The following is a 55,758-nucleotide window of genomic DNA, read 5'->3' as shown; positions in this document are numbered from 1 at the left end:
GCCGGTCGCCGCGGATCAGCATGGTCACCTCTGCCCCGAGCCCCTGCCAGACGGTGGCCATCTCCACGCCGACCACTCCCCCGCCGACGACGACGAGCCGGCCGGGCACCTCCTTGGCGCTGGTCGCCTCGCGGCTCGTCCACGGACGGACATCCGCGATGCCCTGCAGGGCGGGGACGACTGCCCGGCTCCCGGTGCAGACGGCGACGGCGTGCCGGGCGCTGAGGTGCCGCTCCGAGCCGTCGGCTGCCGTGACGGACACCTGCCTGACTCCCGTCAGCCGGCCCATGCCGCGATAGACGTCGGCGCCGATACTGTCCAGCCAGGCGACCTGGCCGTCGTCCTTCCAACCAGAGGTCTCGTAGTCACGGTGGGCAAGGACCGCGTCCACGTCGAGCGGCCCCTGCACCGCAGCGCTGAGCCCGGGGACACGACGGGCGTCCGCACGTGCGACGACCGGACGCAGCAACGCCTTACTGGGCATGCACGCCCAGTAGGAACACTCACCGCCGATGAGTTCGGACTCGATGACAGCGGTGCTCAGCCCCGCGGCCCGGGCACGGTCCGCCACGTTCTCTCCCACGGGGCCGGCCCCGATGACCACCACGTCGTACTCACTGCTTCGCGCACCATCAGCATCAGTCATGGGAACAGTGTCCTCGGGGGTGTGCGCAGCGGCCACACGGGCAGGCGGAATACCGCAAGTGACGCCACCGTTGTGCCGGACAGGTCCGAACGGTCCCAGGAAGAGGTAAGAAAGCATGAGCACCGTAGAGCTCACCAAGGAAAACTTCGATCAGGTCGTGAGCGACAACGAATTCCTTCTGATCGACTTCTGGGCTTCCTGGTGCGGTCCGTGCCGGCAGTTCGCCCCGGTCTACGACTCGGCCTCCGAGCGCCACCCCGACCTCGTCTTCGCCAAGGTCGACACCGAGGCGCAGCAGGAACTGGCGGCGGCCTTCGAGATCCGGTCCATCCCCACACTGATGATCGTCCGGGACAACGTCGCGGTCTTCTCGCAGCCCGGGGCGCTCCCCGAGGCGGCGCTGGAGGACGTCATCGGCCAGGCGCGCAACCTCGACATGGACGAGGTGCGCAAGTCCGTCGAGGAGCAGCAGGCACAGCAAGCGCAGCCGGAGCAGCAGTAGTCCCTTCGGATGTTCGCCAGACGTGATGAGGGCCCGGCCGTCCAGGCCGGGCCTTCGTCATGGGGCCACCACCCGGATCAGCCGTTTCCGGGCCGGTCCCGGGCGGAAGCGGAGGGGGAACTCCGGGATTCGTCGTCGCGTCCGGCGGCTGGTTGCGGCGCTTCACCGCCGTTGCCTCCCTCCGCCGGTTCCGTCGCCGCTTCCCCTGCCGCCTCCTCCGTGCCGCCGATGCGCTCGGCGATCCTGACCGTGAGGCCGTAGTCCAGTTCCGCGCCGTCCACCAGTAGGGCCTCCACGGTGTGCGAGGCCGGGTCCACGTCCGCCTCCATGCCGTCCCCCGCGTAGCGCGGGTAGCCCGATGTCCCGGTGTCCCCGGTGGCTGCCACGACCGCGGAGCGGATGGCGGTGCCGGGTGCGGGTGCCCCGGTGCCGGACTCCTCCGGTTCCGGGAACAGCAGGATCTCGTAGCTCTGCGGATGACTCATGGTCTCGACGCTAGACATCTGCCGCCTGCGGCGCATGTCGCGACACCCGGTCGGCCGGGTCAGCTGGATTCCCGTGCGACCGCCGCGGCCCGCAGCAGATAGTGACGTTCCGGCGCGCCGCCGGGGGTCTGCACCAGCCGGTCGATCATCTCCGCCGGTGACTGGGCCGATGCCAGTTCCATGGTGACGCTGCTGAGCCGGGGGCGCAGAAGCCTTCCGAGCATCAGGTCGTCGGCGCCGATCATCGCGGTCTCGGCGGGCACGTCGACACCGGCGTCCTGGAGCGCTCTCATCAACAGCATCGCGTACTCGTCGTTGTACGTGAACACCGCGTCGAGGCCGAGCGTCCGCCAGCGGCCAGCGAGTTCTGCGGCCGATTCCTCGTCGTACCGCAGGGGCAGCGGCTGGATCCCGGCCTTCGCCCCGAAGTCCTCCGCGGCACGCACCGCTCCGGCCAGGCGTGGTTCTGCGAAGTGGGAGAGGCCCGGTTCCTGGGGCATGACCACCCCGATCCGGCGTCGCCCGCGGGAGAGCAGGTGGCGGACCGCGCAGCCGCCGACCTCGCGCTGGTCCATGACGAGAGCGTGCGCGCCGGCCACCGGTTGCGGGCCCAATGTGATCACGGCCTTGGCACCGGAGCGGGTGAGCACTCCAATGCCGTACGGCGTGAGGGCCATGCCGCCGGGCGACACGACGGCGACGGGGCGGAGCTCCGCCCAGCCCCTGGCCGCCTCGTCGGGGTCGAGACCCAGGCTGCCGTACTGCACGACGGTGTAGTCGAGTCGGCGCAGATCGGATTCGATCCGGGTCAGCAACCGTTGGTACAGCGGCACGGCGGGCGCCTGCGCGGCGGGCAGCAGCACCGTTCTCGTGTGCCCGGCGCGAAGACTCCGGGCCGCTGCGTGCGGGACGTAGCCGAGGCCGGCGGCTGCTTCCCTGACCCGGCGACGGGTCGGTTCACTGATCCGTACGGTCGCGTTGTTGTTCAGTACGTAGGACACGGTGGCCCGGGACACTCCTGCGAGCCGCGCCACGTCGGCGCTGGTCGGGAGGGACATGCCGGCGGGCTGCTCGGGTAACTGGCTCATGGCGTCCGGAAGTCTCGCAGACCCCTTGCCCCGGCCCGTGGGCCGGGGCACCGTAACGGGGCGGGCGTCACCGGCCGGCGAGCACCGGCCAGATCTCGGGGTCCTCGAAGTCGAGCGCCCACAGCGCCGTGCCGCTCACGCCGTGCTTGCGCAGCACCGGAAGGTGGGCGGCGACCCCACGCGCGTCCTGGTACCAGACCTCGCGCGACTCGGTGCCGTCGTCGTAGGTGAAGTGAGGGGTGCCGGAGACCTCGTCGAACCGGTAGGGGGCTCCTTGCGCGGCGCGCAGCGCCTCCGCCTCCTTCCAGGTGACGTGCTTGGTGGCGGATGTACTCGTGCTGTCCGCCGGCCAGTCCCAGCCGTACGCGGGAAGGCCCATCTCCAGTTTGGCGGCCGGTACCAGTGCGGTGGCTCGGGTCAGGATGTCGTCGTACCAGCGGGTGTCCGCGAGCGGTCCCGGGTCCCCGCCCGACCAGTGCAGGTTGTAGCCCATGATCCGGATCCGGTCGGCGACACGCCCGAGGGCGGCGTAGTCCCAGATACGTCCTGTCGTGGCCGTCTTCGGGAAGACGGTGATCACACACTGCTTGCCGAGGGTGTGCAGGCGTCGGCAGAGGTCGGTGGCCAGTGCGGTGAATCCGTCGCGTACGGAGGCGTAGGTGGCGTCGCCGGTGGCCGCGATGGATTCGTAGTCGAGGTCGAGGCCGTCGTAGTCGCGTGTGGCGACCGTGCGCATCAGCGCGTCGGCGTGCTCGGTGCGGCGGGCGGGGCTGGTGAGGATCGCAGCCAGGGCACCGGACTTCATCGTTTCCATGACGGTGGGGACGACCTTGGTCCCGGCCCGGTGCAGTCCGTCGATGATGCGGCGCTCGCCCGCGCCGGGGTGTGCGTCGATCCGGCCGGCCGAGACGGCCTCGTACCAGAACGGGCTGACGGTGTGCAGCTGGCCGGCGTGGAGCAGGGCGTCCTGGTAGCCGCCCTCCTGGTCCCAGTAGGGCAGCCACGCCGACACCGACCGAGGGGTCGGCGCGACGGGACGGCCCGAGGGACCCGGAGCCGGGTGGGAGTCGGGTGCCGCGCCGGCGGCGGTGGGCAGCAGGGCCGCGGCGAGGAGCGCGGCGACGAGGGCCGCGCGGGACCGGCGTCCGACGCCGGAGAAGGTGATCATGAGGTCGAGCCTGCGGCCCGTTTCCCCGACCCGCTCCACGAACTGGGCCGTACAGGTTCTACGGTGTTGCGATGACGTTCCAGCACACCAATCACAGCAGCGACAGCACGACCGACTTCCCCGGCCGGAGCGGCCCTGCCGCCACCACGGAGGCCGAACCCCGCGAGGTGGGTCCGGTCCGCACGTCGTACGCGCCCGACCGGGACGGCGATCCGGACCCCGGTGAGATCGTGTGGACCTGGGTGCCGTTCGAGGAGAACGACGGGCGTGGCAAGGACCGGCCGGTTCTCGTCGTGGCCCGGGAGGAGAGAGGCACTCTGCTGGCCGTGCAGCTGTCCAGCAAGCAGCACGAGGGGGACCACGAGTGGGTAGCGCTGGGGGCCGGCCCGTGGGACAGCTCGGGGCGGCCGTCCTGGGTGGATCTCGACCGGGTGCTGCGGGTGCACGAGGACGGGATGCGGCGCGAGGCCTGTGCGCTGGACCGGGTGAGGTACGACCTGGTCGTGGGACGGCTGCGGGAGCGCTACGGCTGGAGCTGACCGCGGAACGCCCGGGTGAAGGCCGCCCTGACGGCCGAGTCGGGGTCGCGGTCCGGGATACCGAAGACGATCTGCTCGAAGTGGCCCGCGAACCGCGCGCCGCCGGTGAGCAGGGCGTGGAACGCGCCGGCCACTTCCGCCGGATCGTTCATGAACACGCCGCAGCCCCAGGCACCCAGCACCAGCCGTCGGTACCCGCGCACGGCCGCCACCTCGAGTACCCGCTCGGCACGGCTCGCCAGCGCGGCGGGTATGCGGGGTACCAGTTGCGGGTGCAGGCGGCGGATGACTCCGGCGTTGGGCGCGGGTGAGGTGAGGAATCCGGCGGCACAGGGAGATTCCAGCAGCCTCCCCCGGTCGTCGCGGAAGACCGGCACACCGGGTGAGTGGATGACCCGGTCGGTGTAGAGGGCGCTGCGCCCGGCGCGGTGGTGCGCGTAGAACTCCGGGGCGCGCAGCAGCGTGGCATGGAGTGCGGAGCCACGGCACAGGGACTCCTCCTGGGCCTGCGCTCCGTTCAGATAGCCGCCGCCGGGATTGCGGGCGGAGGCGTAGTTCAGGACGGCGACCTTGGCCGCCGACTCGCCCGTCATCCGGCGTGCCGCCCGCAGGCTCGTCTCGTCCGTCACCTCGACGACCGGGCTGCGGCCGGTGTCCAGGGCGGCGACGGGCACAGGCTCGGGGCCGTACAGACGGGTTCCCGAGAGCGCGGTGACCAAGGCCCGCTCGATGGACACCTCGCGCCCCTCGGGCGTGCGGTAGCGCCCGGCCAGGACGATGGACTCGGTCTCTCTCGCGATGCCGCGCAGTCGTGCGCTCATCGACGCTCCCCCGTGTGGTGCATACGGGGCATGCTGGACGTCCCGGCGGCATGGACGCAACCGGTTTTCGTCGTGCAGGGGCACCCTTGTGCGAACTCCCTGTAAGGGTTTGGGTGGGAGGCAAGCACCCGAATAAGGAGGCCCAGCATGCCCCCGGACACTCTCGGCCGGCACGGCCCGCCCATGGACGCGGCGCCCCTCGGCGAGGAGGAGGCGGAGGATCTGCTCCGCGGCATATGTTTCAAGACGGGACCGCCCCGGACGGTCGGTGTGGAGCTGGAATGGCTCATTCACGACCGTGAACATCCCGAGGTCGCTGTCTCCCACGACCGCCTGCGCGCCGCGGCCGACGCCGTGCGCGCGACCCCTCCGGACGCCGCCCTGACCTTCGAGCCCGGCGGCCAGCTGGAGCTCAGCTCCCGGCCCGCGAGCTCCCTCATGGCGTGCGTCGACACCATGTCCGCCGATCTCGCTTCCGTACGCGACATTCTCGGTCGGGCCGGCCTGGTTCTGGCCGGCCTCGGTGTGGACCCGTGGCATCCGCCCCGCCGCCTCCTCAGGGAGCCGCGGTACGACGCCATGGAGGCCGCGCTGGACCGGTCGGGTCCCGCCGGCCGCGCCATGATGTGTTCCACCGCCTCCGTGCAGGTCTGCCTGGACGCCGGTGAGGAGGAGCCGGGCCCGCTGGGCTACGGACGGCGCTGGCAGCTCGGCGGTCTGCTGGGCGCTGTGCTGGTGGCCGCGTTCGCCAACTCCCCGTTCAGGCAGGGGCGGCGCACCGGCTGGCGGTCGACCCGGCAGGCGCTCTGGACCCATCTCGACCCGGCCAGGTCACTCGCGCCGCAGGGCCGTCTCGCGCCGCGGGACGCCTGGGCCACCCATGTGCTCGCGACGTCCGTGATGTGCGTACGGAACGACGACGGTCCCTGGGCCGTTCCGGACGGTATGCCGTTCCGGGACTGGATCCGCGGCGGCGGACCGAGGCCACCGGTGCGGGCCGATCTGGACTATCACCTCACCACGCTGTTCCCCCCGGTGCGCCCACGAGGGCATCTGGAGCTGCGCATGATCGACGCCCAGTCCGGCACCGATGGCTGGCTGGTGCCCCTGGCCGTCACCACCGCCCTGTTCGACGATCCGGAGGCGGCAGAGACCGTGTACCGCACCGTGAAACCTCTGGCCGAGACGGCGGGACCGTCGCGTGCGCCCCGAAATCCGCTCTGGACGGCAGCCGCCCGTGACGGGCTGAGCGATCCCGAGCTGGCGGCGGCGGCAGCGGTCTGCTTCACGGCCGCGCTGGAGGCGCTGCCCAGGATCGGGGCGAGTGATCACGTCATCGGGACGGTCGCCGCCTTCCACGAGCGCTATGTGGCCCGGGGCCGGTGTCCGGCCGACGACCGGCCCGACCCGGCACAGGCACCGTACGGAAAGGGCTTGGTCCGATGACTGGCACTCCCGCACCGCACACCGGCCAGGAACTGGACGCGGAGGCGCTGCGCGAACGCGCCCTGGCCGCACTCCTCACCGCGCGCGAGCGCACCGCCCTGCTCACCGACTGCGTCGACGACCACGAGCTCACCGCGCAGCACTCCCCGTTGATGTCGCCCCTGGTCTGGGACCTGGCGCACATCGGCAACCAGGAGGAGCTGTGGCTGCTTAGGGCCGTGGGGGGACGCGAGGCTATCCGTCCCGAGATCGACGGACTGTACGACGCCTTCGAGCACTCCCGGGCCAGCCGGCCCTCCCTCCCCCTGCTGCCCCCCGCGGAGGCCCGGACGTACGCCGCCGACGTGCGCGGCCGGGCACTGGAGGTTCTCGGTGGCGCTCCGCTGGATGGCGGGGGACGCCGCCTGGAACGGGCGGGATTCGCCTTCGGTATGGTCGCCCAGCACGAACAGCAGCATGACGAAACGATGCTGATCACCCACCAGCTCCGTTCGGGTCCGGCGGTGCTCAGTGCTCCGGAGCCGCCGGAACCCGTCGGCTCGGTCACGCTCCCCACCGAGGTCCTGGTTCCCGGGGGCCCCTTCACCATGGGGACCTCCACCGAGCCCTGGGCGCTGGACAACGAACGCCCCGCGCACCGGCGGGAGGTGGCTGCCTTCCACATCGACACCGCCCCGGTCACGTGCGGTGCGTACCTGCGCTTCATCGAGGACGGCGGCTATGCCGAGGAACGCTGGTGGGCGCCCGAGGGCTGGGCGATGGTCCGCGAACACCGTTTGACCGCGCCTCTGTCCTGGCACCGCGATGCCGGGCAGTGGCTGCGCCGGCGCTTCGGGGTCACCGAGCCCGTGCGGGCGGACGAACCGGTGCTGCACGTCAGCTGGTACGAGGCGGAGGCCTATGCCCGCTGGGCCGGCCGGCGCCTGCCGACCGAGCCGGAGTGGGAGAAGGCCGCCCGCCACGACCCCACGTCGGGGCGGTCGATGCGCTACCCCTGGGGCGACGAGGATCCGACGCCCGAGCGGGCCAATCTGGGCCAGCGCCATCTTCGGCCCGCCCCGGCCGGTGCGTACGCGGCAGGACGGTCCCCGGCGGGCGCGGGCCAGCTGATCGGCGATGTGTGGGAATGGACGTCGAGCGATTTTTTGCCCTACCCCGGCTTCGCCGCGTTCCCTTACCGCGAGTACTCCGAAGTGTTCTTCGGCCCCGGGCACAAGGTGCTGCGCGGCGGTTCGTTCGCCGTGGATCAGATCGCCTGCCGCGGCACGTTCCGCAACTGGGACCTCCCGGTCCGGCGCCAGATCTTCTCCGGTTTCCGTACGGCGAGGGATGCGTGATGTGCCGTCATATCGCCTACCTCGGTCCCTCCGTGACGCTGGGGGAGGTGCTCACTTCCCCCGCTCACGGGCTGGTGCGCCAGTCCTGGGAACCCCGGCGCCAGCGGTCCGGCACGGTCAACGCCGACGGCTTCGGCGTCGGTTGGTACGCGGAGGGGGACCCCGTGCCCGGACGCTACCGCCGTGCCGGGCCCGTCTGGGGCGACGGGACCTTCGCCGATCTGACCCGCGTGGTGCGCAGCACGGCGCTGCTCGCCGCCGTCCGTGACGCGACGTTCGCGGGGGCGGACGGGGAGGCCGCCGCCGCCCCCTTCGCCGAGGGGTGTCTGCTGTTCAGCCACAACGGCGCGGTGCGCGGCTGGCCCGGCTCCCTGGCGCCTCTGGCCGGGGACCTCCCGCCCGAGCGGCTGCTCGCCCTGGCCGCGCGGAGCGATTCGGCTCTCGTCTGGGCGCTGGTGCTCCACCGGACGGAGCAGGGCGACGAGATAGCGCAGGCGGTCGCCGACACGGTTCTCGCCGTCGGCGCCGCCGCACCGGGTTCACGTCTCAATCTGCTGGTCACCGACGGTTCCACCATCGTGGCGACCACGTGGGGCGACTCCCTCTGGTATCTCCACGAACCGGGCCACCGCACGGTGGTGGCCTCGGAGCCCTACGACGACGATCCGTTCTGGTGTGAGGTCCCGGACCGCACCCTGCTGACCGCGACGCGCACCGATGTCCTGCTGACCCCGCTCAAGGAGCCCACCGCGTGAGTCCCTTTCTGCTGACCCGCACCCTGCCCGCGGACGCGACGGACGCGGCGCTGCGCGCCGATGTGCGGAGCGGCCTGACGCGGCAGCCGAAGACGCTGCCTCCCAAATGGTTCTACGACGCGCGCGGCAGCGACCTCTTCGAGGAGATCACCCGGCTGGCCGAGTACTACCCGACGCGTGCCGAGCGGGAGATCCTGATCGCCCGTGCCGGTGACATCGCCGCGGCGTCCGGGGCCCGGACCCTGATCGAGCTGGGGTCGGGTTCCTCGGAGAAGACGCGGCATCTGCTGGACGCGCTGCCCGCCCTGCACACGTACGTGCCCGTCGATGTCAGTGAGAGTGCCCTCGCGGGCGCCGCCGAGGCACTTCTCGCGGAGCGTCCCGGGCTCTCCGTGCACGCGCTCGTCGCCGACTTCACCCATGTCCTGGAGCTGCCCGGGAGTCCCGGGCCGCGGCTGGTGGTGTTCCTCGGCGGGACGCTGGGCAACCTGCTGCCCCAGGAGCGCGCCGAGTTCCTTCGGTCCGTACGGGCGCGGCTCGAGCCCGGGGACGGGCTGCTCCTCGGCACGGACCTGGTCAAGGACGAGGCGACACTGGTGGCGGCGTACGACGACGCGGCCGGGGTGACGGCCGCGTTCAACAAGAACGTGCTGGCGGTGGTGAACCGTGAGCTGGGGGCGGACTTCATGCTCGACGACTTCGTCCATGTGGCCCTGTGGGACGCGGACCACGAGTGGGTGGAGATGCGATTGCGCGCCCGCCGGGCACTGACGGTCAAGATCCGGGAGCTGGACCTCGTGGTGCAGTTCGAGGAGGGCGAGGAACTGCGTACCGAGATCTCTGCGAAGTTCCGTGAGGAGCGGGTGCGCGACGAGCTGGCCGCGGCCGGGATGCGGCTGGATCAATGGTGGACGGATACCGAGGGAAGGTTCGCCCTCTCGCTGGCGACGGCGGACTGAGCCGCACGCGCCGGTGTCCGCCGGTCGGGCTCACCGTCCGGCGGGCACCGACGGCAGGATCCGGATCTCGGCGGTGAGTCCGGCGGCGGTCACCACGCGCCACGGCGAGGCGGCGAACGGGTCGTCCCCGAACGAACGCGGTGGCCCCCGCCGCGTCCGTCTCCGTGGTCCGGTAGCTGATGCGGACCGGGCGGACGGCGGAGCCGGCGTCGATCGCCGCCTGGAATCCGACTGGCCCGTCGTATTCAGGGGTAGGACGGTGGCGCGAAGAGAGATCTTCCTGGTACACGCAGGCCTCGCACGCAAGCGCATGGCGAGATTGTCATGCATCGAACATTTACGCGCCCTTGTGGGTGCACCAACCAGAAGGGCGCCGACGTCATGAACAGATCCGCCTCCCGCGGCCTCGTCCGTGTGAGCCTCGCGCTGGGTGCCGCAGCGGCTTCGACCGTGCTGGTCGCGACCGTCGGCGTGGCTGCGCCGGCGGTCCCTGCCGGGAGTACGGGGACGCCCGCCGCCACACAGGACAGCACGCAACGCGGTTGTGCCGTCGTGTACTTCGACCTGGGCGAGACCCTGGTGCACACGGCCGAAGACGAGAGCGTGAACTACCGGTCCGGCGCCTCCGCGTATCTGCGCGATCTGCGGGAACGCCACATCAAGGTCGGGCTGATCACCAACGTGCCGTCCTCATGGGGCGAGAGCGACGCCGAGCGCGCGGACGCCCTGAAGAAGGAGGTCGACAGCGGTTGGAAGGGCCCCACGCCCTTCGCCTGGGACGACTTCGGCGACCGGATCCTCACCCCGCGCACCGAGGCGGAGCGCAAACCGGCGCCCGCCCTCTGGGAACGAGCCGAAGCCGGCTCAGGCGGCTGTCGCCTCGTCTATGAGGCGGAGACCGCCGAGGAGATCGATGCCGCCACCTCACTCGGCTACCTGGCCTACCAGGTCGGACAGCCCTCCAGGCCCGACTTCCTTCCGGCCCGGCTGATCGAGCTTCTCGCACATCTGCCCCGCTGACGCCCGCGCCGAGCGGCACGGGAGGGACGCGGCGGACGAGGAGCACGCGCGCAGGTCCGGCGAAGACGCCCGCAGGGGTCCGCATCCGTAGCAGGTGTGCGGGCCCGTGCGTCCGCCCTCTGCCGTCCTTCTCAGGTCGGCCGGTCCGCGTGACCCGAACCGGCGTCCACTCGGGCGCCCGGGGCCGCGGTCTCACCGTGGAAAGGCCCACCAGGCGCTCCCTTGCCCGTCCGGCCGGGGCTTCGCTTCACCACCTGGCTGCGCAGCACCAGTTGTAGGGCTCCGAGCAGAACCGCGGTCGCCAGGGCGCTGTGCCAAAGCAGGTCGTCAAGGCGTCCGGCGGAGAGGTAGGCGCCTGCGGCGACCGCGGCAATCGCGCACACCCCGCGGTCGACGATACTTTCGACCGACAGCAGCGTGGCCCGTGGGGCCTGGGCGGGCACGGCGTCGTTGACCAGCTTCCGTTGGACCGGGTAGGCGAAGCCGGTGGCGGCGGCGAAGAGGCAGAGCAGGGCGACGACCGCCCATGGACCGCCGAGGGTGATGCCGGCCAAAGTACCTGCCAGCGCGAGGCTGAGGACTGACACCCAGGCCACCGGCGTCAGGCGCTTACCCAGCCACTGGGGGCGGGCCGAGGCAACGGCTTCCGCCACCGTCATGGCGGCCAGCACCCCGCCGTGCGAGGACTCCCCGATGCCGTGGTCGAGCAGGATGGGCTGGAAGAGATTGACCTGGCAGATCCGGGAGAGTGTGAACAGGGCCACCCCCTGCACCATCACCAGGGCGAGCCACGGCGAGGAGGCGACGCAGCGCAGCGCGGAGCCCGCGTCCCGCAGCAGCACGCCGCCCCTGCGGCCTCCGCCCGCGTTCCCCGCCGCCTTGCCCGCACCGTCCGCACTCGCGGGGGCGGCGAGCCGGGGCAGGGCAACCGCGCATGCCAGGGAGCCCGCCGCACTTGCGGCGCTCAGCAGGTACGGCGCCGTATGTGCCAGGGTCATCAGGGGCCCGACCAGTGGCCAGCACATGACCTTGGCAGCCAGCCCCAGGGCCCGTGCGGTGCCCTCGGTCCTCAGGTAGTGCTCGCCGCACTTCTCGGCCCGCAGTCCGTCGTACAGGTAGGCGCTCGCCGCTCCCGAGGTGAGCGAGCGGCCCGCGGCGATCGCGAGGAAGTGGACGAGGAATCCGGCGTACGAGGGGTTGAACACGGGGACGAGGTTCGCCACGGTCATGACGACCGCCCCGGCCCGAAGGCAGTTGCGGGCGCCGATTCGGTCGGCGATCAGGCCGGTCGGTATCTCGAAGAGGCAGAAGGCCACGTAGTAGATGCTCTGGATGCCGAAGATCTGCCCGTCCGAGAGCCCGGCCGCCTTCTGGAAAGCGTAGAACACCGGCATCCACCACAGCAGGTTGAACAGCAGCTGGAAGCCGTAGGTGAGCCGGATGACGCGGCGGGCGGTTTCGGTCGGAGCGGGGCCCGCGGCGCCGGGCGGCCACGGGAGACGGGGCCTCACAGCGCGTAGGGGCGGATCTGGACCAGGCGGAGCTCGTCCTGATCGGTCATCAGCCACTCGATGTCCAGGGGCTTGTCCGCATCCGACGCGCCGAAGTGCGACTGCAGGAGCCGGCCCGTCAGGGACAGGTCGGCGAGACGGGCACGGGTGGCGGCGGGCAGTCCCTCGCTCCAGGAGCCGAGGGCGACGGTGCGGCCCCCGCCCTCGACGGTGTTGTACAGGTATTGCTGCGGCAGGACCGTGCCCTCGACGACCTTCTCGGGTGAGCCCGGCGAACAGTTGAGGTAGACGTTGCGGAAGTCCTCGCGCCTGGTCGGGTTGCAGGTCACGAGAACGCCGCCGAGCGAGGCCGGGACGTACTCCTGAATGATCACTCCCATGTACGTGTCGTCCAGGGAGATGCCGACCTGGTGGCGCAGTCGCACACTGCGTGGCGACAGCAGAGAGGCCCACACCTGGCGTACGGCGTCAAGGAGTTCGCTGGGGCCGTGCACGGTGGTGACGGAGTCGTAGACGCCTGCCGCGGAGAAGCCGGGCAGGTCCTCTGCGTTGGAGGAGGAGCGCACCACGAGGCGGCCGCCCGCGGTGGGCGGCGTGGAGAAGGCCTGCTGGATCTGTCGGGTGACGGAGTCGGGCATGGGCGTGTGCCGGATCAGGTGCTGGATCTGCAGGCAGAGCGAGTCCAGCATGTCGAAGGCGTCGAGTTCGAGCGCCATCTTCAGTTTGCCGATGCCTTGTTGGAGCGCTGGAGACGAGGTGAGGAATCGGTGCTGCAGTGCGAAGGGCAGGGCGACGCCGTCCGGGGCCTCGACCATGCCGGCCACGAAGGCGGCCGCTGCCGAACGGAGTTCTTCGAGGGAGGGAGCGTGCAGGCCGAGCCTGACAGCGAGGTGTCCGTAGAGGTCCTCGCGCGGCGGTCGGGGGCGTCCGTAGAAGGCGGTGAGATCGGCCGTGCGGCTGTCGAGTACGTGGTGGAGTTCGCCGAGGTTGGCCGCCTTGGTGCCGTACCGGTCGCGGTCGGCGCTGCGCAGCCGGTGCAGGGACAGTACGGGCACGTCCTCCAGGAGCGGCGGTTCGAGGCGGATGCGCTGCTGGTGCCAGGCCGGAGCCTGGAGTGCCGGTTCCTGGTCCAGCCGCTCCAGTGTGATCTCGTCCTCGCACACCCGGTAACGGACCCAGGCGCCGTCCAGGCCGTCCTTCTCGACCAGTTGTTCCAGGTCGCGGACGATCGCGTTGGGGATGCCCCAGCCGGAGGCGAGGACATTGGTGTGCGAGAGCGGGGTGATCGGTGCGGTGTTGAGGAATCCGGCCACCCGGGGCACGTCGTCCGGCAGGCAGGGCATGGCGACGATGTCCGCCCAGCCGAGCCCGGCCTCGGCGTCCGCGTACTCCTCGCTCGTCCGGAAGAAACGCAGCCGCCCGATGGCGTCACCGGGGTTGAGGGGCGTCCGGGTCCTGGTGCCGAAGAGTTCGTGGCTGCTGATGCGAGGCACCCGCAGTTCGCTGATCGCTGCCAGCTCCTCCTCCTGACCGTGGTTCGCGGGCTTGAGCAGGAGCGGCAGCCTGCCGTCGACGCGCTCCCGTACGAAGGCGTGGAAGGCCTCGAGCAGCGTGCCGTGCATGGTGTCGGCCTCGGTCGTCTCCAGGACGAGGAAGGTGCGCTCGCGGCCCTCCGCGTCGTGGCCGGTGTGCAGGGAAAGCACACCGAGCAGGAAGCGACGGTCGGGGTCCGTGTACACGGAGGCGTTGAACTCGTCGAGACCGGAGTCCAGTGCGGCGAGTTCCATGCCCAGGACGCGGGTGGCTATGTAGTTGACGTGGAAGTGGTGTGCAGCCGTGTCGAGCAGGTGCCAGGTGTCCTCGGCGCGGTCGACGACGACCTTGAGGTACGGGTGACCGGCCAGGACTCCGGAGAGTGTCCGGAACAGCGGCAGCGAGAGGTTCCCGCCGACGACCGTCCGGTCCGTGGCCGGCTCCGGGTTATCGGCGGGAAGCGGGGCCGTCATGGTCACAGGGAGACATCCTTGGGCGGAGCTGTGGGCAGGACCTGGGGCAGGGTCTCCACCAGGACCTCGAAATCGCGGAGCACCGTCCGAGGGTCGGTGGCGGCGAGGAGGCAGAGCGCCGCCATGGTGTTGGCGCCCGCCGCGGGGTCGTAGACCGGTATGACGCTGCCGTCGGCGATTGAGCTCTCCGCGACCACGGACAACGCGCTGCCGCGGCTCAGCGGAACGTCCGCCGAGACCACAGGGAAGTCCCAGACTCTCCGGTCCGGCCACGCCTCGCCGCGTCCGTCGACCGCCAGGACGACGAGGGAACCGGCCGCGCCGCAAGCCTGCGCAGGGGTGCGCGCCTGCGCGGGCCAGTCGACCGGGCGGCCCAGGAGGTGGTCGACGAGCATGCCGACGAGGTCGAGCCGGAAGACCTCCTCGATCTGCGGGACGGTCATCGCGCCGCCGAACCTGGCGGCCGTCTCGATCAGCCACATGCGGCCGCCGGTGCCGAGCTTGATCTCGGTGTGCGTCCCGCAGTTCTCGAGGCCGAGGGCATCGACGGCCTCCCGCGCGAGGGCCACGATGCGGTCCTGCGCATCCCTCGGCAGCAGGGCGGGGGTGATCCCCGCACGCTCGGTGAACGGCTCGACCGTGGGCATCCGGCCACTGAGGCAGACCGGGTGGAAGACGCCGTCGGCCACGACCCCCTCGACGCTGACGTAGTCGCCCCAGCCGGGATCCTCGAACCAGTCCGAGGCGGTGCCGGTCACGATCTGCTCGACGACGAAGTCCGCCTCCGCCTCTGCCACATGAAGCTCGGAGTAGCCCAGCTGAGCTGATTCGGCCATGACCTCGCGCGAACGGCGCCAGGCGGCGGATGCCTCCTGTGGGGTGCGGATGATCTGGTGCGCGGTGGAGCCGGCACTCCAGGCCGCCTTGAGCAGCAGCGGGAAGGGCAGGGTCTCGGTGGCCTCGCGGAGATCCTCCTCGGTGGCGACCGGGCGGAACTCCGGCTGTGGCAGGCCGTGTTCCTGCCACGCTCGCCGCATCAGCCGCTTGTCACGGGCGAGGGAGGAGGCGCTTCCGGCCCCCGGGAGACCGAGCTCCTCGCATGCCTCGGCGACGGCCACGACCGCGTACTCGGAGAAGGTGAGCACCGCGTCCGCTCCCGTGGCCCGCGCGCGCGAGACGATCAGGGAGACCAGGTCGGAGCGCTCCGCGTCGGAGGGCGTCACGACCGAGGCGCACAGGGTCTCTGCGGAGGCGGCCACAGCCGACCGAAGAGCACTGAGCGCCAGCAGGTGCACGCGCGACTTCGCGGCCGCCCGGGACAGGACGTAGCCGAGCGGCGGACCACCCTTGGCATGCACCAACAGCACGTTGCTCACTGAAGTTCGTCTCCGTTCGTTCGTATGTGGCCGCGTGTCGTCGGACAGTCCGCCCGGAACCCGGCTGAGGGACTCGCCCCGGCACATACTCGCCAGGGGACATCGGGCACAGGCCCCCGCCCGTGACACGGTGTGTTCTCCCGTACACACACAAGGGAATCAGGCGCGGGAAGTCCTGAGCGCCAGCGGGGACATGTACAGATCAGGCAAATGCCAGAGTTGCGGGCCGCGTCGAACCTCCTGAGAGTTCCGCAGGCACGGATGGGCACCCCGTAGGAGCGCGCGGAGACTTCCCAGGTCGGCCGAGAACCGAGCATGCGCGGGTCCCGGACGGGATACGGATGGCGATGGCACCCCGCGTCAGTCGGACCACCAAGGACGGAAGGCCCCGTGGACGAATCCGGTCTCAAAGCACTGCTCGATCATCTACGCGTGTCCTGGTGGGAGGTTGACGCGCGATGGCGCGTACTGGAAGGGGGAGGCGGCGCCTTCGCCGACTCGCACACGACGCGGCGTTTCCTCGACCGGATGCGTCAGGAACTACCGGCCCCGGGGCACTCCCCCGCGACCGGCCTGGGGCAGGCCCAGTTCGAGGGCCGAACGTTCGACGTGGGCTGGCACCTGGACGAGAGCCCCGGCAGGGGTCGCGTGCGCGGGCTCGCGGTGGAGGTCGGCGTACAGCCCGAGGGCGCGCGCCGGTACGCCGCGTTCGCGAACTTCGCCGACTTCGCCCCGGCCGCAGCCTTCATCCGGGACCGCGACGGGCTCTATCTGTGGGCCAACCACGCCTACGCACACCTCTACGCGACCACGCCGGAAGAGGTGGTCGGCAAGTACATCGAGGACTTCGACTCCCAAGCCGATGCCGTCCAGTTCCGCGCTCTGGACCAGGAGATCCTCACCCGCGGCAAGCCGGTGCGCCACACCCTCAGCTATCGGCGTTCCGACGGCAGCACCGGGCAGGCCGCGGGACATCGCTTCCCCGTACAGGAGAACGCGGAGACCTGCATCGCCGGGATCTACGTGGACATCACGGAACACACCCGCGCGATGGTCCAGCGCCGGGAGGCAGAGGAGAACCTGCAGGCGCTGCGCGATCACAGCGGTCTGCCCTGCGCGCTGCTGTCGGCGAACGGACGCGTCGTCCAGGCGAGCGCGGCTGCTGCCGAACTGTTCCAGACCTGCCGGTCAGACCTCGTGGGCCGGCGCGCGCACACCCTGCTTGCCCCTGCGCCCGACCTCGGCGACCTGCACGGAAGATGGAACGGTCTGATAGCCCGCCGTATCAGACGGGTGGAGACGTCCGCCGTGCTCGTGGATGTCCAGGGGCTCCAACGCCGCGCACAGCTCCATCTGACGACGGTCGGCCGCTCCAACGCCCGGGCCCGGAACGTCTGGGCCGTCGTCACCCACCAGAGCCTTGCCCACGCGGCCCAGCCGCCGCTCACCGCCGCGCAGATCCGGATCTTGTCCTTACTTGCGGAGGGCAGCAGCAACGGCGAGATAGCGGCCGCACTGAAGTTGTCCCGACAGACGCTCGACTACCACCTCAGTCGGCTCCGCGAACTCCTCGGCGCGGCAACCAGACCCGCTCTCGTCGCACGCGCCTACGTCCTCGGCATCCTGGCACCCCGCGCCTGGCCTCCGCGTTCCGCAACTGCCACCCATCCGCTCAGCTCCACCTGAGAGGCCGCCGGGCTCGTCCCGGTGCCTGGGACGCGGGAAGCCCGTCCAGCGCTTCGAGGCCCGAGGGTCCTTGTCGCACACCGGAAATGACGTCGCGGCACGCGGGGATCGACAAACCGGTGTTCCTGGGCTCCGACGGCAGAACGAACCGCGCCGCCTGTCCGGACGAGGAGACCGCACCGCCGACGGCGTCCTCTGTCGCATCGCCTCGTCCGCTTGCCCAGGGGCACCTGTCAGTTCCGGCAGCTTCCACAGGCGTGCAGAACTGGCGAGGGCCAGGTCCAGTCCGACAGCCCCGGGGTACCCGGTCGGGCAGGCTGGTCGGGGAGGCCGTCTGCGGGTGCCCGGCGTTCACCCGCCCGGCGTACGGTCCGATCGTTCCATCAGCCGTGGCGACCGTCGACCTGCGCCCCGTTCCCCAGTCTCGCTTCGTGATGATCGAGGCATGGGGCGAGGGGATCTCTCACGAGCAGTGGTCGGTGCTGAAGTCGTTGTTGCCGGTGGTGATGTTGGGACGGCCGCCGTTGAGCCGGCGGAGGCTGATCGACGGGATCCGGTGGCGGGTGCCGACCGGTGTTCCGTGGCGGGATCGGCCGTCGGAGTACGGTCCGTGGCAGATGATCTACGGTCTGGGCCGCGCACTCAAGTCGCACCGCGAGATCCACACGCGGAGCAGTCCGCCCCTCAGGCCCCGCGCCGGAGGCAGCAGGGCAACGCCCACGACATGAATGTCTGCGACTCCGCAAGTCGAGCGGCTCCCTCAGCGGTAACTGCGCATCTGTGTGACGCTGTATGACGGGCCTGCGGGATGCGTACGGAATGTGCATGCGCTCGCCGCACCTACGGTATCGGTTGTGCTGTTGCCTTCGCCGGCCGATACGGGACCACTCCAGAAACAGCCCTCCCCGGAGGAGACGCTCATGAACACCACTCGAATCGGCCGCTCCGTCCTCGCTGCGTCAGCGGCGGTGGTCTTCCCCCTGGCACTGGGAATCGCCGCGCCGAACGCGTCCGCCGACAGCGGCTCGCAGCCGTTCGGCCCGGGCTGTTCGTCGGTACCGACGGAAGGCGAAGGCAGCCTCGCCGACATGGCCGACGACCCGGTGGCCACCGCTGCGTCCAGCAATGCGGAACTGTCGACGCTCGCCGCCGCAGTGAAAGCTGCCGATCTGGGCGACACCCTGAACAACTCCGAGAACATCACGGTGTTCGCGCCGACCAACGCCGCGTTCGAGAAGATCCCGAAGGCGGATCTCGACGCCCTGCTGGCCGACAAGGACCAGGTGACCAAGGTCCTCACCTATCACGTGGTCGGCGAGAAGATCACTCAGAACGACCTCGCGAAGGGGGACTTCAAGACCCTGGAAGGCAGTGATCTCACCACCTCGGGGTCGGGTGACTCCTTCACCGTGAACGACTCCGCGAAGATCGTCTGCGGCGGCATTCCGACCGCGAACGCGACGGTGGAGCTCATCGACACCGTCCTGATGCCCAAGTAGCGCGCACAGCAGAGCAGGAGGAACCACTGCCCGCGCACCACCAAGGGCAAGGACCCGGTTCGGTTGCCTTCGGGACCTGTGCAGCGGCGCGCGTGACACACGTCGCGCCGCTGTGACGCGGGAGGGAGACCCGCACGAAAGGTCCGTTCCTCACCGGACGGGGCGTCGGTAAGGGGACGGCGATCGGGGCCCGGCAGTGCAAATCGTGCGGGTCCGAGATCATCGCCCCGGCTGCCCAGGCCCAGGGGTTCCAGTGCGTTTCGGCAAGCCGGTGACCGCTGCAGTTCTCGAACCGCAGGCCGAGCAGGCCGAGGTTGGAGTTGCGGTGCTGGAACTGCGTCCCCGGGCGTGAAGGTGTTCCGGTGCCTGAAGCCGTACGCGAACGTTTCCCGGGGCGTGAAGGTGCGCTCCGGGGGGAACGGGATCGCCGGGGGCGGCGGCCTGGCCGTCGTCGCGGGAGTGCGGCGACCCCGCCCCCCTACTTCTTCCGTGACCGGTTGGCTTCGATGTGACCGCTGTGGAGCGGGGGGATGTGCGACGGCTGAATCCCCGGCCGGGGGCGGCCGGCTCCTTCCGTTTCTCGTCAGCCGGTGAGCAGTCCGGACGTGATGCGGTCGGAGGCCTTCTTCGCCTCCTCCGCCGGATCGCCGCCCTCCAGCACCGCCGTCATGTACGGCTTGATGGGGTTGTCCGCCTCGACGGCGGGCCAGTGGGGAGAGTTCGGGGTGGCGCGGCCCTCGGTGGCGCCTTCCGCCATGGCGGCGGTTCCCTCCTGGCCTTCGACGACCCCCGCGAGTGCGGGCTTGTTGGGCACGTAGCTCATGGCGCGGGCGAGCTCCGTCTGCCACTTCTCCCCCGCGAGGGCCTTGACGACCTCGATGCCTTCGCCCCGCTGGTCGGCGCCTTCGGGCACGATCAGGTCGGATCCTCCGGTGAAGACGGCACCCGGCTTCTTCGCGCTCTTTCCGGGAATCGGGAAGTAACCCAGCTTCCCCTTGAGTTCGGGGTTCTGCTGCTCGATGAGCGCGGCGCTGCCGGGTACGGTGACGATCTGGGCGACCGTGCCCCCGGCGAACACGTCGGTCTCCGGGGGCGACTGCTCGTCGGCGTCCCGGGGCCCGTTGCCGAATGCCTGGAGTGTCTTGTAGAAGTCCATGCCCCGCAGGGCGGCGGGCGAGTCCAGGGACCCCTCCCATTCGCCGCCGCCGTCCTCGGCCAGTTCACCGCCCTCGTCCCAGATGAACCCCGCGAGGACGTACCAGTTCTGACCGGCGAGGTAGATGCCCTGCCGGCCGTCCGCGTCGAGCCGCTCGGTGACGGCCACCCACTCCTCACGCGTCCTGGGAAGGGTGGTGATGCCCGCCCGCGCAAACAGGTCCTTGTTGTAGATCACGACGCGGTTGGCCGCGTACCACGGGATTCCGTACTGGCCGCCGTCGACCTTGCCCGGCTCCGCGAGCCCCGGCAGCCAGTCCTCCCCGCCCAGGTCGCGAAGCGATTCGAGGGTGAGATCGCGCAGCCCACCGCTTTCGGCGTACTGGGCGACCTGGGTGTTGCCGACCTCGATGACATCGGGTGCCTCGTCGCCCTCGAGCACCTTCAGCACCTTGGGGCCGATTCCACCCCACTCCTGGAGGACGAAGTCGAGTTCGACCGAGGGGTGCTCGGACTCGTACGACTCCTTGAACCGGTCGAGGAAGTCCTGGGAGGCGCTGCCCTTCATCAGCCACACCGTCACCGTCCTGGTGTCGGCGCCCGCGCCGGGAAGGTGACCGCAGCCGCTCAGCGCCACGGAGCAAACGAGCGCGACGGCTCCGGCCAATGTGCGCATCTTCACGGGGGTCACCTTCTGCGGAACGGCACGACAACACGACAGGACCCGGGTGGGGGGACTGCGGGCGGCGCTCGCACGGGTGTGTGCACCGGATTTTGGTATGGACCAATAGGCAGGTCAAGCCCCTCCTCGCCCCGGTGCCTCCCCGCGACGCCTCGCGCTCCAGCCCGGAGTGAGGCACCGTGGAACCACCGAAAGGGGACACGAGATGTCTAATCACACCTACCGGGTCACCGAGATCGTAGGAACCTCCGAGGAGGGCCTCGACGCGGCGATCCGGAACGGCGTCGCAAGAGCCTCCGAAACGTTGCACAATCTCGACTGGTTCGAGATGACGCAGGTGCGCGGCCATATCGAGAACGGCCGCATCGCGCACTACCAGGTGGGACTCAAGGTCGGTTTCCGGCTCGACGAGAACGGCTGACGTCGGCGCCGGGCCGGACCCAGGGCATCTCGTCGGGACCAGCCCGTGCTCGCGTGCCGCTGATCTCCGGCTCACCGCGGCGCACGGACGCGATGGAAGGACGGGTACATGACGGACCAGGACCTCGGCGGACGCCATGTGCTGACGATCGTGACGAACTACGGCGTCGAGCAGGACGAACTCGTCGTGCCGGTGCGGCATCTGCGGGACGCCGGCGCGACCGTGGACATCGCGGCGATGTCGAACGATCCCATCCGCACGCTCGTCGGCGACAAGGACCCCGGGGAGACCGTCCGGCCGTCCCTCACCCTGCCCGAGGTGGACCCCGCCGGCTACGACCTGCTGCTCGTGCCCGGCGGGACCCTCAATGCCGACACGCTTCGGCTGCAGGACGCCACCCCGGTCATCGTCCGCTCGTTCACGACCGCCGGCCGTCCTGTCGCGGCCATCTGCCACGGCCCCTGGGCGCTCGTCGAGTCGGATGTCGTCAGGGACAGGACCCTCACCTCGTACGCCTCACTGCGGACGGACATCCGCAACGCGGGCGGAACGTGGGTCGACGAGCCGGTGGTCAGGGACGCCACCGGGGGCTGGACCCTGATCACCTCACGCACACCGGACGATCTCGACGCGTTCCTCGGCGAGATCGACAGGGAACTCTCGCCTGCGGACGTCTGATCCAGGGCCCGAGCGCCTGGCGCAGGTGCTCCTCGGCAGGGCGGAAGGCCCGGACGGGGCGGGCGGCGGAGCGTAGCGGCTCAAGATGCAGGCGGGACCCGGCGCTGTTTCGCTGAAGGTGTCCGCTCCCCCACAGATCCAGGAGTGATCATGAGTGTTGCAGGTGAGTCCGGCGGCCGTGTGAGGCAGCTGCGCGCCAAGGCGCAGGAACTGAACGAGGCCGCGGAACGCGCCACCGATCCGGAGCAGCGGCAGCGGCTCCAGGACAAGGCCCGCCGCCTGCGGGAGCAGAGCGAGCAGGAGAGCTCCATGACCGACCGCGGCATGGACCCGATGGTGTAGGTCCGGCGCCCACCCTGCCGGTGGTCCTCACCTGTGAGGGAGGATCACCGGCAGGAGCATGCCCACACCACCGATCCCCGACGGAGCCGTACCCCCGATGTCCACCCCCCATGATCCGTGCGTCCGGGTGCGCGGCGCGCGCGAACACAATCTCCGGGATGTCGATGTCGACATCCCGCGGGACGCCCTCGTGGTCTTCACCGGCGTCTCGGGCTCGGGCAAGTCCTCCCTGGCCTTCGGGACGATCTATGCGGAGGCCCAGCGCCGCTACTTCGAGTCGGTCGCGCCGTACGCCCGCCGTCTGATCCATCAGGTCGGGGCACCCGATGTCGGTGAGATCACCGGTCTGCCGCCCGCGGTGTCCCTGGAGCAGCGCCGCTCGGCGCCCGGATCGCGCTCCTCGGTGGGGACGGTCACCACTCTGTCCAACTCCCTGCGCATGCTCTTCTCGCGCGCAGGCGACTATCCGTCCGGTGCCGAGCGGCTCGACTCCGACTCCTTCTCGCCGAACACGGCGGCCGGGGCGTGTCCCGAGTGCCACGGTCTGGGGCTGATCCACCGCACCACCGAGGAACTGCTCGTGCCGGACCCGTCGTTGTCGGTCCGGGAGGGGGCGATCGCGGCCTGGCCGGGGGCGTGGCAGGGCAAGAACCTGCGCGATGTGTTGGACGCCCTCGGGTACGACGTCGGGCGGCCGTGGCGGGAGCTGGAGCGGGCGGACCGGGAGTGGATCCTGTTCACCGACGAGCAGCCGGTGGTGACGGTCCATCCGGTACGCGACGCGGGCCGCATCCAACGCCCCTACCAGGGCACGTACATGAGCGCGCGTCGCTATGTGATGCACACGTTCGCCGATTCCAGGAGCCGGTCGCTGCGGGCGAAGGCGGAGCGCTTCCTGACGAGCGCACCGTGTCCGGTGTGCGGGGGCAGCCGGCTGCGCCCGGAGGCCCTGGCGGTCACCTTCGCAGGCCGTACGATCGCCGACCTCGTCGCGCTCCCGCTCTCCGCCCTCACGGCCGTCCTGCTGGACGAGGGCGGGGCGAGTGACACGGCGCGGTTGCTCACCGCCGACCTGCTCGCCAGGATCGAGCCGGTCACGGAGCTGGGGCTCGGCTATCTCAGCCTCGACCGTACGGCCCCGACCCTGTCCTCGGGAGAGCTGCAGCGGCTCAGGCTCGCCACCCAGCTCCGGTCGGGGCTGTTCGGCGTCGTCTATGTGCTGGACGAGCCGTCGGCGGGCCTCCACCCCGCGGACACGGAGTCCCTGCTCGGGGTGCTCGGCAGGCTCAAGCGGGCGGGGAACTCGGTGTTCGTGGTGGAACACCAGATGGACGTGGTGCGGCAGGCCGACTGGCTGGTGGATGTCGGACCGCTGGCAGGTGAGCACGGGGGCCGGGTCCTGCACAGCGGACCTCCGGCGGACCTCGCCGGGATCACCGGATCCGCGACCCGGCGGTTCCTCTTCGGCGAGGATCCGCCGCCCGTGCGTGAGCCGCGCGAGCCTTCCGGGTGGCTGCGGCTGCGTGGGGTCGACCGGCACAATGTGCGCGGGGTCGACGCCGACTTCCCTCTCGGGGTGCTGACGGCCGTCACCGGGGTGTCGGGATCGGGCAAGTCGACCCTCGTCGGCCAGGTACTGGCAGGTGTGCTGGCAGACCGGCAGCCGACGGACGTTCCCGGGGAACGGGCACGTGGGGAGGGCTGCGCCTCGGCGGAGGGCCTGGAGGCAGTGGACCGGCTGGTGCAGGTCGACCAGAAACCCATCGGCCGTACGCCCCGCTCCAACCTGGCCACGTACACGGGTCTGTTCGACGTCGTGCGGAAACTGTTCGCGGACACGGAGGCGGCACGGGCGCGGAAGTACCGGGCGGGCCGGTTCTCGTTCAATGTGGCGGGTGGACGGTGCGAGACCTGCCAGGGCGAGGGGTTCGTCTCGGTCGAGTTGCTGTTCCTGCCCAGTACGTACACCCCCTGCCCGGACTGTCACGGGGCGCGCTACAACCCGCGGACCCTCGACGTGACCCTGCGCGGTCTCACGATCGCCGAGGTGCTGGAGCTGACGGTGGAGGCGGCGGCCGGGTTCCTGGCAGGGACCCCGGCCGCGGAGCGCAGCCTGCGGGCCCTGCTCGACGTGGGGCTCGGCTATCTGCGCCTGGGCCAGCCGGCGACCGAGCTGTCCGGGGGTGAGGCGCAGCGGATCAAGCTCGCGACGGAGCTTCAGCGCACCCGGCGGGGGCACACGCTCTATCTGCTGGACGAGCCGACGACGGGGCTGCATCCGGCCGATGTGGAGGTGCTGATGCGGCAGTTGCACGGGCTCGTGGACGCGGGCAACAGTGTGGTGGTCGTCGAACACGACATGGTGGTGGTGGCCGGTGCGGACCGGGTGATCGACCTGGGGCCCGGCGGCGGGGACCGGGGTGGCCGGATCGTCGCCACCGGCACGCCGCGGGAGGTCGCCCGCGCGGCGGGGAGCCGTACGGCCGCGTACCTGGCGAAGGCGCTGCGGACGGGCTGACTCCCCGCGGCTGGGCGGGTCAGCGGCGCACCTTGCGGTTGGCGTGCAGCCACTCCTTGTTCATCGCGGTGATCGACGGCAGCGGGATGCCCTTGGGGCAGGCCGTGGCGCATTCACCGGTGAGGGTGCAGCCGCCGAAGCCCTCGTCGTCCATGGTGGCGACCATGTCGAGCACCCGGGTCTCCCGCTCGGGTGCTCCCTGCGGGAGCACGCCCAGGTGGTTGACCTTGGCGGAGGTGAAGAGCATCGCGGAGCCGTTCGGGCAGGCCGCGACGCAGGCGCCGCAGCCGATGCACTCGGCGTGCTCGAACGCCGAGTCCGCGTCCGGCTTGGGCACCGGGGTGGCGTGCGCGTCGGGCGCGGTACCGGTGGGCGCCGAGATGTAGCCACCGGCCTGGATGATCCGGTCGAAGGAGGAGCGGTCGACGACGAGGTCCTTGACGACCGGGAAGGCCGACGCGCGCCACGGTTCGATGTCGATCGTGTCGCCGTCGTCGAAGGACCGCATGTGGAGCTGGCAGGTGGTGGTCCGCTCCGGGCCGTGGGCGTCGCCGTTGATGACGAGGCTGCACGCGCCGCAGATGCCTTCGCGGCAGTCGTGGTCGAAGGCGACGGGCTCGTCCCCGCCGAGGATGAGTTCCTCGTTGAGGGTGTCGAGCATCTCCAGGAACGACATGTCCTGTGAGATGCCGTCGACTTCGTAGGTGGCCATGGCGCCGGGCGCCTCGGCGTTCTGCTGGCGCCAGACGCGCAGGGTGAGCTTCATGCGTAGCTCCGCTGAGTGGGGTGGACGTACTCGAAGACGAGGTCTTCCTTGTGCAGGACGGGCGCGTCGCCGGTGCCGCCGAACTCCCAGGCAGCGGCGTAGGAGAACGCCTCGTCCCGGCGGGCGGCCTCGCCGTCCGGGGTCTGCGACTCCTCACGGAAGTGGCCGCCGCAGGATTCGGCGCGGTGCAGGGCGTCGAGGCACATGAGCTCGGCGAGCTCCAGGTAGTCGACGACGCGGTTGGCCTTCTCCAGCGACTGGTTGAACTGCTCGCCGGTGCCCGGCACCTTGATGCGGCGCCAGAACTCCTCGCGGATCTGCGGGATCCGGTCGAGGGCCTTGCGGAGTCCTTCCTCGGTGCGGGCCATCCCGCAGAACTCCCACATGAGTTCGCCGATCTCACGGTGGAAGGAGTCCGGAGTGCGGTCGCCGTCGACCGCGAGGAGGAGGTTGAGCCTGTCCTCGGTCTCGGCGACGGCCTCGGTGACCTCCGGGTGGCCGGCGTCGATCTCCTCGATGTGCGGGTTGCGGGCCAGGTAGTCGTTGATGGTCGACGGCAGGACGAAGTAGCCGTCGGCGAGGCCCTGCATCAGCGCGGAGGCGCCCAGGCGGTTGGCGCCGTGGTCGGAGAAGTTGGCCTCGCCGATGGCGAAGAGGCCGGGGACGGTGGTCTGGAGGTCGTAGTCGACCCACAGGCCGCCCATCGTGTAGTGGACGGCGGGGTAGATCCGCATGGGTGTCTCGTACGGGTTCTCCGCGGTGATGCGGGCGTACATGTCGAAGAGGTTGCCGTACTTCTCCTCGACCTTCTTACGGCCCATGCGCTCGATGGCCTCCGCGAAGTCGAGGTAGACGCCCTGGCCGCCGGGCCCGACGCCCCGCCCCTCGTCGCAGACGTTCTTCGCCGCGCGGGAGGCGATGTCGCGGGGCACGAGGTTGCCGAAGGCCGGGTAGATGCGCTCGAGGTAGTAGTCCCGCTCGTCCTCGGGGATCCGGTTCGCGGGCCGGTCGTCGCCCTTGGCCTTCGGGACCCAGATGCGTCCGTCGTTGCGCAGCGACTCGCTCATCAGGGTCAGCTTCGACTGGTGGTCGCCGGTGCGCGGGATGCAGGTGGGGTGGATCTGGGTGAAGCAGGGGTTCGCGAACCAGGCACCGCGGCGGTGGGCGCGCCAGATCGCGGTGGCGTTGGAGTTCATGGCGTTCGTCGACAGGTAGAAGACGTTGCCGTAGCCGCCGCTGGCCAGCACGACCGCGTCTGCGAAGTAGGTGTCGATCTTCCCGGTGACGAGGTCGCGGGCCACGATGCCCCGGGCCTTGCCGTCGACGACGACCAGGTCGAGCATCTCGGTGCGGGAGTGCAGCTCGACGTTGCCCGCCGCGATCTGGCGGGACAGCGCCTGGTAGGCGCCGAGGAGGAGCTGCTGCCCCGTCTGGCCACGGGCGTAGAAGGTGCGGGAGACCTGGACGCCGCCGAAGGAGCGGTTGTCGAGGAGACCGCCGTACTCGCGGGCGAAGGGGACGCCCTGGGCGACGCACTGGTCGATGATCTCCACGGAGATCTCGGCGAGGCGGTGGACGTTGGACTCGCGGGCGCGGAAGTCCCCGCCCTTGACGGTGTCGTAGAAGAGGCGGTGCACCGAGTCGCCGTCGTTGCGGTAGTTCTTGGCGGCGTTGATGCCGCCCTGCGCGGCGACGGAGTGGGCACGGCGCGGCGAGTCCTGGAAGCAGAACTGGACGACGTGATAGCCCTGTTCGGCGAGGGTCGCACCGGCCGAGCCGCCCGCCAGACCGGTGCCGACCACGATGACGGTGTGCTTGCGGCGGTTGGCCGGGTTGACGAGCTTCGCCTCGAAGCGCCGGGTGTCCCAGCGCTCGGCGACGGGGCCCGAGGGCGCCTTCGCGTCGGCGAGGGGCTCGCCGGTGCGGTAGTTCGTGTAGTCGCGCATGTCAGCTCACCACTCCGGTCATCACTGCGACGGGCACGGATACGAAACCCGCCGTCAGCACCAATGCGAGGACGTTGGCGAGGGTCTTCAGGACACGGTCCCGCGTCGCGCTGCCCACGCCGAGGGTCTGCGCCGCGCTCCAGAACCCGTGCTGCACGTGCAGGCCCACGGCGAGCACGGCGACGATGTAGATGACGTTGCCGTACCAGGTGGAGAAGGTGTCCAGCACGTTCTGGTAGGGGCGCCCTGACTGGAACCCTCCGGTGTGCACGGTGCCGGTCGTCAGGTCCAGGATGTGCCAGACGATGAACAGCGCGAGGATGATGCCGCCGTAGCGCATGGTCCGGGTGGCGTAGCTCGAACGCGCCTTCCTGTGGACGTACGCCGTCGGGCGCGCCCTCACGTTACGACGGCTCAGCTGGTACGCGCAGACGGCGTGCAGCACGACGGCCGCGACGAGCACCACACGGATGATCCACAGCGCCCACTCGTAGTGCAGGAAGGGCTCGCCGAGGGTCCGGAGCCAGTGCGCGTAGTGGTTGAACTCGTCGGGCCCGAAGAAGATCTTCAGGTTGCCCAGCATGTGGACCACCAGATAACCGAGCATGATCAGGCCGCTCACAGCCATGATCGTCTTCTTGCCGACGGACGAGTCCCAGAGCGTACGCGTCATGGACGGCCGTCGGTCCGTCCGCGTTGCCAATGCCATGGACACGACGCTAGAGGCGGAGGGTGTCATCAGTCCAAGTCATGGATCTACTCATCTCCATAGGCTCTCTCTATGAAGTGCGCTATCGTCGGCCCCATGCACTTCCAGCAGCTCGCCTACTTCGTGGCCGTGGCCGAGGCCCGGCACTTCACCCGGGCCGCGGAATTGGTGCACGTGTCCCAGCCCTCCCTCTCCCAGCAGATCAAGGCCCTGGAGAACGAACTGGGCGCCGAGCTCTTCAGCCGGGCACGCGGCAACATCGCACTGACGGACGCGGGGGAGGCACTGCTGCCGCTCGCCCGCAGGATCCTGGCGGACGCGGACACCGCACGGCACGAGGTGCAGGAACTCGTGCAGCTGCGCAGGGGGCGGATCAGGCTCGGCGCCACCCCGAGCGTCTGCACCGGCCTGCTGCCCGATGTGCTGCGCGCCTTCCACGGAGCGCACCCCGGGATCCAGCTCCTGATCGAGGAGGGCGGCTCCCACGACCTCGTAAGACAGCTGGCCCGGGGCGGGCTCGACCTCGCACTGCTCGTGCTGCCGCTGCCCGCCGCCTCGCCGGCGCTGACCACTGTGGAACTGCTGCACGAGGATTTGGTGGTGGTGTCGTCCGCTTCCCGGCCCGCGCCCGGACGAAAGGGCTCCGTGCGCGTCGCCGATCTCGCACACGAACCGCTGGTGATGTTCCGGCACGGCTACGACCTGCGGGAGCTGACCGTCGCAGCGTGCCGGGCGGAGGGCTTCGAGCCGTCGTTCACGGTGGAGGGCGGCGAGATGGACGCCGTTCTCGGTTTCGTCCGTGCAGGCCTCGGTATCGCCGTCGTACCCCGCATGGTGGCTGTGCGGGCCGGTCAGGACCTCCGGACGACACCGCTGGCCTCGCCGGGTCTGCGGCGGACGATCGCGCTGGCGCACCGCAGCGACGTCGAACCGCCGCGTGCGGCGCGCGAGCTGCAGCGCATGCTGCTGGGGTCGGGGCCGCCGGTCGTGCCCCTGCCTGCCGACGGGCGGGGCCCGGCCGGCGACTGACAGGGCGCGGTCCTCAGACCGCGTCCGCCAGCAGCAGCGCGTGGATCCGGTCAGGGGCACCCGGCTTGGCGTAGTACCACCCCTGTGCGGTGTCACAGCCGAGCTGTCGCAGCTGCTCCGCCTGGGCGCCCGTCTCGACACCCTCCACCGTGACGGCGAGGTCGAGGCTGTGGGCGAGCGAGACGATGCCTTCGACGATCTTCAGATCGACGGGGTCGGCCGGGTGCTGCTGCATGCCCTGGGTGAAGGAACGATCCAGCTTCAGCACGCTCACCGGCAGCCGGCGCAGGTTCGCCAGATTCGAGTAGCCGGTGCCGAAGTCGTCCAGCGCGATGTCGACACCCATTTCCGCCAGCTGGCGCAGCGGTTTGAGCAGATCGTCGTCCGCGCCGATCAGTGCGGACTCGGTGACCTCGAGGCAGAGCGCGCCGGGTTCCAGACCGGAGCGTTCCAGCACGTCGACGGTCTCGGCGACCAGGTTCGGATGGTGCAGCTGGGTCGGTGAGAGGTTGACGTTGATCCGCAGCGGCCCGCCGTCGGTGTGCCGTTCCTGCCAGAAGTTCGCCTGCCGCACGGACTCCTCCAGGACCCAGCGGCCGAGCGGCACGATCAGCCCGGTGTGCTCGGCGAGCGGGATGAACCGGTCGGGGCCGAGCACACCGTGCTGCGGATGGCACCAGCGCACGAGGGCCTCGGCGCCGTGCACGCTGCCGTCCCCGAGGTGCACCAGCGGCTGGTACTCGATGAAGAACTCGCCGCGGTCGAGCGCCGCGGGCAGCGCCGTGGTCAGTCCGTGGCGGGTGATGGCGCGGGCGTCGGCCTCGGCGTCGGCCAGCGCGAAGCGGTTGCCTCCCGCCGCCTTGGCCCGGTACATCGTGATGTCGGCGCTCCGCAGCACCTCGGCGGCGGTGCGTTCACCCGAAGGGCCTTCGACGACACCGACCGATCCGCGTACGGTCAGCTCCCGGCCGTCCAGACGGATGGGCGTGGCGAGCGCCAGAAGAATGCGCCCGGCCAGCTCGTGTACGTCGTCCTGGGTGTGCGGGCCGGTGGTGAGGGCCACGAACTCGTCGCCGCCGAGCCGCGCGACCATCTCGCCGGGGGCCGTGGCACAGCTCTGCAGCCGGTCGGCGACCTCGACCAGGAGCCGGTCCCCCGCCGCGTGGCCGAGGCTGTCGTTGATCGCCTTGAAGCCGTCCAGGTCGAGGTAGCAGAGCCCGAAGCGCATGCCTTCCCGAAGGGCGAGGGCCTTCTCCAGGCGTTCGAAGAACAGTGTCCGGTTGGGCAGTCCGGTGAGCGCGTCGTGGGTGGCCTCGTAGCGCAGCCGCAGATTGAGCAGCCGGCGCTCGGTGGTGTCCTCCAGGAGGGCCAGCTGGTACTCCGGCCGCCCTTCCGGGTCCCGCAGCAGCGACACGGTGAGGTTGGTCCACAGCACGGTGCCGTCGTTGCGGTAGTAGGGCTTCTCGACGCTGTAGTGCTCGCGCTCGCCGCGCACCAGTTCGTCGTAGTACTTCCACACGTAGGGCGAGTCCTCGGGGTGGACCCACTCGTTCACCTTGTGGCTGCGGACGTGGTGCTCCAGCCCGCCGAACATCCGGGTGAGGGTGTCGTTGATCTCCAGGATGTTTCCCTCGAGGTCGGCGATGCCGATCCCGACGGCGGCGTCCTTGAACACGGCGCGGAAGCGTGCCTCGGTGGCGTGGAGCGCCTGCTCGGCGTGCGAGCGGGCGGTGAGCGCCGAGCGGGCGATCGCCTCCTGCTCGGCGAGCGTCCGCTCACGCAGGGCCTGGGTGAAGCCCCCTGCGAGCGCGTGCTGGATCCGTGCGCACCGGGCCCGGCTGTCCTCGGTGGACAGCTCCACCGGCCCGTTTCCGCCGCAGTAGAGGACCAGGTAGGAGTCGACGACGCCGAGCGTGGAGCTCAGAGCGTCGGGATCCGTGCAGTGCGCGGCGACCAGGGCGCCCCCCACACGGTGTGCGGGGGTCGCGTCGAAGATCCGCGTGTGGAGGATGTCGTTGAGCTCCCGGGCGAGCGGCAGCAGATGCTCCTCGAACTCCGGGCGGGTCATGGAGGTGGCCGTGGAGGGGAAGATCGCCCGGCTCCAGATGGTGGCGAATCTCCGGAGCCGGCCCTCGGGGCCGTCGGGTTCCGCGTCCGGGGCGCCGGACGACTGGGCGGGAATGCTCACGCCTTGCGTCCGACCCCGGCGAAGCCCGAATAAGTGAACGGGTCCTCCTGCGCGAGTGCCTCGCGGGACTCCGGGCGCCACTCGGGCATGGGGACCAGCCCGGGATCGACCATCTCATACCCCTCGAAGAAGCGGCTGATCTCCGTCCGGGAACGCATGATCAGCGGATTGCGGATGGTCCGGTAGACGTCGACCGTCCCGCCCGCCACCTCCTGGGTGAGCGGAATCCCCTCGTACGAGGCATGGGTCAGGACCAACAGGCTGCCGGGGGCCAGCGCGTCGCGCAGTTCGGCGACGGCCTCGTACGGATCGTCCGCGTCCTCGACGAAGTGGAGCACCGCCACCAGGAGCAGCGCCACCGGCTTGTCGAGGTCGAGGAGGGCGGTGATCTCCGGGTTCTCCAGGATCTCCTGGGGCTTCCGCAGATCCGCGGCGGCGATGATGGCCCGCTCGTTGCCCTCGAGTACCGCCTGACTGTGTGCGACCGCGACCGAGTCGTGGTCGACGTAGGCGATGCGTGCCTCGGGGTCGGCCGCCTGGGCGACTTCATGAACATTACCGAAGGTCGGTATACCCGACCCGATGTCCAGGAACTGATTGACGCCCGATGTGGTGGCATAGTGCACGGCCCGCCGCATAAAGGCGCGATTCGCCTGCATGACCTTCGGCAGGCCCGGCATGAACTCCATGGCCTTACGGGCCGCTTCCCTGTCCACCTCGAAATTGTGCGAACCGCCCAGGTAGAAGTCGTACATGCGAGACACGCTCGGCACCGAGATGTCAATGCCCTGCGGTGCCCAGGCGGGACGCTCCATCGATGTCTCCAACAAGTCGCTACGGCGATCCGGCCATGTTCATGGTCAGTGTTGACCAGAGGCTACTGATCGACCGCCAAGAGAGCGAGTGGAAACGGAAATTAGAGATCCGTTATTGGTCACACACCGGAGGCATGTGCGGGCGGCCCGTCGCTGCGTGTACGCATTCGGCGACGGACCGGAATCACATAGGGGTCCGAACGCTACTCGGGGGCTCCGGCCGGCTTCGCCTCGGGCGAAACCGCGTACCATGTGCCGCCGACACCTTGGCCGTTGGTGTCTCCCGGCTTCGCGTCCCCGGGGGATGTGTAGAGCGGCCAGCAGTCGAGGGACTGCTGCTGTATGCCGTCCGGACGGTCGAAGGTCACGAATCCGTTCGTGGTGACTCCTTCTACGTCATTCTTCGACACAGGGGCGACGACCGGCCACATTTTCAGACAGTCGCCCGTGCAGGCCGACTTCATCGGCCAGGCCGAGTCCTTCTTGAAGCGGTAAACCGTCATGCCGCGCCTGTCCACGACGATGTCTCCGAGTTCCGCGTCCTTGCGGACGGATAGGCCGGCGAGTGCGGCCTGCCGGCCGCCGGTGGGCCCTTCGGCGTTCACCGCCGCTTTCTTTCCGTCCGGAGCGGCGGCGAACCACGTCCCGCCGACACCCTGCCCGTTGGCGTCACCGGGCCCGGTGACCTCGGCGTAGCGGTACATCGGCCGACCCCCGACGGTCAGCTGTTTCGTACCGTCGGACCGTGTGACCTCGCCGACCAGCGAAGCATCGGTGCCGGCGGGCACTTCCGCACCCTGAGCGGGTACCGCGGGCCACTCCTTCGCACAGTCACCGTCGCAATTCGACGTGGGTGGTTCGGAGGTGTCCTCGGCGAACCGGTAGAGCGTGAACCCCTCGCTGTCGGTCAGCACCTTGCCCAGTTTCCTGCTTTCCCACACGGCGAGTTACCCGGCCTCCTTCCGCGCCCCACCCTCGGCGGCGTCGGATCCGTAGCCGCCGTCCGAGCCGTACGCGCCATCGGCCGGCCGCTGTGCGGGAGCCGCGTTTCCCACGGCCTGGCCGCTGGGGGACGCGGTACCCCTCTCCTGACCACACGCCGTCGTCAGCGCCAACAGGGCCACCGTCGTCACCGCGAGCGAGGCGTTCCGCCAGGTATTCATGTCGACTCCCGTTGTCCTTCTGCCGGCCGGGACGCGAGACCGCGCCATTCGTGGTCCTAGGTACGTCCGACCGGTCCCCGCCCGTTCAACGAGAGCCCGGACGAGTTTTGACGGGCGCAAACGCGAATCACCGAAGGTCCCCTCCATCAGGGGAATCAGCTCCCCCCTCCGCGTGTACGGCGGCTGAGGGGAACATGCTCCCCGGCGTGTACGGATCACGCATATGGCGGCTGACGGCCACCACCCTGCTCCTGCTGCTCGCCGCGCCGTTGCCGGCGGCCGGCGACGACTGCGCGGTCGCCTCCATCGGGCAGGGGGACGGCGGTTCGTCCGTCGCCGTGGCGGGCGAAGGGATGTGCGGGGCGGTCATCGCCGAACCCGAGCCGGAGCCCGAACCCGCTCCCCCACCGCCCCCACCACCGCCTCCACCACCGCCTCCACCACCACAGCCTCCGCCTCCACCTCCGCCCCCACCTCCCCCACCGCCGCCTCCCCCTGCACCCGCACCTCCGGAACCGGAACGGGAACCGGAACCCGCGCCGCCACGCCCCACCGTGCGCCCCGCGCCACCGGCCCCCTCACCCGTCGCGATTCCCACCTACCGAAAACCTCCCCGCAAGACACCACGGACCGGGCCGTCACTGGTATCGCTCACCCTCCTGATCACCGCGCCCGCCGTCTTCGCCGTAGCGGTGCTGCGGCCCCGCTCGTCCCGCTGACCGAAGAAGGGAACCCATGTCGGAATGGCTTGTTCTGACCATCGCGATGGCGTCGGCATGCGCTGTCGTACTGACCATCGCCGTCCTCAGTAACCGGCGCATCCCCGAGGACGACGACCCGTCCGAGACTCCCGACGTGATCGAGTACATGACGATGATGATCGGAGTTGTGTACGCGATCGTGCTCGGCCTGGCCATCGCGGGCGTGTGGGAGGGCCGTAGCGCCGCCCAGGAGTCGGTACGCCTGGAGGCGCAGGCCCTGCACGAGGTGAGCGCACGGTCGGCCGTCTACCCCGCCGAGGTCCGCGACCGGATCCGCGCGGACGTCGACGCCTACGTCTCCCACGTGGTCGGCGACGAATGGAGGTCGATGACGGACCACGGGAGTCTCACGGAGGAGGGCACCAGACTTCTCGACAGGGTGCGGGCCGACGTGACGGAGTACAAGCCCCGAACGGACCACGAGGGGCAGGCGTACCAGCCGCTGGTCGACCAGGTGGCCGCCGTCGACGACGCACGGGGGTCCCGGGGGCAGAACGCGGGTGCGACCATGCCCGGAGTCGTCTGGTTCGGCCTGATCACGGGGGCCGTGGTCACGGTCGGGCTGATCTTCACGCTTCAGATCCGCAGAACCTTCCGTGAACTGCTGCTGGCGGGGCTCTTCAGCGTGCTGATCGCCTTTCTGCTCTTCCTGATCTGGGACTTCGACGCCCCCTTCGGCCGAGGCATCTCGGCGACCACGGCCCCCTTCGTGGACCTGTTCCCGCATGCCGTCGGCCGATAGGAGCACAGGCGCCCCTTCCTGTCCCCCGGCCGTCCGCCGGCCGGGGGACATGGCTGCCCCATTCGCCGGACACCGATCGCGGGTGATATGCGGCGCTTCTACCGTTTCCCGCATCGAGGTGTATCCATGCCTCGCGGAAATCCGTTCCGCGACTGCGCCTCGGGACCCGGAGGATTCACCATGCGCGCGATACGTGTCGCACCCGTCGCCCTGCTGGGCGCCGCCGCCTGTTTTCTGATGGCACCGGCCGCATCGGCCGATGTGCTCAACGGCGGTACGTCCACCCCGTTCACGCCGACCATCACTCCGTCGACGGTCGCGCCGGGGGGCCAGGTCACTCTCGGCGCCGTGGGGTGCACCAGTGAAGCGACCGCGTTCTCGGGCGTGTTCGACACGACCACCATCCCGAGCGGGAGGTCGGCCACGGCCACGGTCGACCGGGACGCGCGGCGGGGGGCGGTCTACGAGGTGACCTTCCGCTGCGGCACCACCACGCGGTCGGCCAACCTGACGATCACCAGCGGCGCCACCAGCTCCCCCACCACCGCTCCCACCACGGCCCCCACGACCAGCTCGACCGCCTCCCCCAGCGGTGTGCTGGGCGGTCTCGGCGGCAGTGTCGACACGATGGATCCCGCGGAGATCGCGGCCGGCTCCGCACTGGTGGCGGTCGCCTCGGCGGGCGCCTTCTACGTTCTGCGCAAGCGCCGCACGAGCCGTCAGCACTGACGGCTCAGCACCGCACACAGACGCACGACGGTCGCCCCGGGTCCTGATCCAGGACTCGGGGCGACGGGCGTATCGGGCCGGGGAGAAGGTTCGACGTGTCAGATCGCCGCATTGCTCATCCGGCGACGGACGAGGAAGACGGCACCGCCGACGGCCGCTGCCGCGGCGAGGCCGCCGCCGACCTGCATCTCGACGGAGCTGGGCCCCACGGAGCCGCCGAGGCCGCCCTGCGCACCACGGGAGTGGAGCACGGTGAAGCGCGCGGTCGCCACCGACGGGTCACCGCCGTTGCCACCCTGGCCACCGTTACCGCCACCCTGGCCGCCGTTGCCACCCTGGCCACCGCCGTTGCCGCCCTGGCCGCCGTTGCCACCCTGACCACCGCCGTTGCCGCCGTTGCCACCCTGACCCCGGTCACCACCGTTGCCGCCCTGGCCGCCGTTGCCACCCTGGCCGCCGTCGCCTCCGTTCCCGCCGCCGAAGTTGTTGTCGCTGTCGTTGCACCTCACGGACAGGCTGTACTGCCCGGGCGTCGCGTTGTCCCGGATACGCGCCGTGGCGTAGCCGACCCGGCCCGGTGACAGGTTGACCGTCGGGAAGGCGTTCGACCACACCCGGCCGCCGGAACGCCCGCAGCCCTCCGCGCTGACCTGCATCGTGGCGCCCTGGAAGACCGAGGACGGATTGACGGTGACATTGGTCGGGAAGTTGCTCGGGTTACTGCCCGGGCCGCCGCCGGCGGCGGCCAGCGGGGCAGCGAGCCCGACCGCCGCGAATGCGGTCGCGGTCACCGCGAGAGCGCGTGAAGCACGCATCTTTGAACCTCCAGCGGGAAGCGCCCCGGAGTCACGTTCTCCGGGATCAGTCGACGAGAACGCCTCCCATGACGAACCCTCACCAGATACCGCACATGCCGCACATCGGCACTGCTCCACCGGTGAACCGACACGCCGTTCGGCGGGCAGGAGATCTGACGGAGCCGCAGGTCACGGACCGTCAGAATTTTTATCCGCTCATTACTCCGAAGAGAAGAAGCCGCAGGCGGGGCCCGATCGGCCGCCACCCGTTCGCCCTTCCCTGATCGCCGCCGCGTGGACGCCCGCCTAGCGTGGCGATGTCGCGACGAAGGGAGAACCATGGGCCGGGACCAGTGGGGCGCCGAGCGGAGCAGACGCACACCGTGGGGCGCGATCGCCCTGGTGATGCTCACCGGCCTCGCTCTCATGCGCAACGGCGTGGAGACCTCGCCGGGACCGCCGCAGCCGGCCGCCGCGGCTTCGGTGGCCGGCCCCCGGGACACAGGAGTGCCCCCCGCGGTCGAAGGTGATTCCGTGGAGCCGCTCGCATACGCCCCCGCGGCTCGCATCCGGATTCCCTCGATCCAGGTCGACGCACCCGTCGTCGATGTGAACCTCGACCCGGCCGGCTGGATCGAGGCACCCCCGGCCCAGGACCCGAACCTCGCCGGCTGGTACCAGAACGGCATCGCCCCGGGCCAGCGCGGCACCTCCGTGATGGTCGGTCACGTCGACAACCTCGCCGGTCCGGCGGTCTTCTACGGACTGGGCTCACTGAGCGGGGGCCGGCAGATCGAGGTGTCCCGCTATGACGACCGGGTCGCGGTGTTCGAGATCTACGGCGTGGAGGTCTTCGCCAAGAACGACTTCCCCGGAGCCCGGGTGTACGGCGACACCGGACAGGCCGAACTCCGGGTCATCACCTGTGGCGGTGGTTACTCCAAGGCCAACGGCTACGACGGGAACGTGGTGGTGTTCGCCCGGCTGATCGAAACGCGATAGCCGTTGCGGGCGCCTGACGCCGCCGGTCAGGTGCGGTGCGGGACCGTCGGGCGGTAGCCCTTCCCGATCAGGGCCGGCAGATACCGGCGCAGGGCGGCCACGCTCTGGGACCGGTTCCCGCCCGCATCGTGCGACAGCACGACGACGCCGGGCGCGGCACCCTTCTCGACCCGGCGGACGATGGTGTCGGTGCCCGGCGTGGTCCAGTCCAGCGTGTCGACGGTCCAGGCCATCGGCTCCATGCCCAACGCAGCGCCGATCTCGAAGGAATTGCGGTTCCAGGCGCCGTAGGGAGCCCGGTACCAGAGCGGCGGAGCACCCAGCGCCCTCTCGATCACCTCGCTGGTGCTGCCCAGCTCGTCACGGATCGCGCCTCGGGAGAGCTTCGGGATCAGAGGGTGCGACCAGGAGTGGTTGCCGACCACGTGCCCGTCGTCCGCCATCTCGCGGAGCAGGTCGGGGTTGTCGGCCGCCATCTCCCCGCAGACGAAGAACATCGCCCGCACGCCGTACCTGCGGAGTGTGGCAAGGATGTCCGGCGTGTACCTGGGGTCGGGGCCGTCGTCGAAGCTCAGCACCATCGCGTCGCTCCCCAGTCCGGGCAGCTCCTCGAACGGCCGGGTACGGACGGGCGGCGGGGCCGGGCGGAAGCGAGGTGGTGTGTGCGAGGTCATGGGGCGCAGGCGGTAGGAGCCCGGGCCCGCCTGCGCCCTCGCCGGAGGTCCGGCTGCCGGGGCCGGGGCCGGAGGTTCGCCGCCGGGACGCACGGGCGTCCCGGCAGGATCCGCCGCGATCACGCGCACCGCGGCGGCGGCCCCCAGCGCGAGGGCAAGGCGCAGCACGACGCGTCTTTCCGCTGGAATCTGATCATGTTTCATGACCAACTGCTCGCACGGAGTCACACCCGCTCCTGCCGACGACACCGGATATCAGATGTTTTGCACCCGATGGATGGAGCGCCCGGGCAGTGGGCGGCGGGGACGTCCCTGGCCTGCGCGGAGGCGCCCTGAGCACGGCATGCGGGAGCGACTACCCTCGGGGCCGTGACAGACCAGCAACACCACCGGTTCGAGCGCGGCACGGACGGCCCCAAGGTGATCGTCGCGGGACTCGACGGGTCCGAGTCCTCGATGCGGGCCGCGGCTTACGCGGCGGGCCTCGCCCGTCGGCAGAACGCGATGCTCGCCCTCGTCTACGTCCAGCCGGTGATGTCCGCCGGTGCCGCCCTGGGAGCCCCGGTGGCCGAGGCCACCGGGGAGGTCGCGGAGGGGCTGGTGAACGAGATCAGGTCCGCGACCGAGCGCCTCAAGGACATATGGAACGTCCGCTGGGAGTTCCACACGTTCCACGGCGACCCCTACAACGGCCTGGTGACCGCGGCCGACGAACTGAAGGCGGACGCGGTGGTCGTGGGCGCGTCGGAGTCCGCCGGGCACCGCTTCATCGGCTCGGTCGCGGTACGGCTCGTGAAGGCCGGGCGCTGGCCGGTGACCGTCGTGCCGTAGCGCCACCCGAGGCAGACCCCGTCGTCACTTCCCCGCGACGAGACCGTCCTGGGCCGCACCACGGCTCAGTACGGCACGCTGGATCCGGCCGCGGATCTGGCCGAGCCGGCCACGGTCCGCCCCGGCCGTGGAGGATGCCTCGGAGTCGAGGGGCACGACGCGCCCCGCCCCGGGATCGAACCACTGCGGAATGAACTCGGCCTTCTCGACGGTCCACCGCTGCCCGGGTTTCGCCGGCGGCCCGAAGGTGAAGCGGCCCATCGAGCTCTCGTTGGCGCGCGGGTCCCGTGCTCCTTCGTAGTTGACCATGGCACCCGCGATCTGGTCGCCCATGCCGTACACGATCCAGGTGCCGTTGACCTTCTCGTACGCCTGCGGGACGTGCGCGTGGGTGCCGAGGATCAGGTCGATGTCGGGGCGCTCGCCGCTGCCGGAGGCCGTGAGTTCGCGGCCGAGTGCGAGCTGGACGTCGTCGGGGGCGTCCTGCCACTCGGTGCCCCAGTGCAGGGAGACCACGACGACGTCGGCGCCCGCCTTGCGGGCCGCCCTGGCATCCGAGACGATCCGGTCCTTGTCGATCAGGTTGACCGCCCAGGGCTGCCCGGCGGGGAGCGGGATGTCGTTGGTGCCGTAGGTGTACGCGAGGTGGGCGACCTTCGCGGCGTTCTTCCCCTTGCCCGCCCTGAGCAGGGTGGGACGGGACGCCTCCTCGGCGGAACGTGCCGATCCGGCGTGGGCGACGCCGGCGCGGTCCAGCGCGTCGAGGGTGCGCCCGACTCCCTCCGCGCCGTCGTCGAGGGTGTGGTTGGAGGCGGTGGAGCACGAATCGAAGCCGGTGGCGCGCAGGGCGGTCGCCACTTCGGGCGGCGACTTGAACGACGGGTAGCCGGTGTAGGGCCCGCCCTTCTCGCCGTACGCGGTCTCCATGTGACAGATGGCCAGATCCGCACCCGATACAACGGGAGCGGCACCCTTGAGCATCGGGCGGAAGTCGTAGCCCTTGCCGCCGGCGTCGGCTGCGGCCCGGTCGATGATCACGGAGTGCGGCAGGATGTCGCCCGACGCCAGCAGCGTGAAGGTGCGCGCGCCCTGATCACTGCCGGCGCCCGCCCCGTTGACCCCCGGTTCGGCGGAAAGGTGTCGCCCGGCGAACCCGGGGGGCGAGGGCTGCTGGCCGGTACAGGCTGTTGCGGTGGCGAGCAGACCGGCGACGGCGACCGCCGCGCCCTGTCGGATGCGCTTCGTCATCTGGACGACTCCCGGTTCGGATCATTTCGACCACATGAATACACATATATTCATACTGGCGAGTCAAGGACAAAGGTGACGATGTACCTGAATCGGCCGTATCGCCGGCCGTCGACCGTTCACCGCACCACTCGCCGCTCCGTGCGACCGCTCGGCGCACACCTCGGTGCACCGCCTGTTCCCACGCGCACCGATGCGTTCGTATACGCCAGGCAGGGAGCGAGGCGCCAGGGCCTCTTCGGGAAGGGACGATCACGATGACCACTGCGACAACCGATGAGCGGGCCCTCGCGGAGCTGCAGCGTGAGCACGGGGCCGCGCTCCTCCACTTCCTGCTGGGGCTGACCTTCGGCGACCGGCAGCGGGCGGAGGACCTCCTGCAGGAGACGCTGGTACGCGCCTGGCAGCACCCGGAGGCGTTCGACGCTCCCTACGACTCGATGCGCCCATGGTTGTTCACCGTCGCCAGGAGGCTTGCCATCGACGCCCGGCGATCACGCCAGGCCCGGCCGACCGAGGTCAGCGACGCGGTTCTGGAGAGCGCGCCCGCACTCGAGGACACCGCGGACTCGGCCGTCCACGCCCTCGATGTGCGTGAGGCCGTGAGCACGCTCAGCCCCGAGCACCGCGCGGTACTCGTCCACATCTATTTCCGGGGGCTCAGCGTGGGCGAGACCGCTCAGGTCCTCGGCATACCGCCGGGCACCGTCAAGTCCCGCTCGTACTACGCCCTGAGGCTGCTGAGCCGCGGTCTGCCCGGCTATTCGAGCAGGTCCTCGGCATTGAGCAGCGCGAGCAGGGACACCGCGTCCACGATCTCCACATAGGCCGCGGCACAGGCCTCGCACCGCAGGAGGTGCCGGGCGACCGGGCCGTTCTCGTCCTCTGCCAGGGCATCGAGCACGTAGGCGCCCAACTGCTGCCGTACATGCGGTTCGTCGCCGCGGTCGGCGGTCATCGCACCTCGAATCTCCCGACGGATCCTGCCCTTCTGCCCACGCGGGGCGCGTCCCCCCGGTTCAATGCTGCGTGTGGCCCGGTGCCGAGTCGACGAAAGAGGCGAGACGGGATGCGTCCCGAACATCACGAGGAAACCGGTGGGGACGGGCTGCTGGTCCCGATGGCCTGGATGTACTCCGAGTACATCGCCGACGAAGTGCTGGTGACCGGCGACCTGATGGAGCCGACGACCCTGGAGTACCGCGCGGGGCGCGACGCGCTCGCCCTGACGATCTTCCTGTCCGACGGGGCGGTCGCCGACGAACTCCCCGTGGCGCGGGTGGACGAACTGCGGCTGCTCACGGCGTACGGCGCCGCGTGGAGACGCTGGGTCTGCGCGCGGCTGGAGGCGTTGCAGCGCCCGACCGCTCCGGCCGGGTGCCCGGACCCCGACCTCGCGCTGGCGCAAGCCACCTGGCGGTGGCTGGAGGAGACGGAAATGCTGGCGGCGGACCTCGACTCGATCGGTCCGCCTCCGTGGGAGCAGGCGGACGACGAGGAGGGCGAGACACAGGTGTGGACCCCGGCCTGGCGGCTGGGGCTGCCCCTGGGGCACCTGGCGGTGCATCTGTACTGAGCGGCGGGCTGCAGCCGGTCAGGAACCGTGCACGCCCGCCCGGTACTTGGGCAGCCGCAGAGTGATCTTCATGCCTGCTCCGACCCCCGTCTCGATGACGAGCCCGTACTCGTCCCCGTACACCTGGCGAAGCCTCTCGTCCACGTTGAGGAGGCCGATGCCGGTGGAGGTGCCGCCCTCGCCGCGCAGGATCTGCCTCAGCCGCTCGGGCTCCATCCCCGTGCCGTCGTCCTCGATGACGACCTCGGCCTCGGCGCCCGCGTCCAGCGCGCTGATCGTGACACGGATGGGTGCGTCCCCTGCCCGGACCGGATCGACGGTCCGGGGAAGGCTGACCGCACCCTCCAGGCCGTGTTTGACGGCGTTCTCGACCAGAGGCTGCAGACAGAGGAACGGGAGCGAGACGGGAAGCACCTCAGGGGCGACCTGAAGCTTCACGGAGAGCCGTTCACCGAAGCGGGCCCGCACCAGCGCCAGATACTGGTCGATGGAGTGGAGTTCGTCGGCCAGGGTGGTGAACTCCCCGTGCCGACGGAACGAGTAGCGGGTGAAGTCGGCGAATTCCAGCAGGAGTTCGCGGGCCCGCTCGGGGTCGGTCCTCACGAACGAGGCGATTGCGGCGAGTGAGTTGAAGATGAAGTGAGGGGAGATCTGGGCCCTCAACGCCTTGATCTCGGCCTCGATGAGCTGTGTACGGGAGCGGTCGAGTTCGGCGAGTTCCAGTTGCACGCAGACCCATCGGGCGACTTCCCCCGCTGCCCTGGCCAGCACGGCCGACTCCCGGGAGGCGTAGGCGACGAGCGTACCGAGCACTCGGTGGTCGACCGTCAGCGGCACGGCGACGGCCCAGCGGAGCGGGCAGTCGACATCGCCGCAGTCACTGTGGAAGGCGGTGCCCCTACCGCTGGCGAGGAGCCCCTGCACGTGGTGCATGACAGCCTTGCCGTGGTGGTCCCCCTCGCCGTCCCACACCAGCACGCGGTCGCGGTCGGTGAGGCACAGGGCGTCGGTGCCGAGCAGTGAACGCAGCCCGCGCGCCGCCTTGCGCGCGCTCTCCTCCGTGAGCCCGGCGCGCAAGGGCGGCGCCGCGAGGGACGCCGTGTGCAGGGTCTCGAAGGTGGCGTGCTCGACCGGTGTGCCCACGTCGCTGGTGCGCACGGGCCGGGCGGTGCGGCCCAGGAGGAAGCCGGTGCCGAACAGCAGCAGGACGAGCACGGCGATGACTGCGATGCCGGCCCCGGTCACCGTACGCGCCCCGAGGTCAGCGCCTCCGGCAGGTGGAAGCGGGTCATGGCCGCGTTGGTGCCGGGCGGTATCCGTCCGGGGGTCGCGAGGGAGACGAGGATCATCGCGAGGAAGCCGACCGGTACGGACCAGACGGCGGGCCAGGCCAGCAGCGCGTGCGGCCAGCCCGGCGGGCGTACCGCGCCGCTGACGGTGATCGCCACGGAGAGCAGCGCGGAGCCGCCGCCGAGCAGCAGACCGGCGATCGCGCCCGGCGGGGTGAGCCGCCGCCACCAGATGCCGAGGACGAGCAACGGGCAGAAGGACGACGCGGAGACCGCGAAGGCCATCCCCACGGCGTCGGCGACCGGGACACGGCTGACGACGAGTGAGCCGGCCAGCGGCACGGCGATGGCCAGGACGGTGGCCAGCCGGAAGTGCCGTACGCCCCGGGAGGGCAGGACGTCCTGGGTGATCACGCCGGCGACGGCCATGGTGAGCCCCGACGCCGTGGACAGGAACGCGGCGAACGCGCCGCCCGCGAGGAGCGCCCCGAGCAGGTCACCGCCGAGGCCGCCGATCACTCTGGCGGGCAGCAGCAGCACGGCGGCGTCGGCGTCCCCGCCGTGCATGAGTTCGGGCGCGTAGAGGCGGCCCAGAGCCCCGTACACCGGGGGCAGCAGGTAGAACAGTCCGACCAGGGCGAGGACGGCGACGGTGGTGCGGCGGGCGTCGCGGCCGTTCGGACTGGTGTAGAAGCGGACCACCACGTGCGGCAGGCCCATGGTGCCGAGGAAGGTCGCCACGATCAGTCCGTACGTCGCGTAGAGCGGATGGTCGGCACGGAAGACGGAGATCTGTTCGTCGAAGCTGACACGGGGACGCCCGTCGCCCTGCCAGGCGAGCACCAGGAAGATCGCGGGGACCAGCAGCGCGGTGAGCTTCAGCCAGTACTGGAACACCTGCACGAAGGTGATCGAGCGCATGCCGCCCGCCGCGACGGCCACCACCACGACGGAGGCGACCAGTACGTCGCCGAGCCAGCCGGGCGCGCCGGTGAGGATCTTCAGGGTGAGACCCGCGCCCTGGAGTTGCGGCACGAGGTACACCCAGCCGGCGCCGACGACGAACACGCTGACCAGTCGGCGCACCTGGCGTGATTCGAGCCGTCCCTCGGCGAAGTCGGGCAGGGTGTACGCCCCCGAGCGGCGCAGCGGGGCGGCGACGAACACCAGCAGCACGAGATAGCCGGCGGTGTAGCCGACCGGGTACCAGAGCATGTCGGGGCCGTGCACCAGCACCAGGCCCGCGATGCCGAGGAAGGAGGCGGCCGAGAGGTATTCGCCGCTGATCGCCGCGGCGTTGAGCCTCGGCCGTACGGTGCGCGAGGCGACGTAGAAGTCCGAGGTGGTACGGGATATCCGCAGACCGAACCCGCCGACGAGGACGGTGGCGAGGACGACGAGGGCAACTGCCACCACCGCCGACGGATGGCCGGGTGCGCTCACGGTGCGGGCAGGCCTTCCACGAGTCTGGCGAAGTCGCGCTCGTTGCGCTCGGCCCTGCGCACGTACCACCAGGCGGCGAGGGTCAGCGGCGGACAGGTGGTGAAACCGAGCACCGTCCAGACGAGGACGTTGCTGTGCAGCGCCTCGAAGACCAGGGGCAGGGTTCCGGCCACGAGCGCGAGCACCGCGAAGACGGTGAGTCCGGCGCGGAGCTGGCTGCGCATCAGTGAGCGCACGTAGGCGCCGCCCAGGGCGGTCTGTTCGTCGATCTCCGACTGGGCCCGGTAGCGCGGCAGCGGACGCACCCGGCGGGGCTCGCCCGTGACCACTTCGCGCCGGGGCGTGCTCTCTGCGGACATGGGCCCGGAGTGTAGGCGGCCCGGGGCCCGGCTGGGAAGGGCCGCCGTCCGGTTGGGGCAGGTCAGCGGCCGGTCTGCCGCATCAGGAGGTCGCGGAGGGCGCGGGTGTGGCGACGGCTGACGGCGAGCTCCGCGTCGCCGATGCGGACGCTCATGCTGCCGGCGTCGAGCCGGAGTTCGTCGATCCGGTTCAGCGCCACGAGGTGGCGGCGGTGGATGCGTACGAACCCCCGGGAGCGCCAGCGCTCCTCCAGGGTGGTCAGCGGTATCCGGACGAGGTGGCTGCCGGACGAGGTGTGCAGGCGGGCGTAGTCCCCCTGTGCCTCGGCGTACGCGATGTCGACGACGGGCACGAAACGGATGACCCCGCCCAGTTCCACCGCGACCTGGTCGGCGGCCGTGTCGTGGACGGACGCGGAGCGCTCACCGACCTGCTCGGCGACGCGGCGGACGGCCTCGGCCAGACGCTCGCGGCGGACGGGCTTGAGTACGTAGTCGACGGCCTTGAGGTCGAAGGCGTGTACCGCGAAGCCTTCGTGGGCGGTGACGAAGACGATGAGCGGTGGTGCGGCGAAACCGGCCAGGAGTTGGGCGACGTCGAGTCCGGTCAGCCCCGCCATGTGGATGTCCAGGAACACGACGTCGATCGCCGAGGGGTCCTCGGGTCCGGCGTCCACCGCACCCCCGATGCGGCGCAGCGCCTCCGTGGCGCCCTTGGCGCCCTCGGCGCTCCGGATGCGGGGATCGGCACGCAGGAGGTAGAGCAGTTCCTCCAGAGCGGGTTCTTCGTCGTCGACGGCGAGTACGCGCAGCATGAGGCCGGAGTTTAGGTGCTCGACCGGCGTGATGGCATGAGCGGTTCACGGGTTCGTCACGTACCGGAGGACATGCGTGCCATCGAACTGCACCGGGACGCCGGGGCCTACGCGCTCGGGGTGCTGTGGCCTGCCTACGCCCGCGGTTTCGACGGGCACCTGGCGAGGTGCCCCGCGTGCGCGGTCCGGGTATGGGGTTCGGCGTGATGGTGCGCCGTGGGCGGTGTACGCACACGGGCCGCGTCCCGGGGCCCCGCCCGCCCGGTGGCCGCGACGACCGTGACCGCTACTTGAGCAGGCGTGACAGCCGTCGGTCGGCGAGCGGCTTGCCGCCGGTCTGACAGGTGGGGCAGTACTGCAGCGACGAGTCGCTGAACGACACCTCGAGCACGGTGTCGCCACAGACGGGGCAGGGCAGCCCGGTGCGGCCGTGGACGCGCATGCTGCTCTTCTTCTCGGCCTTGAGCCGGCCCGCGGCGACGCCCCTGGAGCGTTCGACGGCTTCCTCGAGGGTGGTGCGCATCGCGTGGTGGAGATGCGTGATCTCGTCGTCGCCGAGGCTGGTGGTGAGCCTGAACGGTGACATCTTCGCGACGTGCAGGATCTCGTCGCTGTACGCATTGCCGATGCCCGCGATCAGCGACTGGTCGCGGAGGGCTCCCTTGACCTGTCTGCGGGCCCTGGCGAGCACCGCCGCGAACGCGTCCCGGTCGAAGGAGTCGGCGAGCGGATCGGGCCCGAGGCGTGCGACCCCGGGCACGTCCTCAGGGTCGTGCACCAGGTGGACGGCGAGGCGCTTGGTGGTGCCCATCTCCGTCAGGTCGAAGCCGGCGCCGCCGGTGAGGACCGTCCGCAGGGCGAGCGGGCCCTTGCCCGGCCGTGGCGGGGTCGTGGGAAAGCCGTCCTTCCACTGCAGCCAGCCGGCCCGCGCGAGGTGGATGAGCAGATGGAGTTGCCCGGCCGTGATGTCGAGGAACTTCCCGTGCCGCGCGACGGAGGTCACCGTGGCGCCTTCGAGTGCGGTGGGAGGCGGGTCGTACGTCTTCAGGACGCTGATCGCGAGCGGCAGGACGCGCGCGATCTCCTTGCCGACCAGATGGTCGTCGAGGAAGTCCCGCAGGGCTTCGACTTCCGGCAGTTCGGGCATGACTCCAGCCTGCCGCAACGGCCCCGCGCATGCCTGCCGGCCGCACGGCGCGCCTTCGGATTGCGTGTTCAGGCACCGGCCTCCCGCAGCCGGTAGACCCGCTGCGCGGTGCCCGCGAGGACGGACCGCTGTTCGTCGTCCCCGAGCCGGCCGATCAGCTCGCGCGCCGCGCCCAGGACGTCGGCGTACCCGGCGGCCAGCCGGCACACGGGCCAGTCGGAGCCGAACATGAGCCGGGCGGGGCCGAAGGCATCGATGACGGTGTCCGCGTAGGGGCGCAGGTCATCGACCGTCCAGGCCCTCGGGTCCGCCTCGGTGACCAGGCCGGAGAGTTTGCAGACGGTGTTGGGCAGCGCGGCGAGGGCCCGCAGGCCGTCGGCCCAGGGGTGCGTCGTACGCCGCGCCACCGGCGGCTTGCCCGCGTGGTCGAGGACGAAGGTGAGCCCGGGAAGAAGGGCGGCGGCACGGGCTGCGGCCGGCAGCTGTCGGGGCCTGACGATCAGGTCGTAGGCGAGTCCGGCGGCGGCGACGGCCGCCAGCCCGCGCAGCACGTCGGGGCGCAGCAGCCACTCCGGGTCGGATTCGCCCTGGACCTGGTGGCGGATTCCGACGAGCCGGCGGCCTCCGGGCAGCGCCTGGAGCGCGGCGAGGGTGTCGGCGATGTCCGGCGCGGTGAGGTCGGTCCATCCGACGACGCCCGCGACGAGCGTGCTGCCCTCGGCGAGCGCGAGGAATTCGGGGGTCTCCTCGGCGACGGTGACCGTCTGGACGAGGACGGTGGCGGACACCCCGGAGGCGCGTGCCTCGGGCTCCAGGTCGGCGAGGGTGAAGGTACGGCGGATGGGGGCGAGTTCCTCGCCGGTGATCCACTCCTGGTCACGCACCGCGAGGTCCCACACGTGGTGGTGGGCGTCGATGACCGGCTGGGGCGCCATGTCAGAGCAGCCCTGCCGCGCGCAGGTCGGCCCAGAGCGCGTCCGGGACGGGTCTGCGGAGCTGGGCCGCCGCGTCGCGGGCCTCGTCCGGGGAGCGGGTTCCCACGAGAACCCCGGCGACGGCCGGGTGACGCAGCGGATAGCGCAGCGCGGCGGCGCGCAGCGGGACACCGTGTCCTTCGGCGACGTCCCGGATGCGCAGGGCTCGCTCCAGGAGGGCCGCGGGGGCCGCGGCGTAGTCGTACGTCGTTCCGGGGCGCGGGTCGGCGAGCAGCCCGGAGTTGAAGACGCCTCCGACGACGACGCTGCGGCCCCGGGCGGCCGCCTCCGGCAGCAGGGTGTCGAGGGCGCTGCGGTCGAGGAGGGTGAAACGGCCGGCGCAGAGGACGACGTCGACGTCGGTCTCGCGCAGGAAGCGGGTGAGCATCGCGGTCTGGTTCATGCCGGCACCGATGGCCCCGACCATGCCTTCGGCGCGGAGCTTCTCCAGAGCCGGGTACCCCTCGCGGAACGCCGCGGCCCCGTGTTCGTCGGGGTCGTGCAGGTAGACGATGTCGACCCGGTCGAGGCCGAGGCGCCGGAGGCTGTCCTCGATGCTGCGGCGGATGCCGTCGGCACTGAAGTCCCAGCGGCGCCGGTGGGTGTGCGGTACGGCGAATCCGTCGGACAGCCCCGCATGGGCCGCCGTCTCGGCGGGGGTCAGCGGGTCGAGAAGGCGGCCCGCCTTCGTGGACACCGCGTACGCGTCCCGCGGCCGGTGACGCAGAGCCTCGCCGAGACGGCGTTCGGAGAGCCCCAGGCCGTAGTGCGGTGCGGTGTCGAAGTAGCGGACGCCCTCCTCCCAGGCCGCGTCGACCGCGGCGGCGGCCTGCTCCGGCCCTACCGCCGTGAAGAGGTTGCCGATGGCCGCCGCCCCGAAGGAGAGCTCGGTGATCTCGACCGTGCTGCGTCCGAGCCTGATACGCCGCATGCTTCTGCCGCCCCCGCCGGTGATCCCTGATGGTCCGCACAGGACTATTCATCGGATCAATCGGCCACGTCAACAGGGTACGGCGGATCGGCCTTCACGCCGGAGCGGGCACCGAGGGGACGAGTGCGTGCAGGTCGCGCAGTTCCGCGTGGATCGCGGAGGCCAGCTGGTCGAGATCCGGCAGCGCCTTGCCGTCGGCGACCAGTCCGACCTGTACCCGCCCGCCGTACGTGGACAGGGCGACGGCCAGTGACTGTCCACGGGCCAGCGGCGCCATGGGGTAGACGGCACGCAGAGGGCAGCCGCCCAGCGAGAGTGCGGAGCGGGGCAGGGGCACGCTGGTGACCAGCAGGTCGAAGAGCATCCGGGCCGCGTTCCCGGCCAGCGGCGCTCCGAACCGGTGGGCCAGCGCGGGCAGCTGGTCGGCCAGTACGGCGACGGCGCCGGCGCCGCGCAGGGGCCCCGCCGCCTTGTTCCGGTCCATGCCCGTGCGCACGAGGCGCAGCCGTTCCCGGGCGTCGGGTTCGGTGACGGGCAGCCCGAGCAGATAGGCCGAGAGTCTGTTGCCGGTGGCCGCTCCACCGGGCCGGCGCCGGGAGACGGGGACCAGGGCACGGGGGTCGGCGCCGGGGAGCTGGTCGCCCCGCTCGAGCATCCACCGGCGCAGCGCCCCGGCGACGAGCGCGAGCAGCACGTCGTTGGACGTGCCGCCCTCGGTGCGCCGGATTCGCTGCACCGCTTCGGCGTCGAGTTCGGCGGTGGCGAGCCGGCGCGTTCCGCTGGAGCGCGCGGTCAGGGCCGTGGTGGCTCGCAGGTCGAGGCGGCTGGCGCGTACGACGGAGGCGCCGACTCCCAGCGCCCTGCCGACTTCCCCGAGCCGGCCCATCGCCATGCCCGCCGCCTCGTACGGGCGGGGCAGCCAGGAGCGGGGCGGCACGGGCGCCCGGCGGCGCAACGTGCCCCGGCCAGCAGCGGCGGAGGCGATCTGGTCGAAGATGCCGGCGCCGATGGCGACGGCCCGCATCCCGTCGGCGAGCGCGTGGTGCAGCTTCACGAGGACGGCGAACGGCCCGTCCCCCGGGCTGTCGAGGAGATACATCTGCCAGGGCGGCAGGCCGCGTCCGAGCGGCCGTTCCATGAGTTCACCGGCGAGTCGGGCCGTCTCCGCCATGAAGTCGCCCCCGGGGAGCACGACCCGCCTCACGTGCCGGTGTACGTCGAATTCCTTGTCGGTGAACCAGGCGGCGCCGCCGACGGGCAGCAGGACGTCACGGACCCGCATCCGCAGCCGGGGGATGGCGGCGGCCCGTGCTCCGAGCAGTTCGAGCAGGTCGACCGGGGCAACGCCGGGTACCGGGTCGAAGACCGCGAGTGCGCCGAGATGCATCGGATGCGCATCGGATTCAAGGTGCCAGAAAGCCAGATCAAGAGGTGCCAGGAGCTCGGTACTCAACGGGGCCTCGCGTCGTCTGCGGCGGAACGGCGGGATCGAAGTCGATCCCGCAGGGCCGGTTACGGTCAAGTATGGACATGTTACGTACTGTTACAGTCTCGCGCGGCCTCGGCCGCGGCGCTACCGGTGCTCCGGGATGAGGAATTCGCACCACACGCATTTGCCGTTGCCCCGGGACTCCACTCCCCAGATGTCGGCCAGTCGGTCGACGAGCATGAGTCCGCGGCCCGAGACTCCTGACTCCCCCGCGTCCCTGCGGCGCGGGAGAGCGCTGGAGCGGTCCTCCACGTCGACCCGCAGACGCCGTTCGGATCCGGTGAGCACGCGGATGGTGACGATGGCGCCGCCGTCGGTGTGCATGAGCGCGTTGGTGATCAGCTCGTCGGCCGCGAGCTCGACCTCGTCGGCGCGGTCCTTCGCCCCCCATGCGCGTACCGCCGCCCGGATCATGTGGCGGGCGGAGGTGAGCGCCTCCGGGTCGTTCTGCGCGACGTGCTGCTGGAGCCGGCCGCCGGGGTGGGGGGCGTGGGCGGCGTTGCGGCGCAGCAGCAGCACCGCCATGTCGTCCTCGCCCCCGCGCTCGTCGACCACTTCGCAGAGCCGGTCGGCGAGCCTCTGGAGGTCCTGCGGTCCGTCGCGCACCGTGGAGACCAGCAGTCGCGTGCCTTCGTCGAGGTCGGTGCCGGGCAGCTCGACCATTCCGTCGGTGAAGAGGACCAACGTCTGGCCCGGGTCGAGATCGACTGTGCTGACCGGGTACTCGAGCCGGCCGAACTCCGCGGAGAGCCCCAGGGGCAGCCCGCCTTCGACCGGAAGTCTGCGGCAGTTCCCGTCGATGTCGCGCAGGGCGGGGTCCACGTGCCCGGCCCTGACCAACTGCACCACCCCGGTGGTCATGTCTGCCTCCGCGTAGGTGCAGGTCGCGAAGCGGTCGGTGTCGAGTTCGTGGAGGAAGACGGAGGCCCGTGCCATGACCGTGGCGGGACTGTGTCCCTCGGCGGCGTAGGCACGCAGGACGATCCGCAGCTGGCCCATGACGGCCGCGGCGTGCGTGTCGTGCCCCTGCACGTCACCGATGACGGCACCGACCCGGCCGCCGGGCAGCGGGATGATGTCGTACCAGTCGCCGCCGATGTCCCTGCCGAGCCGCGCAGAACGGTAACGGACGGCGACCCGGGCCCCGGGCACCTCGGGAATCCGGCGGGGCAGCATCGCCTGCTGAAGTCCCTCGGCGAGGTCGTGCTCCTGCTCGTAGAGCATGGCCCGCTGAAGGCTCTGGGCGATCGAACTGCCGAGAGCCACCAGCAGGTTCCGCTCGTCGCCCGTGAAGCCGGCCTTGTTGCCGTAGAGGAGCCCGAGTGCGCCGATCGGGCGGGCCTGAGCGATGAGCGGCATGTACGCGGCGGCGGTGATGCCGAGGTGGCTGATGTGGGGCCACAGGACGGGGTACGAGGTCGCGAAGTCCTCGGGTGTCTCGATGAAGCGCGGAGTGAGTGTGCGGATGACCTCACTCATCGGATAGGGCTCGTCGGTCCGGGTGTAGCGGGTGCCCTGCACGTACGCCCCTTCGGGGCCGTCCGCCACCAGGTGGATGCGCCCCGACTCGAGCAGCCCCATGACCAGGCTGGTGGCACCGAGGTTGGCCAGGCCGTGGGAGCTCTTGAGTACGTCGGTGACGTCCTTGACCGTCCGCGCGTGGGCCAGGGCAGCCGTGGTGCCCTCGACCAGGCTGGTGCGGCGGCGCCGTTCCTCGTCGACGGTCCGGCGAGCCGTCGACTCGGCCAGTTCCTGGGTGGCGTCCCGGATGATCCCGATGATGCGGCGAGGCCGCCCGGTGCCGTCCCGGCGGATGAACCCCTGGGTATGGGTCCAGCACAAAGAACCGTCGCGCTGCGTCCGGCGGAAGTACGCACCGTAGTTGTTGCGGCCGCTCTTGAGGGCCTGGGAGACCATGCCGTCGAGCCGGATCGCCTCGTCGGCGGGGACTCGCTGCGCGAGCCCCGCAGGATGGCCGTCGTACTCATCCGGACGAAGGTCGAACACGTCGAGTGCGGGCTCGTCCATGTGCATGAGGCCGCTGTCCAGATCCCAGTCGAAACTGCCCATTCGGTTCAGGGCGAGGCTGAGGTCCGGGTGGGCGGGCCAGTCGTCCGGGAGCGACAGGGCACCCGCTCCCCGATCATCCATGTGCGCCACTCTGCCATTATTTGTCCGATTCCTCGACCGAACTGGCGACTTGAACGCGTTCAACGCACCCTCTATGCTCAGCGACGAAGCAAATTGAACATGTTCAATTCAATGAAGGTTCCGTACACGTGGAACGGGGGTGGGCACGATGTCCGTACTGGTCGGGCTGATCGTGATGCTGGGCATGCTGGTGATCGTCCCGTTGGGACTGGGGCTCGTCGGCGATCCCTCACTCGACCGGATACGGCGTATGTGGCCGCTTTTCGCCGCGCCCGGCGCACTGTCCCTGTGGCTGCCGCGCGGTGACGTCGCCGCGGCTCTCGCGCTCTGCTACGCCCTGGGGACGCTGCTCCTCGCCACCCACGCGCCGCGGCGCCTCGCCCGTACGCGCAGCGCGCGCCCGGCGGAGGCCGCACTGCTCACCGCACTGGTCGCCCCGTCGGTCGCCGCGCTCGCCCTCGTCGCCGAGCGCTCCGGCCACGAGCTGTTCGGGTTCGGGCTCGGCATCCTGGCACTGACCGTGCCCCACTTCCACTTCGCCGGTTTCGCCGCCGCACTCGTCGCCGGTCTCGTCTGCAGGGCGCAGGACGAGACGGCAGGCCGGTTCGCCGCCCTCAGCGTGCCGCTCGGCACACTGCTCGTCCTCGTCGGCTACTTCACCGGGGACCGGACCGAACTGGCCGGAGCCCTCGTGCTCACCGCCGGAATGTGGACGGTCGCACTCCTGACCTGGCGCACCGCCCGCACCGACGGACGGGACCGTGTCACCGGCGCACTCCTCGCCGTCTCGGCCGGCGTGCTCGCCGTGACCATGGTGCTCGCGCTGAGCTGGGCGCTCGGCGAGGCCACCGGACTGCCGCACCCCACCCTGACCTGGATGGCGGCCACGCACGGGCTCGGCAACGCGCTGGGCTTCGCCCTCTGCGCGCTGCTCGCGCGGCGCCGGCTCCAGGAACGCACCCCATCGGAAGGCAGGACCGCATGAGCAGCCTGACGTACCCCGAGGTCGGAGCCACCCTGCTCGGACCGCTCCCGGACGGCTACAACCATCTGCACCACCGTGCCGCCGTCGGCAGGGGCCGGGCGGACTTCGAGGCCGCCGGCGCCGCCGTCACCGAGTGGCGCATGCACCGTGCCGCGGGCGCCGGGGTGCGGGCCTCCGCCGTACGGGCGGCCGCGGGAGTCACCGTCGACGTGTCGGCGGGCATCGGCCCGCTCCGCGTCACCGCCCCCTGCGCGGTGGTCTGGACGGCCTACGAGAAGGACCGCACCGGCTTCGCGTACGGCACCCGGGCCGGGCATCCGGAGTGCGGCGAGGAGAGCTTCGTGGTGGAGCTGGCGGAGGACGGGACGGTGTGGTTCACCGTCATGGCGTTCTCACGGCCCGCCTCCTGGTACGCGCGGCTCGCGGGCCCTCTCGTGCCGCTCCTCCAGCACTGGTACGCACGCCGGCTCGGAAGGGTGCTGCGCCGGACCGTGTCGGCCGTCTGACGGACGGAGTCCGCCGGATACTGGAGGCGATGGAGTGGTTCACCGCAGACGGCTACTGGCTGAGCAGGCTGGTCTTCCAGCGCTCGCTGGCCGCCGTGTATCTGGTCGCGTTCCTCGCCGCGGCGCTTCAGTTCCGGGCGCTGATCGGCTCCCGCGGCATGCTCCCCGTACCCGACCTCCTGCGGCGCACCTCGTGGCGGGAGGCGCCCGGCCTCTTCCGCCTCCACTACTCGGACCGCTTCTTCGCACTGGTCGCCTGGGCGGGCGTGGCGGTGTCGCTGGCCCTCCTGGCCGGCCTGGACGCCTACGTCCCGCTGGGCGCGGCGATGGCCCTGTGGGCGCTGCCCTGGGTGCTGTACCTGTCGATCGTCCAGGTCGGCCAGGTCTGGTACGGCTTCGGCTGGGAGTCGCTCCTGCTGGAGACGGGTTTCCTCGCGGTGTTCCTCGGCAACGGCGACACCGCGGCGCCCGTGCTGGTCCTGTGGCTGCTGCGCTGGCTGCTCTTCCGGGTCGAGTTCGGCGCGGGTCTCATCAAGATGCGGGGGGACGAGTGCTGGCGCCGGCTGACCTGTCTGGAGTTCCACCACGAGACCCAGCCGATGCCGGGGCCCCTGAGCTGGTTCTTCCATCGGCTCCCCAAGCCGGTGCACCGGGTGGAGGTCGCCGCCAACCACGTCACCCAGCTCGTGGTCCCGTTCCTGCTGTTCACCCCGCAACCGGTGGCGAGTGTCGCGGCCGGGCTCATGGTGGTCACCCAGCTGTGGCTGATCCTCTCGGGGAACTTCGCCTGGCTGAACTGGCTCACCGTCGTCCTCGCCCTGGCCGCGGTCGACTGGTCACCGGTGGCAGGACCGCCCCCCGCCCAGCCGGGGTCACCCCTCTGGTACGAGGTGCTGGTCATGGCCGTCACCGCCCTCGTCCTGGCGCTCAGCCACCGCCCTGCGCGCAACCTCCTCTCGCGCCGCCAGGCGATGAACCGGTCCTACGACCCACTGCACCTGGTCAACACCTACGGGGCCTTCGGGAGCATCAGCAGGATGCGGCTCGAGGTGGTCGTCGAGGGCACCGAGGAGGCGGTCGTCCACGAGGGGACGCGATGGCTCGAGTACGGCTTCCGGGGCAAGCCCGGTGATCCGCGCAGGCTGCCGCGCCAGTTCGCGCCCTACCATCTGCGGCTGGACTGGATGATGTGGTTCGCCGCACTGTCCCCCGCGTACGCCCGCACCTGGTTCGGCCCGTTCGTCGAGCGGCTGCTGCGGGGTGACCGGGACACCCTGCGGCTCCTGGGCCACAACCCGTTCCCCGGTGGACCGCCCGCCCACATCCGGGCCCGGGTCTTCCACTACCGGTTCACCGACAGCCAGGAGCTGCGGAACACCGGGTGCTGGTGGGACCGGACCTACGTACGGGACTTCATGAGGCCGGTGGCCGGACCCGTTCCGCTGCGGCCGGGCGGGAGCGTCCCGGAAGAAGGGGACGACAGCCGGTGAGGGCCTGGTGGGCTTTCACTCCCCCGGCCGGGAACGACTGCGTACGCGGGCGGGTCATGCCGGTGGCCGGGAAAGAGCCCCTGTCCCCGTCCGAAGACGGGGACAGGGGCCGGGGCACTGCCGGGCGAGGTGGGACGATCAGTCGATTCCGGGCAGGATGTGCGGCTCGGCCAGATCATCCTCGTACCCGGCCAGCCTGATCGGTGCCGACCTGGCCCAGACCTCGATGTTCCGGAGCTTCTCGGGCCGGCGGGCCCGCTCTCCGGTCAGGTCGGCCGGGCGCGTCTCGGTCTTCGTCATCTCAGGTGTCACCGCGGACTCCTTCGTGTCGCGTTCCCCGGGCGGTGGCAACGCCACGGCTGTGAGAACCGTGTCGGCCACCCTCTGCGGGGCAGGGGCAGAAACAGTTCGGTCGCGGTGGCGCCGGTTACGGGGGTGGGACGGCGGACTGCTTACAGACCTGTCCCAGGACGACCTGCCCGGCATAGGCCGCATTCGGTGGCGCGGCTTGCTGCCCGAGCCGACCTGTCGTCATGGCGTCTGCCCCCTGCTGCGTCTGGTGT

Annotated in this window: 51 protein-coding genes and 5 pseudogenes (1 of these 56 only partly in view); 25 read left to right on the top strand and 31 right to left on the bottom strand. The window is 70.8% G+C overall.

Features of this window, described 5'->3' with window-relative positions; genetic code table 11:
* Positions 1–646: the start of an NAD(P)/FAD-dependent oxidoreductase gene (locus ABZ441_RS18370; protein WP_358974805.1), read on the bottom strand. It extends 800 nt beyond the left edge of the window; the window shows 646 of its 1,446 coding nt (coding positions 1–646); the start codon lies at positions 644–646; its stop codon lies off the left edge, out of view.
* A gap of 115 nt (positions 647–761) precedes the next feature.
* On the opposite strand from ABZ441_RS18370, the gene trxA reads away from it, so the two are divergent.
* Complete coding sequence (gene trxA, locus ABZ441_RS18365) at positions 762–1,148, top strand: thioredoxin (RefSeq protein WP_205021296.1); 387 nt, start codon at positions 762–764, stop codon at positions 1,146–1,148.
* Between the two features lie 236 nt (positions 1,149–1,384).
* Here trxA and ABZ441_RS18360 read toward each other — a convergent pair.
* From ABZ441_RS18360 to ABZ441_RS18350, 3 genes and pseudogenes are all read right to left on the bottom strand, one after another.
* Positions 1,385–1,633, bottom strand: a pseudogene (locus ABZ441_RS18360) (hypothetical protein); the annotation flags it as partial.
* A gap of 59 nt (positions 1,634–1,692) precedes the next feature.
* A complete protein-coding gene (locus ABZ441_RS18355) occupies positions 1,693–2,721 on the bottom strand; it encodes a LacI family DNA-binding transcriptional regulator (protein ID WP_358974801.1) in 1,029 nt (342 codons plus the stop codon).
* Between the two features lie 67 nt (positions 2,722–2,788).
* On the bottom strand, positions 2,789–3,889 hold the full coding sequence (locus ABZ441_RS18350; protein ID WP_358974799.1) for a glycosyl hydrolase family 18 protein: 1,101 nt from the start codon (positions 3,887–3,889) through the stop codon (positions 2,789–2,791).
* A 71-nt stretch (positions 3,890–3,960) separates the two neighbouring features.
* On the opposite strand from ABZ441_RS18350, the gene ABZ441_RS18345 reads away from it, so the two are divergent.
* Positions 3,961–4,428 carry a type II toxin-antitoxin system PemK/MazF family toxin gene (locus ABZ441_RS18345; protein WP_358974797.1) on the top strand — a complete coding sequence of 156 codons (468 nt, stop codon included), beginning with the start codon at positions 3,961–3,963 and terminating at the stop codon, positions 4,426–4,428.
* On the opposite strand, the gene ABZ441_RS18340 is transcribed toward ABZ441_RS18345, so the two are convergent.
* Entirely contained in the window at positions 4,413–5,249 is an 837-nt protein-coding gene (locus ABZ441_RS18340) for a TIGR02452 family protein (RefSeq protein WP_358974794.1), read from the bottom strand. The genes ABZ441_RS18345 and ABZ441_RS18340 overlap by 16 nt on opposite strands.
* Positions 5,250–5,396: 147 nt before the next feature.
* On the opposite strand from ABZ441_RS18340, the gene egtA reads away from it, so the two are divergent.
* Genes egtA through egtD form a run of 4 tightly spaced genes read left to right on the top strand, consistent with a single transcriptional unit; the run spans position 5,397 to position 9,746 of the window.
* Complete coding sequence (gene egtA / locus ABZ441_RS18335) at positions 5,397–6,695, top strand: ergothioneine biosynthesis glutamate--cysteine ligase EgtA (protein ID WP_358974791.1); 1,299 nt, start codon at positions 5,397–5,399, stop codon at positions 6,693–6,695.
* Positions 6,692–8,032, top strand: a complete 1,341-nt coding sequence (gene egtB / locus ABZ441_RS18330) for an ergothioneine biosynthesis protein EgtB (protein ID WP_358974788.1) — start codon at positions 6,692–6,694, stop codon at positions 8,030–8,032. The genes egtA and egtB overlap by 4 nt, the downstream gene beginning before the upstream one ends.
* Entirely contained in the window at positions 8,032–8,787 is a 756-nt protein-coding gene (gene egtC, locus ABZ441_RS18325; protein WP_358974786.1) for an ergothioneine biosynthesis protein EgtC, read from the top strand. Before egtB ends, egtC begins: the two co-directional genes overlap by 1 nt.
* Complete coding sequence (gene egtD, locus ABZ441_RS18320) at positions 8,784–9,746, top strand: L-histidine N(alpha)-methyltransferase (RefSeq protein WP_358974783.1); 963 nt, start codon at positions 8,784–8,786, stop codon at positions 9,744–9,746. The genes egtC and egtD overlap by 4 nt, the downstream gene beginning before the upstream one ends.
* Here egtD and ABZ441_RS18315 read toward each other — a convergent pair.
* Positions 9,689–9,972: pseudogene (locus ABZ441_RS18315) on the bottom strand (1-acyl-sn-glycerol-3-phosphate acyltransferase); the annotation flags it as partial. The gene egtD and the pseudogene ABZ441_RS18315 sit on opposite strands and share 58 nt — an antisense overlap.
* Positions 9,973–10,127: 155 nt before the next feature.
* On the opposite strand from ABZ441_RS18315, the gene ABZ441_RS18310 reads away from it, so the two are divergent.
* On the top strand, positions 10,128–10,766 hold the full coding sequence (locus ABZ441_RS18310; RefSeq protein ID WP_358974780.1) for a hypothetical protein: 639 nt from the start codon (positions 10,128–10,130) through the stop codon (positions 10,764–10,766).
* Between the two features lie 131 nt (positions 10,767–10,897).
* Here the strand turns inward: ABZ441_RS18310 and ABZ441_RS18305 are convergent, their stop codons facing one another.
* The 3 genes from ABZ441_RS18305 to ABZ441_RS18295 are packed head-to-tail and all read right to left on the bottom strand — an operon-like array spanning position 10,898 to position 15,659.
* Positions 10,898–12,277, bottom strand: a complete 1,380-nt coding sequence (locus tag ABZ441_RS18305; protein WP_358974776.1) for an MFS transporter — start codon at positions 12,275–12,277, stop codon at positions 10,898–10,900.
* Positions 12,274–14,283, bottom strand: a complete 2,010-nt coding sequence (locus ABZ441_RS18300; protein WP_358974980.1) for a PEP/pyruvate-binding domain-containing protein — start codon at positions 14,281–14,283, stop codon at positions 12,274–12,276. The genes ABZ441_RS18305 and ABZ441_RS18300 overlap by 4 nt, the downstream gene beginning before the upstream one ends.
* A 2-nt stretch (positions 14,284–14,285) precedes the next feature.
* Complete coding sequence (locus ABZ441_RS18295) at positions 14,286–15,659, bottom strand: ATP-grasp domain-containing protein (protein WP_358974773.1); 1,374 nt, start codon at positions 15,657–15,659, stop codon at positions 14,286–14,288.
* 390 nt (positions 15,660–16,049) lie between these two features.
* On the opposite strand from ABZ441_RS18295, the gene ABZ441_RS18290 reads away from it, so the two are divergent.
* From ABZ441_RS18290 to ABZ441_RS18280, 3 genes are all read left to right on the top strand, one after another.
* A complete protein-coding gene (locus tag ABZ441_RS18290) occupies positions 16,050–17,345 on the top strand; it encodes a PAS domain S-box protein (RefSeq protein ID WP_358974770.1) in 1,296 nt (431 codons plus the stop codon).
* Positions 17,346–17,431: 86 nt separating this feature from the next.
* A complete protein-coding gene (locus tag ABZ441_RS18285; protein WP_358974767.1) occupies positions 17,432–18,073 on the top strand; it encodes a transposase in 642 nt (213 codons plus the stop codon).
* Between the two features lie 192 nt (positions 18,074–18,265).
* On the top strand, positions 18,266–18,844 hold the full coding sequence (locus ABZ441_RS18280) for a fasciclin domain-containing protein (RefSeq protein ID WP_358974765.1): 579 nt from the start codon (positions 18,266–18,268) through the stop codon (positions 18,842–18,844).
* Between the two features lie 199 nt (positions 18,845–19,043).
* Here the strand turns inward: ABZ441_RS18280 and ABZ441_RS18275 are convergent.
* Both ABZ441_RS18275 and ABZ441_RS18270 read right to left on the bottom strand, forming a co-directional pair.
* Positions 19,044–19,257, bottom strand: a pseudogene (locus ABZ441_RS18275) (serine hydrolase); the annotation flags it as partial.
* A gap of 170 nt (positions 19,258–19,427) precedes the next feature.
* Positions 19,428–20,681, bottom strand: coding sequence for an extracellular solute-binding protein (locus tag ABZ441_RS18270; RefSeq protein WP_358974763.1), 1,254 nt, complete (start codon positions 20,679–20,681; stop codon positions 19,428–19,430).
* Positions 20,682–20,886: 205 nt separating this feature from the next.
* On the opposite strand from ABZ441_RS18270, the gene ABZ441_RS18265 reads away from it, so the two are divergent.
* The 4 genes from ABZ441_RS18265 to ABZ441_RS18250 all read left to right on the top strand — a co-directional run bounded on the left by ABZ441_RS18265 (position 20,887) and on the right by ABZ441_RS18250 (position 24,640).
* Entirely contained in the window at positions 20,887–21,102 is a 216-nt protein-coding gene (locus ABZ441_RS18265) for a dodecin (RefSeq protein ID WP_358974761.1), read from the top strand.
* 108 nt (positions 21,103–21,210) lie between these two features.
* Entirely contained in the window at positions 21,211–21,780 is a 570-nt protein-coding gene (locus ABZ441_RS18260) for a type 1 glutamine amidotransferase domain-containing protein (RefSeq protein ID WP_358974758.1), read from the top strand.
* A 150-nt stretch (positions 21,781–21,930) separates the two neighbouring features.
* Positions 21,931–22,122, top strand: a complete 192-nt coding sequence (locus tag ABZ441_RS18255; protein WP_358974755.1) for a DUF6381 family protein — start codon at positions 21,931–21,933, stop codon at positions 22,120–22,122.
* Between the two features lie 97 nt (positions 22,123–22,219).
* Positions 22,220–24,640: an excinuclease ABC subunit UvrA gene (locus tag ABZ441_RS18250; protein ID WP_358974753.1), complete on the top strand. Its 2,421-nt coding sequence runs from the start codon at positions 22,220–22,222 to the stop codon at positions 24,638–24,640.
* 19 nt (positions 24,641–24,659) lie between these two features.
* Here the strand turns inward: ABZ441_RS18250 and ABZ441_RS18245 are convergent, their stop codons facing one another.
* The 3 genes from ABZ441_RS18245 to ABZ441_RS18235 are packed head-to-tail and all read right to left on the bottom strand — an operon-like array spanning position 24,660 to position 28,061.
* Positions 24,660–25,406, bottom strand: a complete 747-nt coding sequence (locus ABZ441_RS18245) for a succinate dehydrogenase/fumarate reductase iron-sulfur subunit (protein ID WP_358974750.1) — start codon at positions 25,404–25,406, stop codon at positions 24,660–24,662.
* Complete coding sequence (locus ABZ441_RS18240; RefSeq protein ID WP_358974748.1) at positions 25,403–27,352, bottom strand: fumarate reductase/succinate dehydrogenase flavoprotein subunit; 1,950 nt, start codon at positions 27,350–27,352, stop codon at positions 25,403–25,405. The genes ABZ441_RS18245 and ABZ441_RS18240 overlap by 4 nt, the downstream gene beginning before the upstream one ends.
* A 1-nt stretch (position 27,353) precedes the next feature.
* Positions 27,354–28,061, bottom strand: a complete 708-nt coding sequence (locus ABZ441_RS18235) for a succinate dehydrogenase (protein ID WP_358974745.1) — start codon at positions 28,059–28,061, stop codon at positions 27,354–27,356.
* A 96-nt stretch (positions 28,062–28,157) separates the two neighbouring features.
* On the opposite strand from ABZ441_RS18235, the gene ABZ441_RS18230 reads away from it, so the two are divergent.
* Positions 28,158–29,090: a LysR substrate-binding domain-containing protein gene (locus ABZ441_RS18230; RefSeq protein ID WP_358974978.1), complete on the top strand. Its 933-nt coding sequence runs from the start codon at positions 28,158–28,160 to the stop codon at positions 29,088–29,090.
* Between the two features lie 13 nt (positions 29,091–29,103).
* On the opposite strand, the gene ABZ441_RS18225 is transcribed toward ABZ441_RS18230, so the two are convergent.
* The 3 genes and pseudogenes from ABZ441_RS18225 to ABZ441_RS18215 form a co-directional block, all read right to left on the bottom strand.
* Positions 29,104–31,278 (bottom strand): EAL domain-containing protein, encoded by a 2,175-nt coding sequence (locus ABZ441_RS18225; protein ID WP_358974742.1) that lies wholly within the window; start codon positions 31,276–31,278, stop codon positions 29,104–29,106.
* Complete coding sequence (locus ABZ441_RS18220; protein ID WP_358974739.1) at positions 31,275–32,093, bottom strand: SAM-dependent methyltransferase; 819 nt, start codon at positions 32,091–32,093, stop codon at positions 31,275–31,277. The genes ABZ441_RS18225 and ABZ441_RS18220 overlap by 4 nt, the downstream gene beginning before the upstream one ends.
* Before the next feature lie 203 nt (positions 32,094–32,296).
* Positions 32,297–33,256, bottom strand: a pseudogene (locus tag ABZ441_RS18215) (SCO0930 family lipoprotein).
* Positions 33,257–33,991: 735 nt separating this feature from the next.
* On the opposite strand from ABZ441_RS18215, the gene ABZ441_RS18210 reads away from it, so the two are divergent.
* The gene (locus ABZ441_RS18210; protein ID WP_358974736.1) at positions 33,992–34,759 is read left to right on the top strand and encodes a hypothetical protein; all 768 of its coding nucleotides are present in this window, start codon (positions 33,992–33,994) and stop codon (positions 34,757–34,759) included.
* Positions 34,760–34,939: 180 nt separating this feature from the next.
* Positions 34,940–35,488 (top strand): hypothetical protein, encoded by a 549-nt coding sequence (locus ABZ441_RS18205; RefSeq protein ID WP_358974734.1) that lies wholly within the window; start codon positions 34,940–34,942, stop codon positions 35,486–35,488.
* Positions 35,489–35,976: 488 nt separating this feature from the next.
* Here ABZ441_RS18205 and ABZ441_RS18200 read toward each other — a convergent pair.
* Positions 35,977–36,303, bottom strand: a pseudogene (locus tag ABZ441_RS18200) (hypothetical protein); the annotation flags it as partial.
* A 321-nt stretch (positions 36,304–36,624) separates the two neighbouring features.
* Between ABZ441_RS18200 and ABZ441_RS18195 the strand changes: the two are divergent.
* Positions 36,625–37,287 (top strand): class F sortase, encoded by a 663-nt coding sequence (locus tag ABZ441_RS18195; RefSeq protein ID WP_358974731.1) that lies wholly within the window; start codon positions 36,625–36,627, stop codon positions 37,285–37,287.
* Positions 37,288–37,313: 26 nt separating this feature from the next.
* Here the strand turns inward: ABZ441_RS18195 and ABZ441_RS18190 are convergent, their stop codons facing one another.
* Positions 37,314–38,165, bottom strand: a complete 852-nt coding sequence (locus ABZ441_RS18190; protein ID WP_358974728.1) for a polysaccharide deacetylase family protein — start codon at positions 38,163–38,165, stop codon at positions 37,314–37,316.
* A gap of 165 nt (positions 38,166–38,330) precedes the next feature.
* Here ABZ441_RS18190 and ABZ441_RS18185 point away from each other — a divergent pair, with 165 nt between their 5' ends.
* Entirely contained in the window at positions 38,331–38,792 is a 462-nt protein-coding gene (locus tag ABZ441_RS18185; RefSeq protein WP_358974725.1) for a universal stress protein, read from the top strand.
* 24 nt (positions 38,793–38,816) lie between these two features.
* On the opposite strand, the gene ABZ441_RS18180 is transcribed toward ABZ441_RS18185, so the two are convergent.
* Complete coding sequence (locus ABZ441_RS18180; protein ID WP_358974723.1) at positions 38,817–40,040, bottom strand: CapA family protein; 1,224 nt, start codon at positions 40,038–40,040, stop codon at positions 38,817–38,819.
* A 257-nt stretch (positions 40,041–40,297) separates the two neighbouring features.
* Here ABZ441_RS18180 and ABZ441_RS18175 point away from each other — a divergent pair, with 257 nt between their 5' ends.
* Positions 40,298–40,867, top strand: a complete 570-nt coding sequence (locus tag ABZ441_RS18175; protein WP_358974720.1) for a sigma-70 family RNA polymerase sigma factor — start codon at positions 40,298–40,300, stop codon at positions 40,865–40,867.
* Here the strand turns inward: ABZ441_RS18175 and ABZ441_RS18170 are convergent.
* Complete coding sequence (locus ABZ441_RS18170) at positions 40,801–40,998, bottom strand: zf-HC2 domain-containing protein (protein ID WP_358974717.1); 198 nt, start codon at positions 40,996–40,998, stop codon at positions 40,801–40,803. The two genes, ABZ441_RS18175 and ABZ441_RS18170, sit on opposite strands and share 67 nt — an antisense overlap.
* Positions 40,999–41,109: 111 nt before the next feature.
* Here ABZ441_RS18170 and ABZ441_RS18165 point away from each other — a divergent pair, with 111 nt between their 5' ends.
* Positions 41,110–41,616: a hypothetical protein gene (locus ABZ441_RS18165; protein ID WP_358974714.1), complete on the top strand. Its 507-nt coding sequence runs from the start codon at positions 41,110–41,112 to the stop codon at positions 41,614–41,616.
* Positions 41,617–41,634: 18 nt separating this feature from the next.
* On the opposite strand, the gene ABZ441_RS18160 is transcribed toward ABZ441_RS18165, so the two are convergent.
* From ABZ441_RS18160 to ABZ441_RS18145, 4 genes are all read right to left on the bottom strand, one after another.
* The gene (locus ABZ441_RS18160) at positions 41,635–42,861 is read right to left on the bottom strand and encodes a histidine kinase (RefSeq protein ID WP_358974711.1); all 1,227 of its coding nucleotides are present in this window, start codon (positions 42,859–42,861) and stop codon (positions 41,635–41,637) included.
* Positions 42,858–44,348, bottom strand: coding sequence for a cation acetate symporter (locus ABZ441_RS18155; protein ID WP_358974708.1), 1,491 nt, complete (start codon positions 44,346–44,348; stop codon positions 42,858–42,860). Before ABZ441_RS18155 ends, ABZ441_RS18160 begins: the two co-directional genes overlap by 4 nt.
* Positions 44,345–44,707: a hypothetical protein gene (locus ABZ441_RS18150; RefSeq protein ID WP_358974705.1), complete on the bottom strand. Its 363-nt coding sequence runs from the start codon at positions 44,705–44,707 to the stop codon at positions 44,345–44,347. The genes ABZ441_RS18155 and ABZ441_RS18150 overlap by 4 nt, the downstream gene beginning before the upstream one ends.
* 62 nt (positions 44,708–44,769) lie before the next feature.
* Complete coding sequence (locus ABZ441_RS18145; RefSeq protein WP_358974702.1) at positions 44,770–45,522, bottom strand: LytTR family DNA-binding domain-containing protein; 753 nt, start codon at positions 45,520–45,522, stop codon at positions 44,770–44,772.
* 72 nt (positions 45,523–45,594) lie between these two features.
* On the opposite strand from ABZ441_RS18145, the gene ABZ441_RS18140 reads away from it, so the two are divergent.
* Entirely contained in the window at positions 45,595–45,729 is a 135-nt protein-coding gene (locus ABZ441_RS18140) for a hypothetical protein (protein ID WP_358974699.1), read from the top strand.
* A 79-nt stretch (positions 45,730–45,808) separates the two neighbouring features.
* On the opposite strand, the gene ABZ441_RS18135 is transcribed toward ABZ441_RS18140, so the two are convergent.
* From ABZ441_RS18135 to ABZ441_RS18115, 5 genes are all read right to left on the bottom strand, one after another.
* Positions 45,809–46,669, bottom strand: coding sequence for a DNA-formamidopyrimidine glycosylase family protein (locus tag ABZ441_RS18135; protein ID WP_358974697.1), 861 nt, complete (start codon positions 46,667–46,669; stop codon positions 45,809–45,811).
* Between the two features lie 68 nt (positions 46,670–46,737).
* On the bottom strand, positions 46,738–47,604 hold the full coding sequence (locus ABZ441_RS18130; protein ID WP_358974694.1) for an amidohydrolase family protein: 867 nt from the start codon (positions 47,602–47,604) through the stop codon (positions 46,738–46,740).
* 1 nt (position 47,605) lies between these two features.
* Positions 47,606–48,574, bottom strand: a complete 969-nt coding sequence (locus tag ABZ441_RS18125; protein WP_358974691.1) for an aldo/keto reductase — start codon at positions 48,572–48,574, stop codon at positions 47,606–47,608.
* A 94-nt stretch (positions 48,575–48,668) separates the two neighbouring features.
* Positions 48,669–50,027 (bottom strand): wax ester/triacylglycerol synthase family O-acyltransferase, encoded by a 1,359-nt coding sequence (locus ABZ441_RS18120; RefSeq protein WP_358974688.1) that lies wholly within the window; start codon positions 50,025–50,027, stop codon positions 48,669–48,671.
* A gap of 120 nt (positions 50,028–50,147) precedes the next feature.
* On the bottom strand, positions 50,148–52,214 hold the full coding sequence (locus tag ABZ441_RS18115; protein ID WP_358974685.1) for a SpoIIE family protein phosphatase: 2,067 nt from the start codon (positions 52,212–52,214) through the stop codon (positions 50,148–50,150).
* Positions 52,215–52,362: 148 nt separating this feature from the next.
* Here ABZ441_RS18115 and ABZ441_RS18110 point away from each other — a divergent pair, with 148 nt between their 5' ends.
* From ABZ441_RS18110 to ABZ441_RS18100, 3 genes are read left to right on the top strand one after another with little or no spacing between them, the layout of a single operon-like run.
* Positions 52,363–53,199, top strand: a complete 837-nt coding sequence (locus ABZ441_RS18110; RefSeq protein ID WP_358974683.1) for a YndJ family protein — start codon at positions 52,363–52,365, stop codon at positions 53,197–53,199.
* On the top strand, positions 53,196–53,705 hold the full coding sequence (locus tag ABZ441_RS18105; RefSeq protein ID WP_358974681.1) for a DUF1990 domain-containing protein: 510 nt from the start codon (positions 53,196–53,198) through the stop codon (positions 53,703–53,705). The genes ABZ441_RS18110 and ABZ441_RS18105 overlap by 4 nt, the downstream gene beginning before the upstream one ends.
* A gap of 29 nt (positions 53,706–53,734) precedes the next feature.
* Positions 53,735–55,195, top strand: coding sequence for a lipase maturation factor family protein (locus ABZ441_RS18100; RefSeq protein ID WP_358974678.1), 1,461 nt, complete (start codon positions 53,735–53,737; stop codon positions 55,193–55,195).
* 138 nt (positions 55,196–55,333) lie between these two features.
* On the opposite strand, the gene ABZ441_RS18095 is transcribed toward ABZ441_RS18100, so the two are convergent.
* Complete coding sequence (locus ABZ441_RS18095) at positions 55,334–55,507, bottom strand: hypothetical protein (protein ID WP_358974989.1); 174 nt, start codon at positions 55,505–55,507, stop codon at positions 55,334–55,336.
* Positions 55,508–55,758: the final 251 nt, after the last annotated feature.

This window comes from Streptomyces sp. NPDC005752 (assembly GCF_040630715.1).
In the GTDB taxonomy this organism is placed as follows: Bacteria; Actinomycetota; Actinomycetes; order Streptomycetales; family Streptomycetaceae; genus Streptomyces.
The sequence above is the reverse complement of the archived record's forward strand: the minus strand, read 5'-3'. Positions and strand labels throughout refer to the sequence as shown.

Bases quoted from the DNA above. Each gene is read 5' to 3' on its own strand.
- egtC (WP_358974786.1), top strand. From the start codon at position 8,032: ATGTGCCGTCATATCGCCTACCTCGGTCCCTCCGTGACGCTGGGGGAG.
- ABZ441_RS18285 (WP_358974767.1), top strand. From the start codon at position 17,432: ATGACGTCGCGGCACGCGGGGATCGACAAACCGGTGTTCCTGGGCTCC.
- ABZ441_RS18280 (WP_358974765.1), top strand. From the start codon at position 18,266: ATGAACACCACTCGAATCGGCCGCTCCGTCCTCGCTGCGTCAGCGGCG.
- ABZ441_RS18220 (WP_358974739.1), bottom strand. From the start codon at position 32,093: ATGGAGCGTCCCGCCTGGGCACCGCAGGGCATTGACATCTCGGTGCCG.
- ABZ441_RS18265 (WP_358974761.1), top strand. From the start codon at position 20,887: ATGTCTAATCACACCTACCGGGTCACCGAGATCGTAGGAACCTCCGAG.
- ABZ441_RS18350 (WP_358974799.1), bottom strand. From the start codon at position 3,889: ATGATCACCTTCTCCGGCGTCGGACGCCGGTCCCGCGCGGCCCTCGTC.
- egtA (WP_358974791.1), top strand. From the start codon at position 5,397: ATGCCCCCGGACACTCTCGGCCGGCACGGCCCGCCCATGGACGCGGCG.
- ABZ441_RS18115 (WP_358974685.1), bottom strand. From the start codon at position 52,214: ATGGATGATCGGGGAGCGGGTGCCCTGTCGCTCCCGGACGACTGGCCC.
- ABZ441_RS18340 (WP_358974794.1), bottom strand. From the start codon at position 5,249: ATGAGCGCACGACTGCGCGGCATCGCGAGAGAGACCGAGTCCATCGTC.
- ABZ441_RS18260 (WP_358974758.1), top strand. From the start codon at position 21,211: ATGACGGACCAGGACCTCGGCGGACGCCATGTGCTGACGATCGTGACG.
- ABZ441_RS18205 (WP_358974734.1), top strand. From the start codon at position 34,940: ATGCGCGCGATACGTGTCGCACCCGTCGCCCTGCTGGGCGCCGCCGCC.
- ABZ441_RS18105 (WP_358974681.1), top strand. From the start codon at position 53,196: ATGAGCAGCCTGACGTACCCCGAGGTCGGAGCCACCCTGCTCGGACCG.
- ABZ441_RS18300 (WP_358974980.1), bottom strand. From the start codon at position 14,283: ATGACGGCCCCGCTTCCCGCCGATAACCCGGAGCCGGCCACGGACCGG.
- ABZ441_RS18175 (WP_358974720.1), top strand. From the start codon at position 40,298: ATGACCACTGCGACAACCGATGAGCGGGCCCTCGCGGAGCTGCAGCGT.
- ABZ441_RS18125 (WP_358974691.1), bottom strand. From the start codon at position 48,574: ATGCGGCGTATCAGGCTCGGACGCAGCACGGTCGAGATCACCGAGCTC.
- ABZ441_RS18100 (WP_358974678.1), top strand. From the start codon at position 53,735: ATGGAGTGGTTCACCGCAGACGGCTACTGGCTGAGCAGGCTGGTCTTC.
- ABZ441_RS18310 (WP_358974780.1), top strand. From the start codon at position 10,128: ATGAACAGATCCGCCTCCCGCGGCCTCGTCCGTGTGAGCCTCGCGCTG.
- ABZ441_RS18210 (WP_358974736.1), top strand. From the start codon at position 33,992: ATGTCGGAATGGCTTGTTCTGACCATCGCGATGGCGTCGGCATGCGCT.
- ABZ441_RS18355 (WP_358974801.1), bottom strand. From the start codon at position 2,721: ATGAGCCAGTTACCCGAGCAGCCCGCCGGCATGTCCCTCCCGACCAGC.
- ABZ441_RS18150 (WP_358974705.1), bottom strand. From the start codon at position 44,707: ATGTCCGCAGAGAGCACGCCCCGGCGCGAAGTGGTCACGGGCGAGCCC.
- ABZ441_RS18245 (WP_358974750.1), bottom strand. From the start codon at position 25,406: ATGAAGCTCACCCTGCGCGTCTGGCGCCAGCAGAACGCCGAGGCGCCC.
- trxA (WP_205021296.1), top strand. From the start codon at position 762: ATGAGCACCGTAGAGCTCACCAAGGAAAACTTCGATCAGGTCGTGAGC.
- egtB (WP_358974788.1), top strand. From the start codon at position 6,692: ATGACTGGCACTCCCGCACCGCACACCGGCCAGGAACTGGACGCGGAG.
- ABZ441_RS18165 (WP_358974714.1), top strand. From the start codon at position 41,110: ATGCGTCCCGAACATCACGAGGAAACCGGTGGGGACGGGCTGCTGGTC.
- ABZ441_RS18140 (WP_358974699.1), top strand. From the start codon at position 45,595: ATGCGTGCCATCGAACTGCACCGGGACGCCGGGGCCTACGCGCTCGGG.
- ABZ441_RS18255 (WP_358974755.1), top strand. From the start codon at position 21,931: ATGAGTGTTGCAGGTGAGTCCGGCGGCCGTGTGAGGCAGCTGCGCGCC.
- ABZ441_RS18235 (WP_358974745.1), bottom strand. From the start codon at position 28,061: ATGGCATTGGCAACGCGGACGGACCGACGGCCGTCCATGACGCGTACG.
- ABZ441_RS18110 (WP_358974683.1), top strand. From the start codon at position 52,363: ATGTCCGTACTGGTCGGGCTGATCGTGATGCTGGGCATGCTGGTGATC.
- ABZ441_RS18190 (WP_358974728.1), bottom strand. From the start codon at position 38,165: ATGAAACATGATCAGATTCCAGCGGAAAGACGCGTCGTGCTGCGCCTT.
- ABZ441_RS18145 (WP_358974702.1), bottom strand. From the start codon at position 45,522: ATGCTGCGCGTACTCGCCGTCGACGACGAAGAACCCGCTCTGGAGGAA.
- ABZ441_RS18135 (WP_358974697.1), bottom strand. From the start codon at position 46,669: ATGCCCGAACTGCCGGAAGTCGAAGCCCTGCGGGACTTCCTCGACGAC.
- ABZ441_RS18170 (WP_358974717.1), bottom strand. From the start codon at position 40,998: ATGACCGCCGACCGCGGCGACGAACCGCATGTACGGCAGCAGTTGGGC.
- ABZ441_RS18130 (WP_358974694.1), bottom strand. From the start codon at position 47,604: ATGGCGCCCCAGCCGGTCATCGACGCCCACCACCACGTGTGGGACCTC.
- ABZ441_RS18250 (WP_358974753.1), top strand. From the start codon at position 22,220: ATGTCCACCCCCCATGATCCGTGCGTCCGGGTGCGCGGCGCGCGCGAA.
- ABZ441_RS18180 (WP_358974723.1), bottom strand. From the start codon at position 40,040: ATGACGAAGCGCATCCGACAGGGCGCGGCGGTCGCCGTCGCCGGTCTG.
- ABZ441_RS18345 (WP_358974797.1), top strand. From the start codon at position 3,961: ATGACGTTCCAGCACACCAATCACAGCAGCGACAGCACGACCGACTTC.
- ABZ441_RS18240 (WP_358974748.1), bottom strand. From the start codon at position 27,352: ATGCGCGACTACACGAACTACCGCACCGGCGAGCCCCTCGCCGACGCG.
- ABZ441_RS18230 (WP_358974978.1), top strand. From the start codon at position 28,158: ATGCACTTCCAGCAGCTCGCCTACTTCGTGGCCGTGGCCGAGGCCCGG.
- ABZ441_RS18195 (WP_358974731.1), top strand. From the start codon at position 36,625: ATGGGCCGGGACCAGTGGGGCGCCGAGCGGAGCAGACGCACACCGTGG.